Annotated in this window: 54 protein-coding genes (2 of these 54 cut by a window edge); 27 read left to right on the top strand and 27 right to left on the bottom strand. The window is 38.5% G+C overall.

Translation table 11 applies throughout. The features are described 5' to 3' along the window. The 3 genes from OQX63_RS18625 to holA all read right to left on the bottom strand — a co-directional run. Positions 1–1,149, bottom strand: the 5' portion of a protein-coding gene (locus OQX63_RS18625) for a plastocyanin/azurin family copper-binding protein (protein WP_265852323.1). The gene continues 879 nt to the left of window position 1, outside the view; 1,149 of the gene's 2,028 nt are visible here — the first part of the coding sequence; its start codon is at positions 1,147–1,149; its stop codon lies beyond the left edge, outside the window. Positions 1,150–1,156: 7 nt separating this feature from the next. Further along, positions 1,157–1,891: a hypothetical protein gene (locus tag OQX63_RS18620; RefSeq protein WP_265852322.1), complete on the bottom strand. Its 735-nt coding sequence runs from the start codon at positions 1,889–1,891 to the stop codon at positions 1,157–1,159. A gap of 652 nt (positions 1,892–2,543) precedes the next feature. Continuing rightward, a complete protein-coding gene (gene holA / locus OQX63_RS18615; protein WP_265852321.1) occupies positions 2,544–3,563 on the bottom strand; it encodes a DNA polymerase III subunit delta in 1,020 nt (339 codons plus the stop codon). Between the two features lie 213 nt (positions 3,564–3,776). Between holA and OQX63_RS18610 the strand changes: the two genes are divergently transcribed. Further along, positions 3,777–4,235 carry a type I restriction enzyme HsdR N-terminal domain-containing protein gene (locus tag OQX63_RS18610; RefSeq protein ID WP_265852320.1) on the top strand — a complete coding sequence of 153 codons (459 nt, stop codon included), beginning with the start codon at positions 3,777–3,779 and terminating at the stop codon, positions 4,233–4,235. 547 nt (positions 4,236–4,782) lie between these two features. Here the strand turns inward: OQX63_RS18610 and OQX63_RS18605 are convergent. The 4 genes from OQX63_RS18605 to OQX63_RS18590 form a co-directional block, all read right to left on the bottom strand. Continuing rightward, the gene (locus tag OQX63_RS18605) at positions 4,783–5,976 is read right to left on the bottom strand and encodes a Gfo/Idh/MocA family protein (RefSeq protein WP_265852319.1); all 1,194 of its coding nucleotides are present in this window, start codon (positions 5,974–5,976) and stop codon (positions 4,783–4,785) included. A 248-nt stretch (positions 5,977–6,224) separates the two neighbouring features. Next, complete coding sequence (locus OQX63_RS18600) at positions 6,225–7,589, bottom strand: 3-keto-disaccharide hydrolase (protein ID WP_265852318.1); 1,365 nt, start codon at positions 7,587–7,589, stop codon at positions 6,225–6,227. A gap of 50 nt (positions 7,590–7,639) precedes the next feature. Continuing rightward, the gene (locus OQX63_RS18595; protein WP_265852317.1) at positions 7,640–8,995 is read right to left on the bottom strand and encodes a Gfo/Idh/MocA family protein; all 1,356 of its coding nucleotides are present in this window, start codon (positions 8,993–8,995) and stop codon (positions 7,640–7,642) included. Between the two features lie 310 nt (positions 8,996–9,305). After that, positions 9,306–11,972, bottom strand: coding sequence for a valine--tRNA ligase (locus OQX63_RS18590; protein WP_265852316.1), 2,667 nt, complete (start codon positions 11,970–11,972; stop codon positions 9,306–9,308). Positions 11,973–12,100: 128 nt separating this feature from the next. Between OQX63_RS18590 and OQX63_RS18585 the strand changes: the two genes are divergently transcribed. After that, entirely contained in the window at positions 12,101–12,310 is a 210-nt protein-coding gene (locus tag OQX63_RS18585) for a DUF6434 domain-containing protein (protein ID WP_265852315.1), read from the top strand. A gap of 259 nt (positions 12,311–12,569) precedes the next feature. Here OQX63_RS18585 and OQX63_RS18580 read toward each other — a convergent pair whose 3' ends face one another. Together OQX63_RS18580 and OQX63_RS18575 are read right to left on the bottom strand one after the other, a co-directional pair. Continuing rightward, on the bottom strand, positions 12,570–13,202 hold the full coding sequence (locus tag OQX63_RS18580; protein ID WP_265852314.1) for a Uma2 family endonuclease: 633 nt from the start codon (positions 13,200–13,202) through the stop codon (positions 12,570–12,572). Positions 13,203–13,341: 139 nt separating this feature from the next. Further along, positions 13,342–15,330: a heavy metal translocating P-type ATPase gene (locus OQX63_RS18575; protein ID WP_322974486.1), complete on the bottom strand. Its 1,989-nt coding sequence runs from the start codon at positions 15,328–15,330 to the stop codon at positions 13,342–13,344. A gap of 351 nt (positions 15,331–15,681) precedes the next feature. Here OQX63_RS18575 and OQX63_RS18570 point away from each other — a divergent pair, with 351 nt between their 5' ends. The 3 genes from OQX63_RS18570 to OQX63_RS18560 all read left to right on the top strand — a co-directional run bounded on the left by OQX63_RS18570 (position 15,682) and on the right by OQX63_RS18560 (position 19,408). Continuing rightward, positions 15,682–17,715 (top strand): M13 family metallopeptidase, encoded by a 2,034-nt coding sequence (locus OQX63_RS18570; RefSeq protein WP_265852313.1) that lies wholly within the window; start codon positions 15,682–15,684, stop codon positions 17,713–17,715. A gap of 404 nt (positions 17,716–18,119) precedes the next feature. Next, a complete protein-coding gene (locus tag OQX63_RS18565; protein WP_265852312.1) occupies positions 18,120–18,917 on the top strand; it encodes a DUF2625 domain-containing protein in 798 nt (265 codons plus the stop codon). Between the two features lie 26 nt (positions 18,918–18,943). Continuing rightward, positions 18,944–19,408: a DinB family protein gene (locus OQX63_RS18560; protein WP_265852311.1), complete on the top strand. Its 465-nt coding sequence runs from the start codon at positions 18,944–18,946 to the stop codon at positions 19,406–19,408. A gap of 39 nt (positions 19,409–19,447) precedes the next feature. On the opposite strand, the gene OQX63_RS18555 is transcribed toward OQX63_RS18560, so the two are convergent. After that, positions 19,448–19,786: an MmcQ/YjbR family DNA-binding protein gene (locus OQX63_RS18555; RefSeq protein ID WP_265852310.1), complete on the bottom strand. Its 339-nt coding sequence runs from the start codon at positions 19,784–19,786 to the stop codon at positions 19,448–19,450. Between the two features lie 335 nt (positions 19,787–20,121). Here OQX63_RS18555 and mnmD point away from each other — a divergent pair, with 335 nt between their 5' ends. The 6 genes from mnmD to mazG all read left to right on the top strand — a co-directional run bounded on the left by mnmD (position 20,122) and on the right by mazG (position 24,730). After that, on the top strand, positions 20,122–20,790 hold the full coding sequence (mnmD, locus tag OQX63_RS18550; RefSeq protein WP_265852309.1) for a tRNA (5-methylaminomethyl-2-thiouridine)(34)-methyltransferase MnmD: 669 nt from the start codon (positions 20,122–20,124) through the stop codon (positions 20,788–20,790). A 216-nt stretch (positions 20,791–21,006) separates the two neighbouring features. Continuing rightward, positions 21,007–21,954 carry an aldo/keto reductase gene (locus OQX63_RS18545; RefSeq protein ID WP_265852308.1) on the top strand — a complete coding sequence of 316 codons (948 nt, stop codon included), beginning with the start codon at positions 21,007–21,009 and terminating at the stop codon, positions 21,952–21,954. Between the two features lie 79 nt (positions 21,955–22,033). Next, complete coding sequence (locus OQX63_RS18540; protein WP_265852307.1) at positions 22,034–23,143, top strand: AI-2E family transporter; 1,110 nt, start codon at positions 22,034–22,036, stop codon at positions 23,141–23,143. A 1-nt stretch (position 23,144) separates the two neighbouring features. Next, complete coding sequence (locus OQX63_RS18535; RefSeq protein ID WP_265852306.1) at positions 23,145–23,441, top strand: hypothetical protein; 297 nt, start codon at positions 23,145–23,147, stop codon at positions 23,439–23,441. A gap of 13 nt (positions 23,442–23,454) precedes the next feature. Beyond that, positions 23,455–23,904: a hypothetical protein gene (locus OQX63_RS18530; protein WP_265852305.1), complete on the top strand. Its 450-nt coding sequence runs from the start codon at positions 23,455–23,457 to the stop codon at positions 23,902–23,904. A gap of 19 nt (positions 23,905–23,923) precedes the next feature. Then, the gene (mazG, locus tag OQX63_RS18525; RefSeq protein ID WP_265852304.1) at positions 23,924–24,730 is read left to right on the top strand and encodes a nucleoside triphosphate pyrophosphohydrolase; all 807 of its coding nucleotides are present in this window, start codon (positions 23,924–23,926) and stop codon (positions 24,728–24,730) included. A gap of 17 nt (positions 24,731–24,747) precedes the next feature. Here the strand turns inward: mazG and OQX63_RS18520 are convergent, their stop codons facing one another. Beyond that, the gene (locus OQX63_RS18520; protein ID WP_265852303.1) at positions 24,748–25,131 is read right to left on the bottom strand and encodes a YchJ family protein; all 384 of its coding nucleotides are present in this window, start codon (positions 25,129–25,131) and stop codon (positions 24,748–24,750) included. Between the two features lie 74 nt (positions 25,132–25,205). Between OQX63_RS18520 and OQX63_RS18515 the strand changes: the two genes are divergently transcribed. Then, positions 25,206–26,006, top strand: a complete 801-nt coding sequence (locus OQX63_RS18515; protein ID WP_265852302.1) for a tRNA pseudouridine synthase A — start codon at positions 25,206–25,208, stop codon at positions 26,004–26,006. A 36-nt stretch (positions 26,007–26,042) separates the two neighbouring features. Continuing rightward, positions 26,043–26,486 carry a hypothetical protein gene (locus OQX63_RS18510; RefSeq protein WP_265852301.1) on the top strand — a complete coding sequence of 148 codons (444 nt, stop codon included), beginning with the start codon at positions 26,043–26,045 and terminating at the stop codon, positions 26,484–26,486. Between the two features lie 154 nt (positions 26,487–26,640). Here OQX63_RS18510 and OQX63_RS18505 read toward each other — a convergent pair whose 3' ends face one another. Further along, positions 26,641–27,861, bottom strand: a complete 1,221-nt coding sequence (locus OQX63_RS18505; RefSeq protein WP_265852300.1) for an ABC transporter permease — start codon at positions 27,859–27,861, stop codon at positions 26,641–26,643. Positions 27,862–28,037: 176 nt separating this feature from the next. On the opposite strand from OQX63_RS18505, the gene OQX63_RS18500 reads away from it, so the two are divergent. Continuing rightward, a complete protein-coding gene (locus OQX63_RS18500) occupies positions 28,038–29,306 on the top strand; it encodes a DUF1343 domain-containing protein (protein WP_322974484.1) in 1,269 nt (422 codons plus the stop codon). Between the two features lie 131 nt (positions 29,307–29,437). Continuing rightward, a complete protein-coding gene (locus OQX63_RS18495; RefSeq protein ID WP_090500192.1) occupies positions 29,438–29,644 on the top strand; it encodes a hypothetical protein in 207 nt (68 codons plus the stop codon). A 19-nt stretch (positions 29,645–29,663) separates the two neighbouring features. On the opposite strand, the gene OQX63_RS18490 is transcribed toward OQX63_RS18495, so the two are convergent. Together OQX63_RS18490 and OQX63_RS18485 are read right to left on the bottom strand one after the other, a co-directional pair. Beyond that, complete coding sequence (locus tag OQX63_RS18490) at positions 29,664–31,532, bottom strand: ATP-binding protein (RefSeq protein ID WP_265852299.1); 1,869 nt, start codon at positions 31,530–31,532, stop codon at positions 29,664–29,666. Between the two features lie 32 nt (positions 31,533–31,564). After that, complete coding sequence (locus tag OQX63_RS18485; RefSeq protein WP_265852298.1) at positions 31,565–32,608, bottom strand: DNA topoisomerase IB; 1,044 nt, start codon at positions 32,606–32,608, stop codon at positions 31,565–31,567. 89 nt (positions 32,609–32,697) lie between these two features. Here OQX63_RS18485 and fmt point away from each other — a divergent pair, with 89 nt between their 5' ends. After that, positions 32,698–33,606 carry a methionyl-tRNA formyltransferase gene (fmt, locus tag OQX63_RS18480; protein WP_265852297.1) on the top strand — a complete coding sequence of 303 codons (909 nt, stop codon included), beginning with the start codon at positions 32,698–32,700 and terminating at the stop codon, positions 33,604–33,606. Positions 33,607–34,324: 718 nt separating this feature from the next. Here the strand turns inward: fmt and OQX63_RS18475 are convergent. The 3 genes from OQX63_RS18475 to OQX63_RS18465 form a co-directional block, all read right to left on the bottom strand. Beyond that, the gene (locus OQX63_RS18475) at positions 34,325–35,071 is read right to left on the bottom strand and encodes a hypothetical protein (protein WP_265852296.1); all 747 of its coding nucleotides are present in this window, start codon (positions 35,069–35,071) and stop codon (positions 34,325–34,327) included. Between the two features lie 127 nt (positions 35,072–35,198). After that, positions 35,199–36,038, bottom strand: a complete 840-nt coding sequence (locus OQX63_RS18470) for an aminotransferase class IV (protein WP_265852295.1) — start codon at positions 36,036–36,038, stop codon at positions 35,199–35,201. A 3-nt stretch (positions 36,039–36,041) separates the two neighbouring features. Beyond that, positions 36,042–37,070, bottom strand: a complete 1,029-nt coding sequence (locus OQX63_RS18465) for an RluA family pseudouridine synthase (protein ID WP_265852333.1) — start codon at positions 37,068–37,070, stop codon at positions 36,042–36,044. Positions 37,071–37,174: 104 nt separating this feature from the next. On the opposite strand from OQX63_RS18465, the gene OQX63_RS18460 reads away from it, so the two are divergent. Continuing rightward, positions 37,175–38,206, top strand: a complete 1,032-nt coding sequence (locus OQX63_RS18460; RefSeq protein ID WP_265852294.1) for a DUF6588 family protein — start codon at positions 37,175–37,177, stop codon at positions 38,204–38,206. 65 nt (positions 38,207–38,271) lie between these two features. Beyond that, entirely contained in the window at positions 38,272–39,141 is an 870-nt protein-coding gene (locus OQX63_RS18455; protein WP_265852293.1) for a 1-aminocyclopropane-1-carboxylate deaminase/D-cysteine desulfhydrase, read from the top strand. A gap of 55 nt (positions 39,142–39,196) precedes the next feature. Here OQX63_RS18455 and OQX63_RS18450 read toward each other — a convergent pair whose 3' ends face one another. Beyond that, entirely contained in the window at positions 39,197–39,553 is a 357-nt protein-coding gene (locus OQX63_RS18450; RefSeq protein WP_265852292.1) for a winged helix-turn-helix transcriptional regulator, read from the bottom strand. A 98-nt stretch (positions 39,554–39,651) separates the two neighbouring features. Between OQX63_RS18450 and OQX63_RS18445 the strand changes: the two genes are divergently transcribed. Continuing rightward, positions 39,652–40,182 carry an NAD(P)H-dependent oxidoreductase gene (locus OQX63_RS18445; protein WP_265852291.1) on the top strand — a complete coding sequence of 177 codons (531 nt, stop codon included), beginning with the start codon at positions 39,652–39,654 and terminating at the stop codon, positions 40,180–40,182. Between the two features lie 204 nt (positions 40,183–40,386). On the opposite strand, the gene OQX63_RS18440 is transcribed toward OQX63_RS18445, so the two are convergent. Continuing rightward, positions 40,387–40,752, bottom strand: a complete 366-nt coding sequence (locus OQX63_RS18440) for a chorismate mutase (protein WP_265852290.1) — start codon at positions 40,750–40,752, stop codon at positions 40,387–40,389. 393 nt (positions 40,753–41,145) lie between these two features. On the opposite strand from OQX63_RS18440, the gene lat reads away from it, so the two are divergent. Together lat and OQX63_RS18430 are read left to right on the top strand one after the other, a co-directional pair. Then, positions 41,146–42,477: an L-lysine 6-transaminase gene (gene lat / locus OQX63_RS18435; RefSeq protein ID WP_265852289.1), complete on the top strand. Its 1,332-nt coding sequence runs from the start codon at positions 41,146–41,148 to the stop codon at positions 42,475–42,477. A gap of 2 nt (positions 42,478–42,479) precedes the next feature. Continuing rightward, positions 42,480–42,881 (top strand): hypothetical protein, encoded by a 402-nt coding sequence (locus OQX63_RS18430; protein ID WP_265852288.1) that lies wholly within the window; start codon positions 42,480–42,482, stop codon positions 42,879–42,881. Positions 42,882–43,687: 806 nt separating this feature from the next. Here OQX63_RS18430 and OQX63_RS18425 read toward each other — a convergent pair. Beyond that, positions 43,688–45,049: an acyl-CoA dehydrogenase family protein gene (locus OQX63_RS18425; RefSeq protein WP_265852287.1), complete on the bottom strand. Its 1,362-nt coding sequence runs from the start codon at positions 45,047–45,049 to the stop codon at positions 43,688–43,690. A 157-nt stretch (positions 45,050–45,206) separates the two neighbouring features. On the opposite strand from OQX63_RS18425, the gene OQX63_RS18420 reads away from it, so the two are divergent. Next, positions 45,207–45,449: a YtxH domain-containing protein gene (locus tag OQX63_RS18420; RefSeq protein ID WP_265852286.1), complete on the top strand. Its 243-nt coding sequence runs from the start codon at positions 45,207–45,209 to the stop codon at positions 45,447–45,449. 199 nt (positions 45,450–45,648) lie between these two features. Here the strand turns inward: OQX63_RS18420 and bshB1 are convergent, their stop codons facing one another. The 3 genes from bshB1 to OQX63_RS18405 all read right to left on the bottom strand — a co-directional run bounded on the left by bshB1 (position 45,649) and on the right by OQX63_RS18405 (position 47,607). Next, positions 45,649–46,365: a bacillithiol biosynthesis deacetylase BshB1 gene (bshB1, locus tag OQX63_RS18415; RefSeq protein WP_265852285.1), complete on the bottom strand. Its 717-nt coding sequence runs from the start codon at positions 46,363–46,365 to the stop codon at positions 45,649–45,651. 108 nt (positions 46,366–46,473) lie between these two features. Further along, positions 46,474–46,986 carry a glutathione peroxidase gene (locus OQX63_RS18410; RefSeq protein ID WP_265852284.1) on the bottom strand — a complete coding sequence of 171 codons (513 nt, stop codon included), beginning with the start codon at positions 46,984–46,986 and terminating at the stop codon, positions 46,474–46,476. 6 nt (positions 46,987–46,992) lie between these two features. Continuing rightward, the gene (locus OQX63_RS18405; protein ID WP_265852283.1) at positions 46,993–47,607 is read right to left on the bottom strand and encodes a DUF4294 domain-containing protein; all 615 of its coding nucleotides are present in this window, start codon (positions 47,605–47,607) and stop codon (positions 46,993–46,995) included. A 110-nt stretch (positions 47,608–47,717) separates the two neighbouring features. On the opposite strand from OQX63_RS18405, the gene OQX63_RS18400 reads away from it, so the two are divergent. The 4 genes from OQX63_RS18400 (at position 47,718) to OQX63_RS18385 (ending at position 53,635) form a co-directional block, all read left to right on the top strand. Then, the gene (locus OQX63_RS18400) at positions 47,718–49,925 is read left to right on the top strand and encodes a RelA/SpoT family protein (RefSeq protein WP_265852282.1); all 2,208 of its coding nucleotides are present in this window, start codon (positions 47,718–47,720) and stop codon (positions 49,923–49,925) included. A gap of 172 nt (positions 49,926–50,097) precedes the next feature. Further along, positions 50,098–50,595 carry a Fur family transcriptional regulator gene (locus OQX63_RS18395; protein WP_265852281.1) on the top strand — a complete coding sequence of 166 codons (498 nt, stop codon included), beginning with the start codon at positions 50,098–50,100 and terminating at the stop codon, positions 50,593–50,595. 32 nt (positions 50,596–50,627) lie between these two features. Next, positions 50,628–51,908: an adenylosuccinate synthase gene (locus tag OQX63_RS18390; RefSeq protein ID WP_090500263.1), complete on the top strand. Its 1,281-nt coding sequence runs from the start codon at positions 50,628–50,630 to the stop codon at positions 51,906–51,908. Positions 51,909–52,378: 470 nt separating this feature from the next. Continuing rightward, positions 52,379–53,635, top strand: a complete 1,257-nt coding sequence (locus tag OQX63_RS18385) for an anthranilate synthase component I family protein (protein ID WP_265852280.1) — start codon at positions 52,379–52,381, stop codon at positions 53,633–53,635. 469 nt (positions 53,636–54,104) lie between these two features. Here OQX63_RS18385 and OQX63_RS18380 read toward each other — a convergent pair whose 3' ends face one another. From OQX63_RS18380 to OQX63_RS18365, 4 genes are all read right to left on the bottom strand, one after another. Continuing rightward, on the bottom strand, positions 54,105–54,911 hold the full coding sequence (locus tag OQX63_RS18380; RefSeq protein WP_265852279.1) for a M48 family metallopeptidase: 807 nt from the start codon (positions 54,909–54,911) through the stop codon (positions 54,105–54,107). Between the two features lie 95 nt (positions 54,912–55,006). After that, positions 55,007–55,654 carry a glycerol-3-phosphate 1-O-acyltransferase PlsY gene (gene plsY / locus OQX63_RS18375; protein WP_265852278.1) on the bottom strand — a complete coding sequence of 216 codons (648 nt, stop codon included), beginning with the start codon at positions 55,652–55,654 and terminating at the stop codon, positions 55,007–55,009. 49 nt (positions 55,655–55,703) lie between these two features. After that, positions 55,704–56,546 carry a carboxylating nicotinate-nucleotide diphosphorylase gene (gene nadC, locus OQX63_RS18370; RefSeq protein ID WP_265852277.1) on the bottom strand — a complete coding sequence of 281 codons (843 nt, stop codon included), beginning with the start codon at positions 56,544–56,546 and terminating at the stop codon, positions 55,704–55,706. A gap of 133 nt (positions 56,547–56,679) precedes the next feature. Continuing rightward, positions 56,680–57,078 carry a DUF4783 domain-containing protein gene (locus OQX63_RS18365; RefSeq protein WP_265852276.1) on the bottom strand — a complete coding sequence of 133 codons (399 nt, stop codon included), beginning with the start codon at positions 57,076–57,078 and terminating at the stop codon, positions 56,680–56,682. Positions 57,079–57,249: 171 nt separating this feature from the next. Between OQX63_RS18365 and gpmI the strand changes: the two genes are divergently transcribed. Next, a protein-coding gene (gene gpmI / locus OQX63_RS18360; RefSeq protein ID WP_265852275.1) for a 2,3-bisphosphoglycerate-independent phosphoglycerate mutase crosses the window boundary here: on the top strand, positions 57,250–57,671 show its beginning. The gene runs 1,102 nt beyond the window's last position; only the first 422 of its 1,524 coding nucleotides appear in the window; it begins with the start codon at positions 57,250–57,252; the stop codon falls past the right edge of the window.

The following is a 57,671-nucleotide window of genomic DNA, read 5'->3' as shown; positions in this document are numbered from 1 at the left end:
TACTTCAAATGGCATAATACCCGACCAGGTTAAACGCTGTAGTCCGTATTCGGCTTTGCCTGTTGATGACCATCCTCTAGAAGTCATCCCCACCAACATACTGCCATCCGATCCCCAGTTCATCCTAAGGATACCCGAAGAAAATCCCCTTCGGAATGGAAATACCACACCTTGGTATACACCTTTTACTTTTTCTAAAAATACCCTGTTGATATTACTCTGCGATTGGTCGCCAACAAAAAGCTGCCCTTTAAAAGGCCCCATATTACCATTATCGGTATAATTGAGAATACCTGATGTAGAGTTGCCCATAATGGAATGCGGAATCCACACCGATGGCGTTTTTAATCCCGGTACTCTTTTGGCTACTTCGAATTCCGGTTCACCTGTATCTGGAATATCTTGTTTGCGTAGCTTAACTGGCGAGCTAGGCTCACCTGCCCATATCAAACCGGCCGGATTGCCAACAAAATCACCTTCTTCTACATGGGTAATGCTGCCCGAGCCTACCCAGTCGCCCTGGTTTTCGGCGTAAAATATTTCTCCATCGTTATTCAGCGCCATTGCTGCAGGCGAGCGGAAACCGGTTGCAAAAGGCTTTAATTTAAAATCAGGAGTGAATTTGAGCATCCAGCCGTGCCATTTAGATAAGCTGGCACCATAACCAATCCAGCCCAGATTAAGTGTAACCACCATGTTGCCATCTTTATCCAGCATAGGGCCATATGCATATTCATGGTAATTGCCCGATAATGGCCACGAGTACATGGTGCTATATTCATCGGCTTCTCCATCGCCGTCCAGATCGCGCAGGCGTGTGATCTCAGCGCGCTGGGTGAGATAAATATCTCCTTTGATATAATTTAAGCCTAATACTTCGTGCATGCCATGTGCAAACAAACGGAATTTGGGTTGTTGCCCATTTTTCATGTATGGGTTGATAATAATCCAGACTTCACCTTTACGGGTAGCCACTGCCAGCTCATCATTAGGTAAAAAGGTCATTCCTCCAACTTCGAGTGCTATTTCTTTCGGGATGGGAACGGTTACGATGGGATAAATTTCTTTCTCTGTTTGTGTTTGTGCTTTTACCGTTACCAGACCAGTGCCCAATAACAAAAGCGACAATAAGTATGTTGATTTTTTCATGTCTTGATTACCAGGTTATTGAATAGGTTAACGTATCGGTAGCATTGGCAAGTTGTACCAGCAGTTCTTTACCCTTTTGGGTTTTCCTGATAAAAGCCTTTGTGCCATCAGCCAATTTTAGGGTATAAGCTTTATCGCCAACAGTGTAGGTATTATTTTTATGTGCTTCAATGCTTGGCCCTACTGCAATACGACAATAAAGTGGCTGCTTGCTGTTGCTAATGCTAATGGTACGGCTTAGTGCTGTGCCACTATTTAAAACAGCTATTTTATCGCTTACATCGGCGCCATTGGCCGCATACAAAAATGTAGGCATTTTGCTTTTGTCTAAAACATAACCCTTATTTTGAAGGTCGTCAAAAGCGATAGAATCAGGCCATGCAGCATCCTTATCAGCCAGGGCAGCAAGAGCAGGTGCTGCAGAAAGTGGTAAAATAGTACCTAAAGGTTTGGCGAGCTGAGGCTCTCCCCTGTCTTTCCACATTTCAGTCGCATCTATAAAATCTCCACGCCATACTTCCAGCAAGGCACCCTGTTTTAAATCATAAGCATAGTTTACCTTTTCGGGCGTACCTACAGAAATCACATGGGTACGTTTTTTTCCTTCAAACATCAGGAAGCTTCGTAATAAATAGGGTTTGTTAGCTGCGTTGATGACATAGGGGTTAACATTTTGGGCCATAGAATAGGCTGCACAGCAGGTGAGAAGTGCGAGGCAGCACATCATTCGTTTAAAGATCATAATTTTGATTTGGTTAAAGCGCAACAAAACAATCGGTTGCATAACAAATATATCATTAGCATATCAGTTTACAAAAATTCTGGTAAAACAATTCTTCATAAATCACACAAAACATTAACTTTCAGAATGTTAAACTTAAATGCAAACGATAGCAGTAGCGCAATGCCATTAAGTTAAGCACTCCATAGTTTTAGGCTCTTGAGATCGATAAATCGCAAATGAATGCTCTTCGCACTACTCTACTATTGATAGGCTTCAATAGAAATCGTTATTGCAAGGCACGAAGATAACCGAACGTAGTGAGCTCATGAATGCCTTTAAAAACAACTGTACAAATGAATAATCTTAATGCTCTCGCTATTAGCGATCGTTGTAAGATTGCTTCCCCGAAAATCGGGGCAGGCTGTCGGCTGAAAAAGCCTTCTCGCAATGACGATGCCACGCAACCTACAGTTCGTTAAAAATTCTCCTCTCCAGATTAACCCACAATAATTAAGGATTTATCGTACGTAGATTTCCCTACTACGGTCGAATTGACTATTTAAGAATGGTTTGTGACACTAATTTCAGATTTATTAAACCTTAACGTGGTAACGTTCTTTTAAGTCCTTTAAAACGCATTATCTTTTCAGAATATGCTGTCGCTTAATGATTAATGAACGATCTTGAAAACCAGTTCTTTTAAGAGTTCTCCATCATCAACATTGCCGGTACTATCTAATCCTTTGCTTTTTAAATCATATTCACGGAGTAAACCGATCACCTGGAAAACTTTCCCCGTGTTGTAATTTCTTGCCGCTACCTCATAATCTTTAATAAAAAATGGAGGTACCCCCAAAGCTGATGCGGCATCGGCCTTATTGGGGATATAATGGTATTTAAGAAGTTTGGTAAAATAACCGCCTAAATTGGCTAAAACCATTACTGTTGGATTGGCTTTGGGGTTGCTGGCAAAGTAATTGATAATTTTATTACATTTTAGCACATCGCGGATAGCTAATGCCTTTTGTAGTTCGAAAACGTTATACTCTTTACTGATGCCTATATTTTTCTGAACCAGGTCGGTATTGATGGTTACTTCCTTAGAAACATTGAGCATTAACTTTTCGATCTCGTTGGCTATTTTAGAAAGATCGGTCCCCAAATACTCAGCCATTAGCGCCGATGCCTGCTGATCGATTTTGTAACCTTTTTCTTTGATAAATTCTTCGATCCAGGGTACCAATTTATAATCGCGAACAGGATCTGACTGAAAAATCAGTCCGCTTTTATTGATCGCTTTATAGATTTTTTTACGTTTATCGAAATTGGCATATTTATAAGCCAGCACCAAAATGGTACTGGGAAGCGGTTTTTCGAAGTAATTGAGCACAAATTCGCCCTCTTTTGAACTGTCTTCCTTACCCCATTTTAAATCCTGCGCTTCCTTAACAATTACCACCTGGTAATCAGACATCATCGGGTAACGCTTTGCAGCACCCAAAACCGTTGCCATATCGGTATCTTTTCCATATAAAACGGTTTGGTTGAAACCTTTTTCAGCATCATTCAGCAGCTTATCTTCGATATAATCGGTTACCTGATCGATGTAATAAGATTCTTCACCATGCAATAAGTATACAGGTTTGAACTTTCGGGCTTTAATATCTTTAATAATTTCGGCAGCAGTCATTGCCCGTAAAATTACAATTTAGGTTTAAGGATTTGGGTAAATGTTTATAATTTAGAGATATGAGATGTTAGATATGAGATTTGAGACATTAGACTGCAGGCTTCATCGCATAGCCCAAAATTAACTACCTTTGAAGCTGCAATAACTGATAAATTGTTTTACTGTTGCATTGTTAAGTGACATACAACTGAAAACTACCAACTGAAAACTGAAATGTTCACTCCTACTCCGCTTAACCTTCCGCCCTACCCATTTAAAATTACCAAAAAGGATGACGTGGTATTTATTTTTGATGAGCTGAGGAAGAAACACCTGGTACTTACACCCGAAGAGTGGGTGCGACAGCATTTTATACAAAACCTGATTTTAGAGAAGAAATTTCCACGTACGTTAATCCAGATTGAAGGTGGTTTGGTTTTAAACCAATTACAAAAACGAAGCGATATTTTGATTTACAATACCGCTGGTGAAAAGCTGATGTTGATTGAATGCAAGGCACCAAAGGTGAAAATTACACAATCTGTTTTTGATCAGGCCTCGCGTTATAATTCGATACATCAGGCGAAATGGATTGTGTTAACCAACGGTTTGCAGCATGTTTATGCCAAAATGGACCTGGAGAAAGGCAGCTTTAATTTTGTAGAAGAAATGCCTGAATATTTGGGGCTTTAAGCAGTATCTGTCATCCTGAGGCACGAAGGATCTTCCTTTACCGTTATTCCAAAGCGCGAGAAAATCTTACAGCAGTAGCAATATGATTTAAATCTTTTTTTTGGAAAGCAGAAACAGTGGTCCTTAGGTCTATTCAGTCCCGCTCCCGCTTCTGCCGATTGAAAAAATCGGCATCCCGCTTCGATCGGGTTTAGGTGGCACAGCCAGCAAGACTATTAGGGGTTGCAATACGCAGGAATAGTGTCTTTCTGAATGATGCTATATCCTTCAATAGCAGCAAAAGCCTTTAAATTTTAAACCTGATTGAAATGTAAAGCCCACAGCGCAGCGAGGACTTGTAATGAAAAGCAGGACTAACTTTAAAACCAACCACAACAATTGCTTTCCAAAAAAAATTAAGAGCATTAAAGATTCTTTGTTTTTCCGTCATTGCGAGGAGGAACGACGAAGCAATCTTACAATGATCTCTATTAATCTATCTTTTAGATTGCTTCGTCGGCTGAAAAAGCCTTCTCGCCATGACGATTTTGTGCAGATAACAGATCACTTAAACACTATATTCCGGCTTCCAAACCTGTTTATTACCGCTATAAATCGCCTCATTACACATGGCCACGCAAATAGCGGCCTGGGTTCCGGTATTGATATTTGATGCGGGTTCTTTCCTGGTGGTTATTGATTTGTAAAATTCATCCAACGCATAGTTTGTACCATCAATGGTGGCTTTGTCCAAAATAGGGATTCCGCCGTCTTTATTCACCACGATTTTTGTCGCTCCGGTTACCCCATCAACAATACCCAATTCTTTTTTGGTGCTTTCTTCAGGATAAAATAAGCCAGTATTGGTCAGCAGGGAAACCGAGCCCTTTGTACCTTTTATTTTAAACAGATAACCATCATGTGCATTGCCGCAGGTGGCCCCGAAGTTGCCAATCATACCTTTTTCCTGATAACGCAATACCGCTTGAATGTTATCATAAGTTTCGCGGCCATCCTTAAAAACATCTATCCCTCCAGCGCCCATAATTTCATCAGGTTGGGTTTCGAAAGCCCAGTTGATAAAATCGATCTGGTGTGAGAGCAGTTCGGCAGCCAATCCGCCAGAATATTCCTTGTACATCCTCCAGTTGATTTTGCGCTCCAAAGATGGATCTGGAACAGCCCTGCGCCAGTTACCGTTACGGTCCCAACGACAATCGATTTGGCTAACCTTACCCAAATAACCACTCTGGATCATCTCTTTCACCTTAAAATACAAGGGCGAATAACGGTACTGGTATCCCACCTGAAAAACCTGCTTAGGGTGTTGCTTAACCAACTTCTTAAGCTCAAGTGCCTGGGTAATGTTGTAAGTCATGGTTTTTTCTACATAAACATGTTTACCGGCCAGCACAGCATCTTTTGCAATGTCGAAATGCTCGCTTAAAGGTGTAGCAATAAAAACCGCATCGATTGTTTTATCCTCTAAAACTTTTCGATAATCTTTTATGGCTTTGGCCTCTGCTGGAACATACTTTTCAGTTTCCTTAAGCCTGAAATCGAGCAGATCGCAATAGGCTTTAACGTTATATTTGGTCGGCATGGATTTAATTACCGACAAAACCCCTTTACCGCGATCGCCGCAACCAATCATGGCCACATTAATAATTTCGTCTGCTACTAAATTGGCGAGAGCCTGATTGCCCAATAGCAAACCAGAGCCTACTAAAGCTGATGTTTTAACAAAAGATCGACGGTGCATGATATGTTAATGTTTTATTTCTTTATTCGTAAATATATTTAACCACAAATTAATACAGAAAACCAAAATTGGATTATTAATATTGGCTTAAAAGTTTTCTCGGATATTTTTAGCTCACAGTCGTCACCCTGAATTTATTTCAGGGTCTATATAGCAAGAAAGATGCTGAAATAAATTCAGCATGACGATCGCGTTAAGAAAAGTAGACTAAAACTAATCAAAACGCATAAATATTAATCGAACTCAGGTTATAAATTCTTGATTTTAATAGTTCTAAAATCTACTTTATTGCCATGATCCTGCAGCAGGATATGTCCTTTTGGTGCTTCGCCAAAGTTTTTCCAATCTTTATATTTACTAATAGCAACGAGTTTTTTAAATTCTTCAGAGTCACGGGTATATTCCAGAACTTTTACACCATTTAAATAATGTTCTACTTTGTTATTTGGATACACTACCACACGTCCATTGTTCCAACTGCCGATTGGGCGCAGGTAACGGGCTTCCTTTTTCGAAGTAATTAAATCGTATAAAGACGCCAAAGTACGGTTTCCATCTCTACCCAATTTTGCGTCAGGGTGCAATTCATCATCTAAAACCTGGTATTCCAGGCCAATGGCCGACCCTTTGTTATTTTCACTCAGGGTAACAAAATATTTCACTCCGCTATTGGCGCCGGGTGTAAGCTTAAATTCGAAAGATAAATCAAAAGCAGCATATTCATCCTTGGTTACAATATCGCCTCCATTAGTTGATTCTGCACCACCTGAAGGTTCAACGCTGATAATGCCATCAGCTATTTTCCAACCTTTGGCAGGGAAAGTAGTTTTATAAGCACCAACCCAACCTGCACTGCTTTTACCATCGAACAATAGTTTATAGCCTTCTGATTTTTCGTAAGCAGATAAAGTATTTGGGGTTAAATTAACCGTATAAATGCCTTTTGGAAAAACTTTGGCCTTTAGCCCTTCAGTTTGGATGTTGATATTTTTAAAATAAACTTTTTTACCATCATTATCGAGGTTATTGCCAATACCATGAACCTGCAAACCGATAAATCCTGATTTATCTAAAGTATCAACTAGATAAGCAACAGGTGTTCCATTTACCCAGGTTTTGGTTTCGTTACCAATACATTCGATTTTGTAATGGTTAAACTCATTCTTTTTGTACAAAGGTTTTGCCGCTGGATTAAGTTCTAGAGGATACAACCACAATCTTCTGGCTTCGTCATAAATGCCACCTGTCCATGCTCTCGGGGTAGGATCTATTTCTACCTGCCTGCCAAAAACCAATCCTTTACCGCCATTCCCTTCTGGTTTAATGTGGCTACGGGTCTGGATACCAGAATTGGTGGTTTCGCCTTCCAGTTTCACATCCAGTTCTAAAATGAAATCGCCATATTCTTTTTCGGTAATCAAAAATGAATTTGGTGTGCCTTTGGTCATGGTGCCCACAATCATTCCGTCTTCAACCTTATACGGTGCAGCACCTGCAACGGCTTTCCAACCAGTAAGCGTTTTACCATCAAATAATGGTTTAGCCTTTTGGGCAGCGGCTGATAAACTGATTAACGAGAGCGCCAGAATACTATATTTTTTGATTTTTAACATGATAGGTTTGTCTTGCCGTCATTGCGAGGAAGAATGACGATATTTTTATTTTAATACTTAAATACTTTTCCGTTTGCGATTACTTCTTGTCTGCTTTCATCGAAAACTGCTTTTGCACCCGTGCGAACCGCAGCATTGGTCATGATATTGGCAATAGAATGCGAATAACCTGCTTCTACAGGTGCATTTGGTGTTTTACGGCTGCGTACACATTCCATCCAGTTGCGCATGTGGCCAGAGGTTAATGCATCACCGCCCATATTAGCTCCTGTGGCCGCTTTAATTTCGGTTTTACTTAAATCAAATTCAGGCAAAAGGTTGGCTTTCAATCCCATAGCTGCAGCCTCTTTTTCCCTTAAACCGCCTTTTGGCGACACCTTATTGGTCATTAAATTCAGCTCGCCACCATTCGAGTAATAAACCTCACCTACATCACCCACACTATTCTGCATTCTGGAAGTAAAAGTAACCTGGAAGCCATCGTTATTATCTGGCTGACCATAATCGAATACGGCAACCATCGAATCCCAATTTCTACGGCCATCTTTCCAGGTATAAATACCTCCATTTGCCACCACACTCCGTGGATGTTTTAAATTGGTAAACCAATGCACGGTATCAATCTGGTGGCTCATCCATTGCCCGGGCATCCCCGAAGAATAGGGCCAGAATAATCTATATTCTAAATATTTTCTCGGATCAAAAGCCTCGTTCGGACGATTTAACAAAAACCTTTTCCAATCAATATCTTCTTCTTTCAATTTAGCTACTAAATCTGGTCGGCGCCACCTGCCTGGCTGATTTACATTCCACACTAAATCTACAGCAGTGATCGGCCCGAATTTTCCATCCTGTATAAATTTTGCAGCATTGATATAATTTTCTCCACTTCTTCTTTGTGAACCTATTTGCACAATCTGCTTGCTGGCCTTAACAGCTTTAAATGCAGCTTTGGCATCGTCCATGGTTTCGGCAAAAGGCTTTTCTACATAAGCGTCGCAATTGGCCTTTACAGCCTCGATGGTATGAAGTGCGTGCTGAAAATCGGCGGTACTGATAATTACAGCATCAAGATCTTTTGTGGCATAAAGCTCATCATTGTTGCGGCAGACTTTAATATCGTGACCAAATTTTTCTTTTAAATGGGCAATCCCTAAATCTCTGCGGTAGTTCCATAAATCAGAAAGACCGACGATATCGAAATTGAGTTCCTTGTTGTGGTTCAGGAAACAAGGCAAAAGGGTGTCTTTAAAGCGATCAGAAAATCCAACAACACCAACACGTACCCGATCATTTGCACCGATGATGCGTCCATAACTTTTGGGGCTCATGCCCATGGTACCTGCATAGGTTGCTGCAGCAAATACTGCTGATTGTTTAATAAATTTTCTTCTGGAATTTTCCATAGAATAAAACGGTTTAAATAAGGTTAGATAGCTTATGCGTTAAACGATTTATAAGATGTTTAACAGCATCCAAATTAGGACTTTTAGTTTAATAAATGGATGAGCTTTGGTAACAATTTAGAAAGGAAACGGAGGATGTAAGATGGAGAATGGATGAGGTGAAATGGAGAAGGGGTAAAAAAAGAAAGCCCTTTAGAAAAAATCTAAAGGGCTTATATTAGTCTCGTCACCCTGAATTTATTTCAGGGTCTTAATAGCAAGAAGGATGCTGAAATAAATTCAGCATGACGATCGCAATATCAAGTTATTATTAGCCCAAAACCGCTAAACTTTCTTCAATAATTTTGATTTTAGCTTCAGCGTCAGCTTTTTTATTGCGTTCGTTTGCAATAATTTCAGGTTTTGCATTCTGTACAAAACGTTCGTTGCTCAATTTGGCATCAACCGACTTCAAGAAACCCTGCAGATAAACCAAATCAGCATTTAAACGTTCACGCTCAGCTTCTACATCAACATTTTCAGTCAATGGAATAAAGAATTCATCTTTACCTGCCATAAAAGCTGTTGCACCAACAATTTTATCATTTACAATTTCAGCTTCTGATACATTAGCCAGTTTGAAAACGATATTTAGCCATTTTTCGTAATCAAGGTCAGAATTTACCTTAATGCTTAAAGGAAACGCTTCTTTAGGCGAAATCTGTTTCTGGTTCCTTACATTTCTAATTTCGGCTACAACGGTCTTAATTACCTCGGCATCTTTCAATAATTGCTCATCAAAAGTGCCACCTTTCGGAAATTCGGCCACAATACAGCAATCCATTTCGCCACGATCGGCAAACAAATCATCATGCCATAATTCTTCAGTAATAAAAGGCATATTCGGGTGCAGTAATTTGATGATATTTTCGAAGAATGCGATTGTAGCTTTATAACTTTCGGCATCAATAGGCTGTTGATAGGCTGGCTTAACCATTTCTAAATACCAGGCACAGAAATCATCCCAAACCAGTTTGTAAGTGATCATTAATGCTTCTGATAAACGGTATTGTTTAAAGTTGGCTTCAATTTCTACCAAAGCCTCATTAAAACGGTTCTCGAACCAGGATATGGCCTGGATATTCGGGTTTACCAGGTTTTCATCAACCTCCCATCCTTTTACCAAACGGAAAGCATTCCAGATTTTGCTGGCGAAATTACGTCCCTGTTCGCAGTAGCTTTCATCAAACATTAAATCGTTTCCAGCTGGTGAAGACATTAACATCCCCACACGAACCGCATCAGCACCGTATTTTTCAATCAACCCGATCGGGTCTGGTGAGTTACCCAGTGATTTAGACATTTTACGGCCCAATTTATCGCGTACAATACCCGTTAAATACACATTGGTAAATGGTTTTTTGCCCATAAACTCATGTCCGGCCATAATCATACGGGCCACCCAGAAGAATAAAATTTCAGGCGCAGTAACCAGATCATTGGTTGGGTAATAATAGTTGATATCTTTATTTTCAGGATTTTTAAAGCCATCGAAAACTGAAATCGGCCATAACCATGATGAGAACCAAGTATCCATTACATCATCATCCTGCCTCAAAAATGGCTCCAACTGATGTTTGAATCCAGCTTTTTCCGTTTCTGAGCAGCTTTCATCTAAATGTTTTTTCTTCCAGAATTCTTCTAAGGCTTCATCTTTAGTTTTGGCAACTACCCAATTTCCTTTATCATCGTACCAGGCCGGAATTCTTTGTCCCCACCATAATTGGCGGCTGATGTTCCAGTCGCGCACATTTTCCATCCAGTGGCGATAGGTATTTTCAAATTTATTCGGAATCAAGTTTACCTCGCCATTCAGAACGTCGTCCAAAGCTGGCTGCGCCATCTCTTTCATCTTCACAAACCATTGCATGGAAAGTTTAGGTTCGATAGCAGCATCGGTACGTTCAGAAAAACCAACCTGCGATTTGTAGTCCTCTACTTTAGCTAAATGACCAGCTTCTTCCAGCATTTTGGCGATTTTTTTACGGGCAACAAACCGGTCTTCGCCCACTAAAATAACCGCCAGTTCGTTTAAGGTTCCATCATCATTTAAAATATCGGTAACAGGCAAATTGTGCTTAACGCCCAGTTCATAATCGTTCAGATCGTGCGCCGGTGTAACTTTTAAACAGCCTGTACCAAATTCGATATCAACATATTCATCTTCAATAACCGGAATTTCATGGTTAACCAACGGCACGAAAACCTTTTTACCTTTTAAATGCGTAAAGCGCTCATCGTTCGGATTGATACAGATGGCTGCATCGGCCATAATGGTTTCCGGACGCGTTGTAGCTATCGTTAAAAACTGATCTTCCGTTCCAGAAATGAGGTATTTAATATAATATAATTTCTGGTTTACTTCCTTACGGATTACTTCTTCGTCAGAAACTGCGGTTTTACCAGCCGGGTCCCAGTTAACCATACGGATACCCCGGTAAATCCATCCTTTTTTATACAGGTGAATAAACGAATCTATAACCGCTTCAGAAAGATCTTCCTCCATGGTGAAACGGGTACGGTCCCAATCGCAACTTGCACCCAATTTCTTTAGCTGTTCTAAAATAATACCACCGTATTTCTCTTTCCACTCCCAGGCATATTTCAAAAACTCTTCACGCGAAAGATCTTTTTTATTAATCCCCTGCTCTTTTAACATGGCCACAACTTTTGCTTCTGTAGCAATAGAAGCATGGTCAGTTCCAGGTACCCAACAAGCGTTTTTACCTTGCATACGGGCTTTACGGATCAATACATCCTGAATGGTATTATTAAGCATGTGCCCCATGTGCAGTACACCTGTGACGTTTGGCGGCGGAATTACAATGGTGTAAGGTTCGCGTTCATCGGGTTCTGAGTGGAAAAACTTCTTGGATAGCCAATAGCTATACCATTTATCTTCTGTTTCTGCAGGATTGTACTTGGTGGAAATGCTCATGAAAATTGTTATAAAAGCCCAAAAATAGCTAATTCAGGTCAAAGCTGAAAGACCAAAGCAGAAAGATAGAGGCGAAAGGCAGGATGTTCAGCATTATGAAAGTAAAAAGTTATTTTTCATATTTGGGGATGAGCAAATTTAATTGGCATTCTGAACCATTGAGCGATGAAACAGTGATTACCTTAAATTTTAAAAACACCTCAAATGTGCGGCGTTATTTTCAATCGCATTTCGGCGAATGCTGGAAGAACAACAGAATCTTTATGGCCTGGTTTAAAGAAAATATTGGAAAGACTTTAAAAGATGCACTTGAAGAATTCAGAAAAAATCATTTATAAGGCGATTGTTTTTGGAGGAGCGAAGCACCCTAAAGCAGTGAATTTTGCAGTATTGACCTCACTTAGTAGAAAAACCTGATTAATCTAAAACCGGTTCAAATTCTAGGAACACCGAAGAATGGTCATGGCTTTAGGTTAAAGGCACATCAATATTGTTGAGTGCTCACACAGGCTCACCATCATTTAAGATCGGATATGGAACAGGTTCAGACATCATTCAAGATACTAAAAAGTAGTAATACAAAAATATTGATGAATTTTATAAATCTTCAAAAACATCATCCAATGCCAGTTCAAAACCTGGCAATACGGCTGAAGTGATTTTTTCGCTTAGGGTAAATATTTTAGAGGGTTGGAATTTACCCATTTCATCTAGGGTATAAATCAAAACACTTTTATCGCCCTGGCTCACTACCCAGTATTCCTTAACGCCAAACTCTTCGTAAACGCGGTATTTATGAAGCAGTTCCATTTTGGTATTCCCTGGCGATAAAACCTCAACAACTAAATCCGGTGCACCAACACCGCCACGGGCATCAATTTTGCTCCTATCGCAGATTACGCAAATATCTGGCTGTAAAACAGTAAAAACAGCCTCATCATTATGACTTTCTTTTGGAAAACGAACATCGAATGGTGATATATAAACTTTACAAGGTTTCTTTTTTAAAAAACTTCCTAGCTTAAGAAAAATGTTACCAATAATTTCCTGATGAACGCTCGATGGCGCAGGACTCATTTTAAAAACCCTACCTTTAATCAATTCTACCCTTTCAGGAAAAAGCCAGTTTAAATAGCTGGCATAGCTGTAAGTTAATGATGCATCAAGTTCATTGAACTGCCGAACGGGCTCATCATCGTTTAAGATCGGATATGGAACTGGCTCAGACATAATCAAATATACTAATTTTTATAGTATTCCGACTTTCTATTTTTCAATATATCTTACTTACACTTAAGAAATTAAGGACATTAAGTTTTAGGCAATTCCTTAACTATCTTAATTTCTTAATGGTAAAAGTATAAATGTACTAAAACTTCATCTTCTGAATTCTCACCGCATTTAAAATCGCCAGAAGTGCCACACCAACGTCGGCAAAAACAGCCTCCCACATGGTTGCTATTCCTCCCGCACCTAAAATTAAAACAATTGCTTTTACAGCAAATGCCAACACGATATTTTGGATCACTACATTTTTGGTTGCTTTACCTATTTTTACCGCAGTAACAATTTTAGAGGGTTGATCGGTTTGAATAACCACATCAGCTGTTTCAATAGCGGCATCGCTACCCATTGCACCCATTGCAATGCCAATATCGCTAATGGCTAACACTGGTGTATCGTTAATTCCATCGCCAACAAAGGCTACCACATTGCTTTTGTCACTTTTAATTGCTTCCAGTCTGGCAACCTTATCTTCAGGTAATAAGTCCCCAAAATAAGTATCGATTCCTAAACTTGAAGCTACTTTCTTAACGATTGAGGTTTTATCCCCACTTAACATGACCAACTGTTTAATTCCGTTTTCATGGAGCTGTTTGATGGCTTCGGCGGCATCTTCTTTTATTTCATCTGCAATGAGCACATAACCAACATACTTCTGGTCGATAGCAACCACAACAATACTTTCTTCTATGGATGCAATTTTAGGGTCAAAATCAATATTAAATTTCTCCAAAAGCTTAACATTACCTGCTAAAACCTCCTTACCATTAACAAAGCCCTTCAAACCCATCCCGGCAATTTCCTCCATGTTATCGGCAGGATGAATTTCTTTCTGGCCTGCATACGCTACAATAGCCCTCGCAATTGGATGGGTAGATTTGGCTTCTACAGCCGTTAATAAGTTTAAAAAATCTGCTTCATCTATACTGCTTTCTACTTTCTGAACATTAAAAACACCTTTTGTTAAGGTTCCTGTTTTATCCATTACAACGGTGTTCAACTTGGTAATCAAATCAAGGAAATTAGACCCTTTAAAAAGAATGCCATTTGCTGATGCCGCACCGATTCCCCCAAAATAACCCAATGGGATTGAAATCACCAAAGCACATGGGCACGATATAACCAGGAAAACCAACGAACGATACAGCCAGGTTTGGAAGTGATATTCGCTTCCTAAAATTAAAATTGGAAGAGTAACCAGCTCAAGGGCTAAAAAGAAAACGATTGGGGTATATATTTTCGCAAATTTGCGGATAAAAAGTTCGGTTTTGGCTTTGCGTGTAGTGGCATTTTGAACCATTTCCAAAATACGCGACAATGCACTATCTGCAAAGGCTTTAGTAACTTTAACTTCGACCAAGTTATCCAGATTAAGCATCCCGGCCAAAATCGATTCACCTTTATTAATGGTGCGCGGTTTGCTCTCGCCGGTTAAAGCAGCGGTATTAAAACTGCTTCTATCACTGATCAATTCTCCGTCTAAAGGGATTTTTTCACCAGCCTTTACCTGTATCGTTTCGCCAATTTCTACCTTTTCAGGATTAATATCTTCGTATTTTCCATTTCGAAATACATGTGCCACTTCTGCCCGAACATCAAGTAATGCTTTAATATTTCTTTTGGCACGGTTTACCGCAGCCATCTGAAACAACTCGCCAATAGTGTAGAAAAGCATAACCGTTACACCTTCCGGATACTCTCCAATAGCAAAAGCGCCAATGGTAGCGATAGACATCAGAGAGAACTCGGTAAAGAAATCTTTGGCTTTAAATGTTTCCCAAACTTCACGTAAAACCGGAATACCCACTGGTAAATAAGCCACGATATACCAATAAGGGCGAATAACCTGAAATGCCGGAACCTTAAAAAGATTATCAAACGCAATTCCGATCAACAGCATACCCAATGTTACGATGGCTGGCAAATACGTTTTAAAGGCTGATGGATCTCCACCATGGTCGTGGTCATGTTCGTCGCCTTCTTCATGTGCGTGATCATGGCTATGGGTATGTTTTGGTTCGGAATGTACTTTACTGCTGCAACAGCTATCTTCCCTATCGTGTGAATGGCTCATTTATATACTATATTTTTCTTAACACTTCCAAAACCTCAAAGTTTTTGAAAACATACGAGATTTGGATAAGTGTTTCAAATTTATGGAAAATAATATGCTTTATTCCGAATCATTCTTGATAGCAATAATTTTTACAAGTACACAATAAATTTTGTTAAAAAATGTTAATAGTGATATAAAAGATTTAAAATCATGAAATCTATCAAAATTCCTTTTTCAGCATCCAACTTGATCAGGCGGCTTGGCTTAGCAAAAATTTACTACTGGTTTAACAAGTAATATTCTTAATATATAACACCAGTATTAATTAGTATTTCATAAATTTCGCATCATTATTAACTTATTAAGCGAATGAAATACCAAAATTTGAAAAGATGTTTTGCGGCGCTGGGTATAGTCGCTGCTGGCTTTTCTGCAAATGCACAAACAAAAAAATTTATCGACCCTGCCAACATGGATCTATCCGTTAAGCCAGGCGACGATTTCTACACCTATGCGAGTGGCAATTGGATAAAAAACAATCCAGTTCCTGCCAAAGAAACACGCTGGGGTTCATTTAACGAACTTCGCGATTTCAATATCAATGCCGTTAAATCTTTAGTGGAAGATGCAGCTGCCGATAAATCTGCTCCCGCAGGTTCTGTTAAGCGTAGGGTTGGCGATTTTTATTCGGCTGCCATGGATAGCGCAACCATTGAAAAATTGGGCTATACACCAATAAAAGCCGATTTAGCAAAAATTAAGCAAATCAAAAACATTCAGGAAGTGCTGGATCAGGTAGCCTACATGCGAACAAATGGTTTGGGGGGAGGAATGTTTGGTTTGGGCGTTGGCCAAGACCGCAAGAACGTAAACAAATACATGGTGAATATTAGTCAGGGTGGCACAACACTTCCAGACCGTGATTATTACCTGAAAGATGATGCGCGAAGTATTAAGATCCGCGATGCTTACAACACCTACATGGCTACTTTATTTACCTTAACAGGAAGTACCGCAGAAGAAGCCAAACAAAAAGCAGCAACGGTTTACAAAATCGAAAAGCAATTTGCTGAAGCGCAGATGAGCCGTTTAGAAATGCGTGATCCTTACGCCACCTATAACAAGCTTACCGTTGCCGAACTGAACCAAAAAACGCCAGATATTAACTGGAAAACCTATTTACCAAAATTCAAAATCAAAAATCAAGACACTGTTCTGGTTTCATCGCCAAAATTTATGGCAAGCCTGGATGGAATGTTGAAATCGATTCCTGTTGAAGATTGGAAAACCTATTTGGAATGGAACATTTTAAAAGGTTCTGCTTCTAGCTTAAGTTCTCCATTTGTGAAGGCGAGTTTCGCTTTCACACAGGCTCAAACTGGGCAGAAAGTACAAACACCACGTTGGCAACGCATGTCATCTTTAACAGATGGAACTATTGGCGAATTATTAGGTCAGCTTTATGTAGCCAAATACTTTAAGCCAGAAGCTAAAGAACGCATGAACCAGATGATTGTGAACCTGCGTAAAGCATTCGAAATCAGGATTAATGGTTTAGAGTGGATGAGCCCTGAAACCAAACAAAAGGCCTTGGCTAAATTACATGCATTTACACCAAAAGTGGGTTATCCTGAAAAGTGGAAAAACTACGATGGTTTAATGATTAATAAAGATACTTACTTCCAAAATTTGCGCAGTGCAAGTATTTGGGGCTATAACGAAATGATTAGTCAGTTAGGTAAACCTGTTGATCGCAAACGTTTTGGAATGACGCCTCCAACGGTTAATGCTTACTATAGTCCTACGCTAAACGAAATTGTTTTCCCTGCTGGTATTTTACAATTCCCTTTCTTTGATCCAAATGCGGATGATGCTGTTAATTATGGCGGTATAGGTGCTGTAATTGGTCACGAAATGAGCCATGGTTTTGATGACAGCGGAAGTCAGTATGATGCCGCTGGTAACTTAAAAAACTGGTGGACAGCTGAAGACAAAGCTAAATTTGATGCTAAAACCAAAGCTTTGGGTGAACAGTTTGATGCTTATACCGTATTAGATACCATTCATGTAATCGGTAAATTAACCATGGGCGAAAACATTGGCGACTTAGGAGGTTTAAATGCAGCTTATACAGCTTTCAAAATGACCAAACAAGGACAAAGCAACGAGAAAATTGATGGTTTTACACCAGATCAGCGTTTCTTCCTGGCTTGGGCGCAGGTATGGAGAGGTAACATTTTACCTGAAAGTGCGGCTCAATTAATTAAAACAGATCCACATTCGCCAGGTCAGTACCGTACCATTGGTGCACCAGTAAATATGGATGCATGGTATGAAGCTTTTGATGTTAAACCTGGCGATAAGCTATATAAAAAACCAGAAAACAGAATTAGAATGTGGTAGTTTTGAGGTTGAAGGCTGAAAGATGGAGGGTGTAAGGCTTAAGATTTTCTTTCCCCTCAACATTAATTCAATTATTACATCACCCCAATATTACAGGCGTCCCGATTATTTTCGGGACGTTTTTTTTATAGCTGTGCTGTCAGATGTTTCCATCTGACACTTACCAAAAGCATTAATTCAATCTGCCTTGGTTTCATCTTATCACAAACAAAAGCCGTTGACATTGATGATTTTCCCCGTGTAGGATGGTAACATCCAACACCACAGTCATTCTAAGTGCCATAGTCAGTGTCCTCAAGAACCAATAATTTAATTCAATGCTTTACCTAAATCAAAAATTATCCTGCTCCTTTCAGCAATTCCAATTATCGTTCTATCTTTGAAAAAACATAAGTACCCTATCCATGAAAAACCCAATCACCTTTCTCTTTATCTTTGCTTTAACCTTATTTTCCCTCACAGGTTTTGCTCAGGAAAATAATTTGATCAGTCTTGAGAAATTAATTAATAAAACAGATCCTGCATGGCCACTGGTGAAAAAATGGATTGATTCTGCAAAAAACAAGGTGGAAATACTACCCGTTGATTCCACAAAGGCAAAAGAGGTTTTATATCATTCACAAATGACAACCTATGCCACACTTGGTTCGGTAATTTATAATACCGGGGGCATTATGGTTGATAATGGCTGGATTAGAATTTTAGGTTCAGGTAGCGAAAGATTAAGCAGAAATGTAGCCGATTGGAATAAAGGAAAAACCTTAAAAGAATATGGCGACAACATGCCCTATCTTTTAATTGCAGATGATGCTGTAGGCGGTTTTTTTGCCATTAATTACGGTGGTTTAGGCAAAGACATCAAAAACGTGTATTATCTTGAACCAAACACACTGACCTGGCAACCGCTTGGGGCTGGTTATGGTGAATTCCTTGTTTTTTGTTTCGATAGTGATCTCTCTAAATTTTATAAAGGATTACGCTGGAACAGCTGGGATCAGTTTATTGCAAATTTGGATGGCACCAAAACCTATAGTTTCCGCCCGTATTTATGGGAAGAAGGAACAGACATTGATAAATGTACGCGAAAACTTGTTGGGATTGAAGAAATGTACCGTTTTAATATTATGAAGTCGAAAGAGCTTAATGCTGACAAAGGCATTAAAAAAGACGAGACCAAAGCGGAAGAAACAAAAAACGAATAATAAATAGCCATTTATAAAACAATTTGATGTCCAATACAATTGCTACGATCACCCAGATTAAAAATACCAGAGCTTTTGTTCTAGAATTGGTAAAAAACTTAAACACAGCACAATTAAACAAAATCCCCGTAGGTTTTAACAATAACATCATCTGGAACATTGGCCATTTAACAGCTGCACAGCAAAACCTGTGTTATGTAAGATCGGGCATAGCAGTAACGGTTACAGAAGAACATTTTTCGCCATTTTTAAGCGGAACAAAACCAGAAAATTTTATTGAGCAGACAGAGATTGATTCCATTTTTGATACATTCTTAAATAGCATGGATCGTTTAGCCATCGATTATTCGGGTGGTATTTTTCTAAAGTTCGACCCTTGGGATAAGCGTTACGGCATGAAATTAAATTCCATAGAAGATGCCATAAACTTTATCCCTTTTCATGAAGGACTACATATCGGCTACATCATGGCCTTAAAAAAGTTGGTATAGAAAATTGCATTAAAATATTCTACGTTTCAACAGAAAAATTTAAGCGTACCTGGCCTGCGTTTTCTTAGGTAATTTAGCTAAAACCATCGCCCTGGAATCGGCCACCCTTTTTTTTAACTCTTTATCGTTCAACACATCCAAATTTTCAATCTGAATCCATTGCCGCTTTGCCATATGATAGGCCTGCGCAATGCCATCTCGGGCAGCGAGTTCATCAAATTCATCCGGATTGCATTTGATAGAAAAACGGCTACCCTCATCAATAGCGATAATTACATAGATTTTCTCCTCTATCATAAAACACAGATGCTCCCATTTCATACCCTCTGTAGTGCCGGGTAAACTCAAACAATATTCTCTGAAAGATTCGATATCCATTTAAGGTTTAGGGTTTAGGGTTTAGGGTTTAGGGTTTAGGGTTTAGGGTTTAGGGTTTAGGGTTTAGGGTTTAGGGTTTAGGGTCAGACCAAAGCTAAACACAAAAGATTAAAGCTGAAAGAGAAAAAAATCAGAGGTCAGGACTCAGAAGTCCGATGATTAAGTTGGACAGCCGAAAGTATAAGACACAAGTATAAAGACAAATGTGATCTTTGACTAATTAATTTTTACTCATTAAATCCTGGAACCGCACATTGATCTTGAAATCTAAAAATCCTATCAATCCTGTTCCTATATTTGCACCATTACCTTCAAAAACAAAATAGTCCATGCTCATGAATATAATTACGCCTACTGCAGATGGTTCCAATACGCTTTATAACGAAACCATAGGCGAACATTACCATAGCAAACATGGTGCGCTGCAGGAAAGCAAACATGTATTTATTGATGCCGGTTTGAAATTCGCATCCGCGAACCAAGCTGAAATTTCCATTTTGGAAGTCGGTTTTGGTACTGGACTGAACTTTATTTTAAGTTTCGAATATTGTGCGGCAAACAACCTTAACCTTAGCTATACTAGCATTGAGGCCTTTCCGCTTACTACAGATATAATAAAGCAAACAGGTTATGCGGCATATGTTCCTGAAGAAATATGGACTGAGTTTTTTTCAAATTATCAGGAAGCATTAAAAGCACCACAAAAATTAACTCCACATTGCACCTTAGAAATTCCGCATACTACATTGGCCGAATACCGCAGCGATAACCAATTTGACCTGATTTATTACGATGCATTTTCTGTACAGCACCAACCCGAAATGTGGAGTGATGAAATTATTGCACACGCCTGCAGTTTCTTAAAACCCCGTGGTACTTTTGTTACCTACGCCATTACTGGCAAACTAAAAAGGGCTCTTAAAGCCTGTGGATTTACTATCGAAAAATTACCAGGCGCCCCGGGAAAAAGAGAAATGTTGCGTGCAGTTAAGATGGAAGGTTAAAATAATCAGAGGTCTGATGTCCGAAAGTCCGAAGTAAACTTTCCACAAATATCTTTCTTTACGTCTCTGTGATGAAAGCGTATACGCCAAAAGCTGTGCACTTTGTCAAATTCTTGAGTCCTATGCAGTTGAAATAGAACATTTTTCATAAACTCAGACTACTCCCCTAAAACCTACGTCATCTAATTTTGTTAGAAAGGTATTAACATTCATATCATGGAAAAAAGAACCTTAGGAAAAACCGATTTAGATATTGCACCCATCGTATTTGGAGGAAATGTTTTTGGCTGGACGATTGATGAAAAGAAGTCGTTTGAAATATTAGACCAATTTGTAGAAAGTGGTTTCAATTTTATCGATACGGCAGATGTATATTCGCGTTGGGCACCTGGCAATAGTGGTGGCGAATCGGAAACGATCATTGGTAACTGGCTAAAAAAACACAACAGGCGTCACAACATTATTATCGCAACCAAAGTAGGTTCAGATATGGGGCAAGGCAAATCGTTGAAGAGAGATTACATCATCAACGAAGTAGAACATTCTTTATTGCGCTTGCAAACCGATTATATCGATCTTTACTTTTCTCACTTTGATGACGAAAGCACCCCTGTTGAAGAAACCCTAAGTGCTTACGAAACTTTAATCAAGGCTGGTAAAGTCCGTTGGATCGGAGCATCGAATTTTTCCGCCGATCGACTTAAAGAATCGTTGATTTATTCCACCAAAAATAGTTTACCGCGTTACGAAGTTTACCAACCGGGGTACAACCTTTACGATAGAGCAGACTTTGAGCGGGAACACGAAAAAATCTGCCAGGAATATGGCTTGGGCGTTGTGGTTTATTATTCGCTGGCCAGCGGTTTCTTAACAGGGAAATACCGCAGCGAAAATGATCTGAACAAAAGCCAGCGTGGCGGAGGCGTTAAAAAATTCCTGAACGAACGTGGCTTTAAAATTTTAGCAGCACTGGATCAGGTTGCAGAGCAGCACCGTGTTGAACCAGCTTCTGTAGCCCTGGCCTGGTTAATTCATCACCCATCAATTACGGCTCCGATTGCAAGCGTTACCGATTTAAATCAATTAAAATCGTTTACTGAAGCCGCTAATTTAAAATTATCAGCAGAAGATATTTCTCTTTTAGATAAAGCGAGCAGCTATTAAAATAATCTCTTATATTTAAATGCCCGATTAATGAAACAATTAATCGGGCATTTTGTATTAAACAGGATTTTTAAAATATATGAAAGACAAACTATCTTTTCTACCCAAACTGGCACTGGTTCTTTTCTGTTTAATCAGTTTAACATACATTGCCATTTTAGGCCACTCTTTGCTGGCTCCCCTGCTTTTTTCTTTTTTAATGGCGATTTTATTATTACCTGTAGGTAATTTTCTAGAGCACAGATTAAAATTTAAAAGGAGTTTATCAACCTTGCTATCAGTTATTCTCATGATTGCTGTTATTGGAGGTATTGTATACTTTTTTGGCAATCAACTAAGCGATTTGTGGGCAGATTGGCCCTTACTTAAAGAGAAAGCAAATGTTTCATACCATGAACTCCAAAAATGGATTTCGCATACTTTCGGTATAAATTCTCAGAAACAACTCAGTTATTTAAACGATAGTACAGAAAAAGCTTTAGCTACCAGTGCTGCAATTGTGGCTACAACCCTATCTACCCTATCCTCTACACTATTATTTTTAGGTTTCACCCTACTATTCACTTTTTTTATTTTAAACTACCGTAGAGTTTTATTTACTTTTTTAACTTCTGTTTTTAGTGAAGAGCACAAAGAAAAAGTTTCAGAAATTGTGAGCCAGATCCAGTATATCATTAAAAAATATATCATAGGTTTGTTTTTACAAATGCTCATTGTTACGGTGTTAATGATTACGGTACTGAGTTTATTGGGTGTTAAATATGCGGTTCTGTTGGGCCTGGTGGCAGGTATTTTTAATGTAGTTCCATATCTGGGCATATTCTTCGCATTGTTGGTAAGCTGCTTGATTACTTTTGCTACGGCAGGTGCTGGTAAAGTGCTGCTGGTGCTTATTGCCTTTGTTGGTGTACATGCCATAGACGGTAATGTACTGATGCCATTAGTAGTGGGCTCAAAAGTAAAAATAAATGCTTTATTTGCCTTTATCGGCATTGTGGTTGGCGAGATGATCTGGGGCATTTCAGGCATGTTTTTATGTATTCCTTATCTGGCCATCTTAAAAATAATTTTCGATAGAGTAGACAGCCTAAAACCATGGGGCATATTAATGGGTGAAGAACATAAACCCGATAAAAAGAAACGCGTTTACCGGATTACAAAAAAGATTAAATTAGAAGAAAAAGATTAAAATGGCCGAAAACAGATCGCCACATATTTTAAGCACCTCTGCTAATCTCTTAGGGATCTGCTTCATTGTGCTTACCTCTTTAAAAAAGCTGGCACTTACCGATGGTTCGCTAATTGACGAATTTGCCGTGGCTGCTGTAATGTTTTTTATGACCAGCTGTATCTTATCTTTTATTTCGATGAGAAGACAAAGAATGACAAGCCTGCGGTTGGAAAAAGCAGCCGATTTCATCTTTTTATCAGGGCTGTTGGTACTGTTTATTGCTACGATTTTAATTGCATTTAATTTAATAAAGTAAATTAGTTCCTTAAATGAAACCTTTATTTGTACTCGTAATCGTTTATGTTGCGCTATTGGCATTTGGCACCCACACCACCTTTGATAAAGGAAATATTTTTGCAGGTAATATGGCTATGGCTGCGATGCTGCTTTTTACTGCTATTGGCCATTTCAAATTTAAAACCAGTATGGCTGCCATGGTTCCATTATTCATCCCTAAAAAAGTAGAACTTGTACTTTTAACAGGAGTTATGGAAATCTTATTTGCAATCGGACTGGCGATACCAGGCACCAGGCATTTCACCGGAATAGCGCTGATTATTTTCTATATAGTCATTCTACCAGCAAATATCTACGCAGCCAAGAACCGCATCAATTACGAAGATTTGTATAAGCCAGGTCCGGGGCCAAAATATTTATGGTTCAGAATTCCTTTTCAGCTTTTCTTAATCGTTTGGGTTTGGTACTTTAGCATTCGATAAATTTAGTTCAACATAAAACATGCCTAATCATCCAATTCCTGCAAGCGCCAATAATCCAGCTGATGCCTTTACACGTTTACTTACAGTTTTAGATACACTGCGTACGCAATGCCCATGGGATAAAAAACAGACCATGGAAACACTGCGTCATTTAACCATAGAAGAAACTTATGAGTTAAGTGATGCCATTTTAGATGGCGATTTAAACGAAATTAAAAAGGAGCTTGGTGATGTAATGATGCATCTGGTTTTTTATTCCAGAATTGCTTCCGAAACCAACGATTTTAACATTACCGATGTTCTAAATGGCGTTTGCGATAAACTTGTAAACCGGCACCCACATATTTATGGTGATGTTGAGGTGGAAAACGAAGAAGACGTTAAGCGAAACTGGGAACAGATTAAACTAAAAGAAGGCAACAAATCGGTGTTGGCTGGTGTTCCATCGTCACTCCCCGCTTTGGTTAAAGCTGCCCGAATCCAGGAAAAAGCCCGTGGAGTTGGCTTTGATTGGGAAGATAAAAATCAAGTATGGGAAAAAGTTGAGGAAGAACTGCAAGAGTTTAAAACAGAATTCAATGTTGCCGACAATACTGCCATTGATATAGAAAAAGCAGAATCAGAATTTGGTGATGTCCTTTTCTCGTTGATCAATTATGCACGTTTCATCAACATCAATCCTGAAAATGCCCTAGAAAAAACCAATAAAAAATTCATCAAACGTTTTCAATACCTCGAAACCAAAGCAAAAGAAAACGGAAAAGCTTTGGCCGATATGACGCTTGCAGAAATGGATGTGTATTGGAACGAAGCAAAGAAATTATAGCCAAAAGGAGTATAATCTTATTCATAAAATTCCCCATCCACATAATACCATCGCCCATCTTCTAACCTGAAGTTAGATTTTTCATGCAATATTTCAGTTTGGAACTTCTTATTCAGATAATAGGCCTTGAACTCGACAGTATCAAAATCTGAAAAAACAATTTCGAGTTTTAGCCATTTGGTATTTTTTGCACTGCTTAAATAACCACGTTTGGAATGGTTCTTTCTTTTACTGATGTGTGTGGTTTCATAAAGATAATCTGCATCAGCTACTACAAAAGCCGAATATCGCGAACGCATTAAAGCTTCGGCTGTTGGTGCTGTTTTTGTTTTGAAATGATAGGGTTGGCAACAAAGCTGAAAAGTTATTCCACTTCCACAGGGACAGTTTATTAAATCCATGATTAAAATTTACAGCACAAAAGTATGATTTAATATTCCCGCTGCTAAAATTTCCGTAAAATTGCAGCAGAATAATGAGGTATTTTTTTCACATTGCCTATCAAGGCCAGTACTTTAGTGGGTGGCAAAAACAACCCGGAGTTAAAAGCGTTCAGGAAGTTATAGAGCAAACGCTGTCGAAGATTTTAAAATCGCCAACTGCCATTAACGGGTGTGGACGCACCGATGCGCAAGTACATGCCAGTCAATTTTTTTTTCATGCCGATATTGAAAGGGAGATTGATTTCGATCTGCTTTTCATTTTAAATAAAGCTTTACCCTATAATATTGCGGTATTCGACATTATTAAAATGGAAGGTAAACCACATGCCCGTTTTGATGCCGTACAGCGTAAATATGATTATTTTCTCCATACCTATAAAGATCCTTTTTTAAGCACCCAAAGTTCCTTTTATCTATTAAACCACTTAGATTTTGATAAAATGAAGGCGGTAGTAAAATTATTACCTCAATATAAAGATTACAGGGCTTTTTGTACGCACCCCGATAAATATGAACATACCTTATGCAATGTAATGGAAGCAGATTTATTTGTAAACGCAAAGGGCGACAGGTTAAGGTTTCATATTGCCAGCAACCGCTTTTTGGGCAAAATGATCCGCTTAATTATGGGCAAAATTTTAATGGTTGGCAAGGGAGAACTCAGTTTTGATGAATTCGAAAGCGAACTGATTACCCTTAAACCTTCAAAAATATCATTACCTGCACATCCTACTGGCTTATACCTTTCAAAAGTCACTTATCCGTATTTAAACCTCGAACCACGACCAGAATTTATCCACAGTACCCAAGGTATAGAGTGGATTTCGATTTAACTGTAGCGTTTTCATTTTCAACTTCGTTTAAGGAGTATGAAAGTCCAAATCTGTATTTTCCTCTTCATCCTGATTTTAGCTTTGGGCTGTAATAAATCCACAAACGTAGATGTTTTACTGGATGGTAATTACGCAGGTGTTTTGGTAATCACCAATAGTGATAAATCTGTACCCGAAACCCGGCCAATTTCTATTTCATTACGGAATGGAAAATTCAATATTACGCCAGGCGCAAATGCTAACTTAAAACCACTAAGCGGGAAAGGATCCTATACTTTCAAAAATCGTATTGGTTATTTTGAGGATGAAGGTGCCTGGACGGCAGATTTTGATTGGAATATGATTTTAAATGGCGAATACGATATTAGAAGCAGCGGTGTGGATTTAACCCTGAGAAAAAGGTTCAATAAAAAAGCAGACTTTTCTCCTGCTACCTACGCTACCATAGATTATGAATATATTTTAAAAAGAAGCAATTAGCTTGGTATAGATTATGTTTTTAAATTAATCAGCATCCAAACCTTATCCTCAGCCTTTAGAAGCATGATATTACACAAGTTGAAGGTTGACAAACAAGAGCTTAGTTTAGGTTGCTTGGGCATCGGGAACTGATCTGACCGGTGCCCCAAGTTTTTTATTTAAACCTGATGGCCTTAAGCGGAGAAACCTTGCTGATCAATAACGAAGGAATAACCAAAACGGTTAAACATACCACAACCGTAACAATATTTAGCAGCAATACATCAATAAAATGAAATTCTATAGGTGCATAAGCTAAAAAGTACGACGCCTGATTAAGTTTAAAAATGTGCGTAGACTGCTGTAAGAAACCAAGCCCCAAGCCCAGAATATTACCAAGTAACAAGCCGATGCCAATTAAATAAGCAGCATTGTAAAGGAAAATTTTCATAATGCTCCAGTTGCTGGCCCCAAAAGATTTTAGCATCCCGATCATATTAGTTTTTTCCAGAATCATAATTAACAATGCCGTAATCATATTAATTACACCTACGATGAGCATCAGGATTAATAATACTTTGGTATTGACATCTAGAAGGCCTAACCAGGTAAAAATATTAGGAAAATTTTCTTCAATGGAATAGGAGCGTAAATTACGTGGGAGATTTTCATAAATGTTATCAGAAATGGGTTTAAGCCGCTTAAAATCCTTAATCCTGATTTCTATACCACCAATTTCATTAGCTTTCCAGTTATTTAGGCGTTTAATTATATTCAGGTTGCCCAGCACAAAACCCTTATCAATATCTTCTACACCAATATCGTAAATACCTACAATTTTAAATTTACGCGGACGCAACTGGTTTTGAACAAAGTACATGATAAAATCATCACCGGTTTTAAGTTTTAATCGATTGGCCGTATATTTTGAGATCAGCAGTTCTTGCATGGCTGCTGTACTATCAGAAAAATCGATGATGGTACCGCTGATAATATGCTGTTTAATGTAATCCCATTTGTAGCTTTTATCTATTCCCTTAAAATTAATGCCCTCAATTTCATTATTGGCTGATAGAATAGCAGGTTTTGTAGCAAAAGGATAATAATATTCAATATCGCGATTGTTTTTGAGCATCTTTTCCGTTTCTGCATCAGGTACGAAGGGCGAATGCTCGAATGAATTGTTCAGATCGTAACGGGTAATCTGTATATCGCCTAAATATCCCCTTACCTTATCTTGGATTTCAGTTTTAAAGCCTTTAATAATGGCTATAGAAAGAATCATAACAGCCAGACTCAGCATCACGCCTGCTATTGCAATGCGGACAATGAGTTTTGAAAAAGTACGTTCAGATTTAATGGCTATCCGCCCTGCTATGAAATATTCGAAATTCAATTTAATCAGTTTGTATTAACAAAAATGCTCAATTCCTTTTTAAAAATGGCATTTTTGAAAATAAATAACCAACTTTAAACATCAATCATTAACTTATCACGAGAAACACCAATAGCATAAATGAAATATGCTGTAAATTGTTTTATTATAATACCGGAAGATTAGCATATACTACAATGAAAAATTATATCAGCTTTGCTTTAACCAGTTTAATTGCATTATCGGCCTGTGGCCAGCCCAAGCCAAAAGAACAGGAGGTTTTGGGCAAGAAAAGCCCTGAGCATAAAAAACTGATGATTAAGACCGTTAAACTACCAACAACGATTAAAACCGGTGCAGAACAAACCGAAAAGTATCTGCCACTATTAAAAGGTAAACGTGTGGGCATGGTGGTTAATCCTACATCAATCATTGGTGCGCAAACATCGGTTGATAGCCTGTTACAAAGAGGTGTGCAAATCCAGAAGATATTTGGTCCTGAGCATGGTTTTAGAGGAAATGCCAGCGCTGGCGTCACCGTTAAAGATGATGTTGATACTAAAACCGGCATAAAAGCCATCTCACTTTATGGCAAACACAGTACGCCAACAGCTGAAGATTTAGCCGATATTGATATTATGGTATTCGATATTCAGGATGTGGGTGTCCGTTTTTATACCTATATCAACACGCTGCAACATGTTATGGAAGCCTGTGCCGCTAACAATAAAATGTTATTAATCTTAGACCGTCCAAATCCAAATGGTTATTTAATCGACGGACCGATTTTAGATCCAAAATTTAAATCGGGCATTGGGGTGCAGCCAATACCCATTGCACATGGTTTAACGGTTGGCGAATATGCGCAAATGTTAAATGGTGAAGGCTGGTTGAAAGATAGGGTGAAATGTAAAATAACCATCATCAAAAATGCCAATTACGACCATAACATGGAATATACTTTACCGGTTAAACCCTCGCCTAACTTAAATACACAGCAATCTATTTTACTTTACCCATCTACCTGTTTATTTGAGGGCACTTATTTAAACCATGGCCGTGGAACCATGTTTCCTTTTACTATTGTTGGAGCGCCTTACCTTAAAGGTAAATTCGACTTTAGTTTCACGCCAAAAAGTATAAAAGGAATGTCTGAAACACCATTGTTTCAGGATCAGGTTTGTTATGGTTTAGATTTAAGAACTTATGATACAGCGGAGCTACGCAAAAGAAAACAGATCAATTTATCGTGGTTAATTTCATTATATCAGGCATCGCCAAAAAAAGAAGACTTTTTTAACACTAAACTGAGCAAAGAGATGGGCGTTATTGAAAGATTAGTTGGTGTTGCAGATTTCAGGCAGCAGGTAATTGACGGTAGAAGCGAAGCAGAAATCAGAGCCAGTTGGGAACCAGGCTTGAGTGCTTACAAAACGATGCGGAAGAAATATTTGCTTTACAATTAATTATTGAATGAGAGAATAATTGAGTTGCATTTGCAATTATTTTCAAACTTAACCGGTAACGGTTTGTTATGATTTGTAATTGATAAGCGTTGTGCCATTCAATCATTCAAAATTCATTAAATTATTACATCATGAGCGGTCCAAAAGTTAAAAGTGATAAACCCGGAAGTAATTACGAGAAAGAAGTACCAAAGGGTAGAGAACCTGTTGACCACAAAACAGTGAGAAAAGAAAACGACAGTACGCCCAATAAGCCAGTTCGGACAAATAATCCGGCTAAACAGCGTGAAAACGAAGAGCAGCCGGTACACCCGATCAAGAAAGCTCCTAAAGCATAAATAATCGTTCAGATTGCAATTAGTTGTATGATCTGAACGATTTAGTTTTTAGTGCAAAGAAAAAGGTGGCCCCTTGTCCAACAGTACTGTTTACCCAAATCCTGCCGCCTTCACTTTTTATGATTTCGGCTGAGATGTAAAGGCCTAAACCCAAACCAGGGTAGGTATGCTGTAAATTGCCATCTACACGGTAAAACTGATCGAAAACCAGGTGTTGCATATCCTCCGAAATACCGATCCCATAATCTTTAACGCTTAATATCACTTCGCCACCTTGGCTAAAAGTGGCAACGTTAATCTCAACGGCATCAACAGAATATTTAATTGCATTAGATAAAAAATTGGTAATCACCTGCCCAATGCGTTCTTTATCGGCAAAAACGATTGCATTACTCTTTAAATCACAAATTATCTTCTGTTTGGAACTGATGTGCTGCATTTCATCAACAATATCTTCAACAGCAGCATCAAAATCAAATTCGACTGGATTAAAAGTCATTTTGCCAGATTGAATTTTGGTTACATCAAGCAAATCGCCAATCAGGCCCGTTAACCGATTCAATTGCAGGTCCATTTTACGTACCATAGTAGCCTTTTTTTCATCGCCATCATTGCTGATCATGCGTTCGAGCACCTGGGCATAGGCTTTAATACTGGTTACTGGCGTTTTCAATTCATGACTGGCAATTCCTAAAAATTCATCTTTTTGTTGTTGTAGCCGCACTAGCTTGGTCACATCCATCGCGGCATGTATAATGGCATACACGTGTCCACTTGAATCTTTTATCGGTTTATATGTAAAAGAGAACCAACGCTTTTCTTCCTTACCATCAATAATCACCTCGAATTCTTCCTGATCAGCATGGTAAGTTATTCCTGTTTGATATACTTCCTTTAAAACATCAACAGATGGCTGTACGTTTAATTCAGGTATGGCTTCAGCAACGGTTTTACCGATTACACTTTTATCCTTACCCCAAAACCGGAGCATTTCATCGTTTGCCAAACTGATAACAATGTTTTCTGTTTGGTAGTAGGCCGTAGCCATCGGTATATCGTACATAAAATTACGAAAACGCTCTTCGCTTTTGGCAGCCTCCATTTTTGATACCACCTGTAAGGTAATTTCGTTAGCCACGATCATAATGCCAGTAACCTCGCCATCCTGGCCAAAAATAGGATCGTAAACAAAGTTGAAATAAAAATCACTTTCCGCCCCATTATGCTCCAACCGCGCCTTGGTTTCGTAACCGTAATGGGCAACTCCGCTATCATAAACCTGTAACAAGAGTTCTGGAAAAGGCTGGTCGACAATTTCGGGCAATCCATCTAAAAGTTTTATGCCAATGATGTCTTTACTCTTCCTCCATATTTTTAACAGTTCGTCATTGGCCTCTTCTATAATAAGATCTCTACCCCTTAAAATACCAATGGCCACAGGTGCATCGTAAATCATTTGCCTGAATAGCGCTTCACTATGTTCTACTTTAAACTTGGCATTTACGAGTTCGGTTACATCGGTAGCATTATTTAAAATACCCCATACATTACCGTCTTGATCAAGCAGCGGTTTATAAGTAAAATCGAAATAGAAAGTTTGGAGTACATTATCATTTAAAAGTACCACCTTATCTTCCTTGGCTTCATAAGGCATAGCAGTACTTCTTACCTGCTCAAGAATACTAAGAAAGGGTTGATCTTTTAACTCAGGCAGCGCGAGGGCCAATTCTTTACCAATTACCGATAAATCTCTGCCCCAGGCTTTAAGCATAGCTTTGTTAGCCACCTGAATAACCATATTTTCTCCAGTATAAAGCGCGATGGGCATTGGAGACTCTTCTATAAGCGTATTAAAAATATTGGCTTTATCGTCGAGATTAATTTGCATAATAGGATAAACGGACAAATATAATTGCTTTTTTACTTACTACCTGATTTTAAAAAGGATAACAACACCTTTTCATTGTGTTCCAAACTCACTTTCCCTTTAAGAGAATGATTGTTCATCTTTTTCAGGTATTTATCTAACTGATTATTCTCATAAGCCGTAAGCAAAAGCGGGTAAACATAAGAACTTTTACATACTGCCCGTGTATTACCCAGTTTTTTTGCTACACAATCTAAAACGGCAACAATTTGTTTTTTACTGTTTAAACCTGCATTTTCATTCACCTGGCATTGGGCAAACTGCCGAAGCGCTTCGAGCGTACCACCCCAGGTCCTGAAATCTTTTGCCGTGAAATCATCGCCTGTAATTTCCTTTATATAGGCATTTATTTTACCAGAATCAATACTTTTATGCTCTCCATCATTTGTATAAAACTGAAATAGATCCTGACCCGGAATATCACGACATTTCTTGACCAATTTAGCCAGCGAGAGATCGTTAAGCTCTAATTTTTGATGCACGCCCTTTTTACCCACAAAATCCATAGTAATTTTACTGCCATTTATCTTAACATGTTTATCACGCAGGGTGGTCAGGCCAAAAGAGCCATATAGCTGTTTGTAGCTTTCATTTCCTACCCTGATCAACGTTTTTTGCAGTACATCTACTGAAATAGCCAATACCTTACGTTCGTCAAAGTCTTTCCGGCGAAGGTCTTTCTGTAAATTTTTACGGGCTTTGGGCAAGGCTTTACCAAATTCGAGCAGGCGAAAATATTTATCTTCAGCTCGACGGCTGGTCCATTTTGCATGGTACTTGTATTGTTTACGCCCCGCGGCATCAATTCCTGTAACCTGCAAATAAGCATTGGGTTTATTGGCAATCCATACGTTTTGCCATGCAGGTGGGATAACCAGGGCTTTAATCCGGTCCAGATGTTTATCTTCAGTAATTTTATTATCGTCTTTATCTACATAATAAAATTTTCCAGGTTTTCCTTTACGGTAAATACCAGGCATGGTATCAGTTACGTACACCAATCCACTTGCTTTAACAACATCTTTGCCTTGTACCATTTTTTGCCTCTAAGTATGGGTTTATTTTTAGTTATTTTGCAAAACTTAAACATGGATATCCACGTTATTTAAAAACACAACACTTTCATATGAAAATAGTTTTCATGGGTACGCCCGATTTTGCAGTAGCCTCTTTAGATGCCTTGGTACAAGCCAATTTCGATATAGTTGCAGTAGTTACTGCGCCAGATAAGCCTGCCGGACGTGGCCAAAAACTGAATGAAAGTGCAGTAAAAAAATATGCCGTAGAAAAAGGGATTCCCGTTCTGCAACCAGAAAAGTTAAAGAACCCTGAATTTATTGAGGAATTAAGATCTTATAAAGCCGATTTACAAGTAGTTGTGGCTTTTAGAATGTTGCCAGAAGTGGTATGGAATATGCCGCCAAAAGGAACGATTAACCTGCATGGATCGCTTTTACCACAATACCGTGGTGCTGCACCGATAAACCACGCCATTATAAAAGGAGAAAAAGAAAGCGGTGTAACAACTTTTTTCCTTACGCATGAAATCGATACGGGTAATATTATCCTCAGTGATCGTACGCCCATTGCTGATGATGAAACTGCCGGCGACCTACACGATAAACTGATGCAAATTGGTGCTAACCTGCTGGTAAAAACACTTAAAGCTATTGAGGCTGGCGAAGTTAACGAACAACCGCAACCACAAAGCGGCGACTTAAAACATGCGCCTAAAATTTTCAAAGATGATTGCAAGATCGACTGGAACGATCAGGCTCAAACGATTTATAATTTAATCCGCGGACTGAGCCCTTACCCTACTGCCTTTACTTTTTTAAATGATAAAACACTGAAGGTGTTTAAGGCTGAAATAGAACAGCAAGAACCGGGAATAGTTGCCGGAGGCTTTTTAACAGATGGCAAAACCTATTTAAAATTTGCCGCTAAAGATGGTTTTATCAAACTTTTAGATATTCAGTACGAAGGTAAAAAACGGATGCTGATAGAAGATTTTTTAAGGGGAATGCGGTTGTAAGTTAGTTCTTAGTCTGGAGTCTTTAGTCCTAAGTCTGGATTTCGAAATTACAGAATCTGAAGTCTAATAACCGGCAGTAAACTATATGTCATCCTGAATGCAATGAAGGATCTTTTAAAGTTTAAATTCTTTATTTAAGAAATGGTACATAGATCGGTTTAGGTGGCTATGGCATGGCTACTGTCAGCAGTAAAATAAACCCGACCGAAAGCCGTTATCCCGATTATGAAGTATTTATCTTATAAAGTAAATTCATCGGGATTAAGCAAAGGGCGGGACTAGCGGAACCGAAGCGCCAAAGGCTTTGCTTTCCAAAAGAATAAACAGCTCTTTAAAACCATGATGAATGCTGAACTAAATCCGATAGTTATCTGATCAGCATGACAAGCAACTGACTGGAAAGCAGTGTCAGTAGCTTTTAGGTTAATGCAGTCCCGCTCCCGCTTCTGCCAATTTGAAGGAAATTGGCATCCCGCTTTGATCGGGTTTAAGTGGCCACAAAGTGCTTCTATTCAGGTTTAAATAAACCCAACCAAAACCGAAGTACCTCAAGTTTTGCTTTACTAATTTATTTATAAAATCAATATGAAGGACAGTAATTAATCTGCGTACCCCCTGGATTTACCGTCATTTCGAGAGGAGTGCAACGCAGTCGAGAAATCTGTTTTGATAGATCTCTCCACTTCGCGTTGCTCCGGTCGAGATGACGATTTTTCTACTATCGGTTATAATTATCGATAGCCCTTTCTATATTCTTCTTACCAGATTCGCCTACAAGAAATCCTCCCAGACTTAAACCGGCCCCCAAACCTAACAAAACAAAACTGCCCGTATAACTGCGGTCTGCATATTTTGGCATACCGCCGAATGTAGTGCCTACTTGTTTACCTTCCGACATCAGCGTAATCCCACTGGCGATAATTGCAGCTCCTGCAGCCACGTACATCGCAATACCTGTAATTTTAGTATTCCTATATCGTCCTAAAAGCGCTAAACTTTTCGGGTTATCAGCCATGGCATCATTTAAATTATGGTAATTTACCCTTTTTAGATCGGCATAACCCTTGTTAATAAACATGCGGTTGTTTACTGCCTGCCGCCTGTAATCTCTAAATCCATAATATTCACCTTCCAACGGAACATCATCATAAATTACTTCCTGATAAAGATTGAGTTTACCTTCAATAATCCGCTCCGCAAAAGAGGCCTCACCCAAAAGGCTGAGTTTCCGGGTGTTCGCAAAAAAGCCATCCTGATTGTTAAAAAACTTGACCTGGGATACCGGTACCCGCCTTGAATCGGCCCTGAGCGACCAACCGCCGGTAAAATCGGGGCGTAACCTGATCTTTTGCGCATAAACTGTAGAATCTGAATAGAAGTACAGAAAGTTTCTGGATTCGTTCAACTGCTGTGAACGAGCGTTCAGGCCATAGCAAGCCATTACGAGCATGAGTAATTTTTTCATTTCGGTTAAATTTGTGTGTAACCAATATTACTAAAAATAGCATTCAGGTAAACACAAACCGATAAAAATAAATGTAACATCGCCGAAGCAAAAAGAAATTTGCTTCCTGATAAATTACGGATAGGGGTTACAATGTATTCAATTTCTCGATCAAAAACTTCGATACCTCGTTAAAATAACGTTTTCTGCCATAGCCCATTACCCATTGTATACCCTGAGTAGCATTGGTAATAAAAACTTCTTCAGCTTCTTTTAATATTTCCGGATTGATCTGCGCCTCAATTAAAGGCATATTGTTCATTTTGCACAATTGCATAACTGCTGTACGCATTACACCACTGATGCAACCTTCAGCAAGAGAGGGGGTATAAATCTGCTTATTATAGACCACAAAAACATTGGCACTGATACTTTCGCATAGAAAACCGTATTGGTTCAAGATCATGGCTTCATCCAGGCGTTGCTGACTTTTAAAAAGTCCGGCCATAACATAAAGCAGCGCATTGGCTGTTTTAAAATTGGAAAGTTTATTAACGGGTTTGGTCATTTCGTCAAAAACATCAATGATCAAACCTTTGCTGTTTAACTCATAAGCAGATATTTTTAAAGGAATACCTTCCAAAACATAACCTGCCTTATTGATTTCGGGCATGTAAACCCCGGCTCCTCCCCTGTAAACAGAAAGTCGGAAACGAACATTACCATTCCATTTGTTGCGTTTTGAAAGATCGGCGGTTTTCTGGCGCAAAAAATAATCATCCATTAAAGCATGTCCGTCAATTTTTAGCGCTTTCATACCTGCAGTTAACCTATCGGCATGTAAATCGGCAAATTGCAGCTTATTATTGATCATTCGCATACTTTCGAACAATCCATCTCCAAATTTGAAACTTCTGTTCGATGCTGTTAATATCGGAGCATCAACCGCCAAAAATTCATCATTAAATAAAAGGTAATCCTGAAACATATTTTATGATGTAGCGATATAATTTTCCCATTTGGTTAAACCAGCTTTAAAATCAGGCGGCAATGGCGATTCAAAATACATATACGCTTTAGTAGTTGGATGAATAAACCCCAAACTTTGTGCATGTAAAGCCTGACGGGGCAGCAATTCGAAACAATTATCTACAAACTGTTTGTATTTATTAAACGTAGTACCTTTTAAAATCTTATCGCCACCATACATGGCATCGTTAAACAGTGGATGACCAATATGTTGCATGTGTGCTCGGATCTGGTGCGTACGGCCTGTTTCGAGTTCGCAACTGATCAAAGTAACATAACCCAATCGCTTTAATACTTTATAGTGCGTTACCGACCATTTGCCTTTTTCTTCATCATCGTAAATATCCATTACCCGGCGGTCCTTCACACTTCTGCCAATGTAACCGTTTACGGTTCCATCGTTTTCGATATCGCCCCAAACCAATGCAATATATTTACGGGTAATGCTATGATCAAAAAACTGACGCGCAAGGTGTGTAATCGACTTTTCATTTTTACTGATCAGCAATAAACCAGAGGTATCCTTATCAATACGGTGAACCAGGCCTGGTCTGCCGTCATTGCCAGGCAGTTGAGGAAGTTGTTCAAAGTGGAATGCCAAAGCATTAACCAATGTTCCGGTATAATTATTAAAACCAGGGTGTACGACCATTCCAGCCACTTTATTTACCACAAGCAAATCGCTGTCTTCGTAAATGATATCCAGCGGGATATCTTCTGGGTAAACTTCTGTATCGCGCGGCGGATGAGGTAATACGATAGATATTTCGTCGAAAGGCTTAACCTTATAGCTCGCTTTGATCTGTTTTTGGTTGACGAGTACATTCCCTGCATCAATTGCATTTTGAATCCGGTTTCTTGAGGCATTTTCTACGCGCACCATCAAAAATTTATCGATACGCAGCAAAGACTGCCCCTTATCAACAATAATTTTTAAGTGCTCATATAATTCCTGTTCTTCTGATTCCTGCAAACCAACCACATTTTCCATGGCGCAAAAATAAACTTTTAACTTCAAGATTTTTTCAATGATTGCAGTTTTCGGAAAAACTGCCTTATCTTTACTCATAATCAAAACATTCTAAATTTCCTTACATGAAAAAATGCTACGCTTTAAAGGCCACATGTGCCTTATTTTTATTGGTAATGGCTCAAAAGGCTAGCGCACAACAGAATGTTGGCGATCTTTTTAAATCTGGCCCGGATGATGCAACCAAATTAATCAATGCTTATTTCGATCCCTTATACAAAGGTTTGGGCATTGGCTTAACGGATGGCTGGAGTAATACTGCAAAATCTAAAGGTTTATTGAAATTCGATGTCCGCTTTTCAGTTTCGGGTGCTTTTGTACCACAGTCTGCCCGCAGCTATGATGTAAATACATTAGGTCTAAAAAACATCAGACCGGCAGTTGGATCTTCATCTATAGGCCCTACTGCTTTTGGTAACGACGAGGTTGGCGGAAAAATGCAGATCTACACCAGTAATGGACAGCCAACAACATCATTTTTTAACCTTCCAAAAGGTTTAGGTTTCCATGTTGTACCTGCGGTACAGTTACAAGCTACTTTGGGGTTGCCCAAAAACATCGATGTTACCTTAAGGGCAATGCCTAAAATAAAACTGGGCAGCGACCTGGGAAGTTTATCAATGATTGGTTTTGGGGCTAAAGTAGAATTGCTGCCACTATTGATGGGAACCACTACCGAAAAGCTTATTCCAGTTGACATTGCCATTGCTGGTGGTTTTACACAATATAAATACACCTTACCACTAAATATCAATAATTCAACAGGCTCTAACCAGCATATAGATGCCAGGTTTAACGGTGTAAATTTTGACGCAATTGTATCGAAACAAATTTTATTCTTTACGCCATTTGCCAGTGTGGGTTATCAAACTTCCAATACTGATTTAAAGGCTTTAGGTACCTATTCTTTTGATACCGGTAACGGCCAATCGGTAAATTATACTGACCCGGTTGCTGTAAATCAAAGAGATATTAATGGTGTAAGAGGAAGTTTAGGCTTTCAGTTAAAGTTTGGTTTCTTTAAGTTTTATGGTTCGTATACTCAGGCAAAATACAGCATGGTTAATGCAGGTATTGGCTTAGGTATCGGTAAATAATAAGCCTATAGATATAATAATGTTTAAAAACACCTGATATATTCAGGTGTTTTTTATTTTTACACGTGTTCGAAGAAATATATAGCCCGGTACAGAAAGTAGAACTTGCACCTTTCAAGAACCTCTTTGTTAAAAGAGATGATCTTATTGACCCCTACATTTCTGGCAATAAATGGCGCAAACTCAAATATATTTTAGCTAAGGCAAAGGATGAAAACAAAACGCATCTGGTTACATTTGGTGGTGCTTATTCCAATCATCTGGTTGCTACAGCCGCTGCTGCATCACGCTCGGGACTGAAATCCACTGCTTTTGTGAGAGGCGAAGAAGTAAAAAATGAGATGTTATTGCTGTGCAGTTTATTTGGAATGAAACTCATTTTTACAGACCGTGAAAGTTATCGGGATAAACTTCAATTGTTTGAAGAGCATTTTGCACATGATGAACAGGCTTATTTTATAAATGAAGGCGGGGCATCTACTGAAGCAACAATCGGTTGTGCAGAAATAATCGACGAATTAACAGCGCAATACGACCACATTTTTTGTGCTGCCGGAACAGGAACCACAGCGGCAGGTTTGTTAAGCGGGATCCAGCAACGCCGTATAAATACGAAGTTGCATATCATACCTGTATTAAAAGGGGCTTCTTTTATTCAAGATGAAATTGCGCAGTATACACCTGTATCCGAACATCTCAAACTTCATCTTGATTATCATTTTGGTGGCTATGCCAAAACCACTCCTGAACTGATTAGCTTTATCAAAACCTTTACTGCAAAAACCGGACTGCTTTTAGATCCTGTTTATACAGCAAAAATGTTTTATGCCATCCAGGATTTGGCACAAAAAGGAATTATTGATAAAGATGAAAGCATATTGGCTATCCATACAGGAGGCCTAATGGGCCTTTTTGGCATGAAAGATAAGTTTTAAAGCGTTCTTTTTGCTAACAAGAAAACTTACTTTAAAACAGGCAGTTATTTCTTGCTTAATTTAGTGCTTTATGTTTATCGCCCCAACTTTCCAGTTGTTTTATAACAGCTTTAAGTTCATAGCCTATTGGTGTTAGTTCGTATTCTACACGTGGCGGTACTTCAGCATAAATAGTACGTTTAATGATTTTGTTTTCTTCAAGTTTTCGGAGCTGAAGTGTCAACATACGTTCGGTGATATTAGGCAACAATTTTTTGAGCTCGCCAAATCTGAGTTTGCCATTAATTAACCAGGAGCAGATTACCAATGCCCACTGCCCTCCTATAATATTGGCCGCATAAACTTCTGGACATTCCTCCGCTAGTGCCTGTTTATTAGCAAAATTGGTCGATGTTTCCTTGATTTTAGACATTACTTACATTTTTTATAGTACCATACAATTGGTTGCTAATATACATATTGCAGGCAAGCTATCTTATTTTTGTACCTGATAATTTTAAGACTACTGAAATGAAAACACTCATCATCGTCATTCATCCCGATATCCAAAACTCCGTTGTTAACAAAAGATGGATCGAAGAACTTGGTAAATTCCCTGATAAATTCCATGTGCATCAATTGCATAAGGTTTATCCTGACGGAAAAATTAATGTGTCTGCCGAACAAAAATTAATCGAAGAATATGAAAAGATAGTTTTTCAATTTCCTTATTATTGGTTTAACTGCCCCGCCTTTTTCAAAAAGTGGCTAGATGAAGTACTTACACATGGCTGGGCATATGGAAGCAAAAGCGGCTATAAAGTTGCCCGAAAGAAAATTGCACTGGCCATTTCATTAGGTGTAGATCAGGCAGAACTCAGTTCTTCCGGTATTTATAAATATCCGCTAAAAGAACTTACACGTCCTTTCGAGCTTTCCTTTGAATACATTAAAGCAGATTATAGACCATTTTTTGCATACTATGGAATTGATCATCACCCGTCAGAAGAATGGATTGAAAAAAGTGTTCCGCTATACCTGGATTTTCTCGACAAATTGTAACCAATTTTTGTCAAGGTGTATTATTGAATCAACAAGTTGTCAGCTAAAGGAAAAAAGCATTAAATAAAAAAGCTTTCCACAATTGTGAAAGTTTAAAAGCTGACTTCTCGTTAATCATATTTTAAACAGCTTTGTCCAAAAATTAAAAACCACATTTAAACATATGTTTAGATGTGGTTTTTGCAATGTTTTTTTGATTTAAAGTTAATTTGGATGGTTTGTGGCTTCGCTTTCGATCCTAAGACTTTCGCGGTGGATCGCATTCATGAGCTCGGTAACAAATTCTTCAGATAAACCCTGCTGCATTCCAGCTTTAACAGCATTATTCAGTACCTCATGAAAGCGGGAAGTCTGTAGCGCCGGGATTTTATTCTTGGCCTTATATGCTCCGATCTCCTTAACCAGTTTTTCCCTAAGAGCAATGGTTTCAATAATTTTCTTATCCAACGAGTCAATCATCTTTCTGTTGGTTTCAAGAACTGTAGGAGGTTTAGCAGGTATTGCTTGTGCGCTAGCTGAGCTATATGCAGCAACGATCATGATCAGTATGAAATAGCATCTTTTTTTCATTTCCAAATGGGGTTTTTGTTTTAAAAACGGACTTGCTCGGGCATTATTGCCATTAATTAAATTGGCATCATTGAAGCTGTGAGTTTTAATCTTACTGACGTAAGTGATAAGGAGCCAATTTGCTGTATATATATCTACTAAATGTCAACAGAAACTGTTTCAGTAGTAATTGGAAAATAAAGTATTGGATTAATTATTTTATCAAAACAAGGTATTTTTAATAAGCGTTCGATTAAAAAAGTTTTCCACATTCGTGAAGTCCAAAATAGGTTTTTGTCTATAATCATACTTTAAACTGTTTAAACCTATTTTTTACACAAAGTGCAGAAAAAGTGCTTAAATTTTGATTTTGGGCACATTTAACTAAATTTGGATTATACCAAAACCAAGTTTATGTATCAATTAACAGTACCTGCAGATCGCGTTAACGAATCTTTAAGTAAGCACATTCTGGCCGATGGTTTCGACCTGACCTATGATATGGAAAAAAGTAATGGTGCTTATATTTACGACTCGAAATACAATAGGACTTTACTCGATTTTTTCACTTGTTTTGCTTCTGTTCCTTTAGGTTACAACCACCCAAAAATGGTTAATGACGAAGCTTTTAAAAAGAATCTTTTACTCGCCGCTTTATCCAATCCATCAAACTCTGATGTTTATACCCAGCAATATGCACAATTCGTGGAAACATTTTCTAAAATTGGTATTCCCGATTATCTGCCACACGCTTTTTTTATTGCAGGTGGAGGCTTAGCAGTAGAAAATGCCATTAAGGTTGCCATGGACTGGAAGGTTCAGAAAAACTTTGCAAAAGGATATACTGAAGAAAAAGGTTTTAAAGTTTTACACTTCGAAAGGGCTTTTCATGGCCGTACAGGTTACACACTTAGTTTAACCAATACCCTACCCGATAAAACAAAATGGTTTGCCAAGTTCGATTGGCCAAGGGTAGCCGTTCCGGAAGTTAGATTCCCACTTTCCGGAAGCAATTTAAGTCATGCCGTTGCAACTGAAGAGGCTTCGCTTGCACAGATCAAAAAAGCCTTTGCAGAGAATAAAGATGAGATCTGCGCCATCATTATAGAACCCATCCAATCAGAAGGGGGAGATAACCACTTACGGGAAGAGTTTTTGATTCAGCTTAAAACCCTTGCCGATGAAAATGATGCGTTTTTGATTTATGACGAAGTGCAAACTGGCGTAGGATTAACAGGTAAATTCTGGTGCCACCAACATTTTAGTGAAAAAGCCCAACCAGATATTATCGCTTTTGGTAAAAAAATGCAGGTTTGTGGAATCCTTGTTGGCAATAAGGTTGATGAAATTGAAAGCAATGTATTTAAAGTGCCCAGCCGAATTAATTCCACATGGGGAGGCAATTTGGTTGATATGGTACGTTCTTCTCAGATTTTACAGATCATAGAGGAAGATCAGCTATGCGAAAATGCATCAAAAGTAGGACTATACTTAAAAGATCAACTTGAGAATTTATCGCATAAATTTGACCAAATGACAAACGTGCGTGGAAAAGGTTTGCTATGTTCTTTCGATTTCCCGACAAAAGAAATGCGCAATGCATTTATTGGCAAAGGACTGGAAAACAATGTGATGTTTTTGGGTTGTGGTGAAAAAACGATACGTTTCCGTCCGGCACTCTGTATTGAGCAAAAGCATATTGACGAAGGCCTGACGGTTATGGAAAAAATATTGCCTTTATTGTAGGCATGAACAGAAAATCGTCGGTTTATTTCCTGGTTGCAGGTGTTTTAGTATTGATCTTTTTTATAGTTAAAGATATTTTTGATCAGCCAGGAATTAGTGATATGAAGGCTGGCTTTAAAGAAGTGATCAAGTATAGAAATGCCAATAACACAGGTCCAATACAACGGATTTACATAGTGACGATTAAAGATTCGATCTGGAAAGAAATGGAAGATTATGGTAACTTGATGCCCCATACCAAATACGGTAATACCAAAGTGTATTTTTTCATGCAAAATGCAAATGTTCCAACAAGCTTACAGCCCGGTGATGTAAATTTCGATCCTGTTTTCAACAAAGATTGTATTGCTTTATATGAAAAAAGTGCGATGAGCCAGGTGGCATTTAATAAACATCCGTTTTAAACAGAAGTTAAAAATTCGGAAAGTTAGTTAGCTAAAAAAAATTAAGCGTTATTTATTGGAAATGAAAGGTTCTGCGCATTTGGCATTTTCTGTCCCGCTTTCCCTCCTGCCAATTTGAAGGAAATTGGCATCCGTTCCAATCGGGTTTATAAACCAAGTTTTGTGCCTTGAAAACAGGCCCTTGTTACGTAAACCTGACAGTAATGAAAATACTTTTTGCTTGCCTCAGCCTTTAATATGCTGTCATGCTGAGGTACGAATCATCTGTAACCGATAAAAAAGATACCTCATACATAGTCTGTCCGTAGAGTTCTGAAAGGCTCTATGGATTAACTCATGGAAAAGAGTCTCCGACTCGTAAGTTTATCATTGAGTTTGAAAACTCAATACCATTAGCCAATTCGTAGAGACGCTACGCTTAACTATACGAACAGGATAGTTGCAGCGAATGGCAGGACTACAGTACCTAAGAATTTCTCTGTCCGTAGAGTTCTGAAAGGCTCTACGGATTAACTCATGGAAAAGAGTCTCCGACTCGTAAGTTTATCATTGAGTTTGAAAACTCAATACCATTAGCCAATTCGTAGAGACGCTACGCTTAACTATACGAACAGGATAGTTGCAGCGAATGACAGGACTACAGTACCTATGAAATTCTGACATTCATTTCCAAAACCTAAAAATTCATCAGTATGCACAGCGGTCTTCGACTACGCTCAGACTGACAAGCAACTAATTACCCCGGCTAAAACTAATGAAGTTCCTAAATTGCTCTTACCTTTCAAACTTCATTAAGTTCCCATCATCTAAACAAAAGCTGAAAAGCCCGTTATTGCCCTACCCACAATCAGGGTATTAATTTCTTTGGTGCCCTCATACGAATAAATTGCTTCTGCATCGGCCACAAAACGTGCTACATTGTATTCGAGTAAAATACCATTTCCGCCCATCACTTCTCTTGCTTTGCTTACTACATCACGCGTTCTTAATGAACAGAAAACCTTGGCTAATGAAGCGTGTTCATCCTTTAATAATCCCTGATCTTGTAATTGTGAAAGACGGAAACAAAGTGTTTGCATCGCCGTTAAATTCGACAACATCTCTACAAGATGATTTTGAATTAATTGAAAAGATGCAATGGGTTTACCAAACTGTTTTCGGGTACGCGTATATTCCAAGGCATTTTCATAAGCGCCACGGGCACAACCTACCGCCTGCCAGGCCACTCCTGCACGTGTCATCTGTAAAACCTTCGCCGTATCTTTAAATGAGTTGGCATTCTGCAATCGATCTGATTCCTCTACCTCGCAATCGGTTAAGGTAATAATTCCATTCTGTACAATCCGTAAGGCCATTTTATTCTGCATTTTCTCAACAGCAAAACCCGGATTATCTTTCTTAACGATAAAACCTTTTACTTCCCCACTTTCTTCATCTCGTGCCCAAATAATTAAGATATCGGCAAAAGTGGCATTACCAATCCATTTTTTCTGACCATTTAATATCCATTTACCATTTACTTTTTTGCAAGTTGTGGTTAATCCGCCGGCAGCAGCAGACCCTACTTCAGGCTCAGTTAACCCAAATGCCCCGATAATTTTAAATTGCTGCATTAGCGGCAGCCATTGTTGTTTTTGTTCCTCCGAACCGCATAGATAGATCGAACCCATGGCCAAACCGCTCTGTACACCAAAAAAAGTAGATATAGAAGTATCAATCCTGGCCATTTCCATGGCTAAAATGCCTTCCATTAAATTCGATTTCCCCGGACAGCCATAACCTTTGTACGTTAAGCCACAAATGTTAAGTTCGGCAAGTTTTGGAATAATTTCAAAAGGGAATTCTGCTTTATTCCAATATTGGTTAACTATGGGTTTTACTTCCTGCTCTAAAAAAGCCCGTACTTTTAACTGAAGCGCACGGTCTTCATCCTTTAACGCTTCATCGCCCAAATGGTAAAAATCGCCCTCAATAGGTGGTAATTCTTTCTTTTTGCCAGATCCACCCATCATTTTCATCATCCCCTGAATCTGTTTATCATCAAGGCTTGATATCGTTTCAACCATTTTGGGTAAATCAACCTTTTTCGATAAAGCTTCCAATTTGTCGAAATCTACATGTTTAAAAAGATTGTAAGCGTTTTTGAGAGAAGAAAATATATTCGCCATTATTATTCGTTTTGAGAATAACAAATGAAGGTCAGTTTTGTTGGCTCATCATTTAGATCGCTCCAAACTAACTATTTAGCACTTCACAACTGGAAAGTGTAATGCAAAACATTATTATTAAAGTACTGTTGTATGGTTCTAATTAAATTCAATTTATATGAGCACAGAAAATCAATTACCAGAAGAAGAACAAAGTTTCTTTGATAAAGCAAAGAGCAAATTAAGCGATCTAAAAGACAAAGCTGAAGACGCCTGGGAAGACGCAAAAGATAAAGCAGAGGATGTATGGGAAGATGTAAAGGATAAAGCTGAAGACCTGAAAGATAAAGCTGAAGACAAATACGATGAAATGAAAACAAAGGGAGCATTTGCTGCCGGAGAAGCTAAAGGCCAGGCTTAAACAACAGGAGAAAACCTGAAAGACAAAGCGAGCAATTTGGCTGACAAAGCTGCCGATAAGGTAGACGATCTTAAAACAAAAGCAGCATTTAAAGCTGGTGAGATTAAGGGAAATTTAGAGTCTAAATAATTGGGCTATTAAAAAAAGTGCATGTCTTAAATACCAGGCATGCACTTTTAATTAGGTTAAATAACTGATTTTAACGCAAATCAAACAAATTATCAACACCTAATAATTTCCGCGAAGTAAAGCCTTCGCCAAAAGTGGCACCAATGCTTTTACCAAATTCTCTCGAACGGCCAATTACGCTTTCAAAAAACTCTGGCGAGGATATATAGGTTTGTTGACCTTCTACATCTGGATTATAAAACTGTGTTTTAAAAGCCTGGATCGATTCGATCTTTTTATCCATATGATCAGAGATATCTACGATAATATCAGGTTTCAAATACCTATCTTGAATGAATTGCAATAACAATCTTGGACGATGTGCATCTTGCAGAATCCCATCAACTGATGTTTCTATTTTTGGTAAACCCGATAGAAAAACGGAATCGTAAACCAAGTCGCCAGCCCTTCCATGGTCAGGGTGACGGTCTTCAAGCGCGTTGCTTAAAATAATTTCTGGTTGGTATTTTCTGATGGCTTTAATCACTTCTAAACGGTGAAATTCATCGTTCTGAAAAAAGCCATCCCTCAACCTTAGATTTTCGCGGATATGCAAGCCTAAAATTTTAGCTGAATCTGCCGCTTCTTCGTCTCTTGTTTCAGCTGTACCCCTTGTACCGAGTTCACCTCTGGTTAAGTCTACAATACCTACTTTTTTACCGAGTGCAATATGTTTTAAAATGGTACCTGAACAGCAAAGCTCTGCATCATCAGGATGTACAGCTATTACTAAAATATCTAAGTTCATCTGTGTTTTTTGTGTTTTTTAATTGTCAGATGGAACCTTTGATCATTAAAATAATCATTATCCATCTGGCTTAATGATATTTTAATAATGTCGGTTTCATTGATTTAATTATTGGGCATTTTGACTCAGCAATTGCTGAATTTTCTTTTTGATTTTCGAATTTAATGGCTTAGTGAACGGGAAAAAATAATCTTCCAGCTCGCCATTTTTGTTCACGATGTATTTATGAAAGTTCCATCGTGGTTTCGAACTTAATTTTGCGTTTTGTTTTTTATCGCTCAGGAACTGATACAGTGGGTGAGCATTTTCCCCGCGAACAATAATTTTATCAAAAACCGGAAATTTTACGCCATGGTTAATCTCACAGAAAGATGCAATATCAGATCCTTCCAAAGGTTCCTGCTTTCCAAAATCATTAGAAGGAAAGCCCAGGATTTCAAAATCAGGACTATTAATCTCGTCTTTAAGTTGCTGCAATTCCTTCAACTGTGGTGTTAAGCCACATTCTGACGCTGTATTTACGATTAAAACAACTTTGTTTTGATAGACTGATAACGGCTGTTCTTCGCCATTAACTTTCTTAACCTTAAACGAATAAATATTTGGGATGCGATCCTGCATTATATGTTATTGATAAAATCCTGAAGTACGGATAATAGATTCTATATCTCTATCTGTATTCGGATCGTAAGTGCTTTTTAAATTATGTCCAACTACCCGGGCAACAATCTGATAAGAAAATGCCGCAAAACCTCCTTTGGTTTGCTTTACAATATCATAGGTTGTTCTGCCCACTTCACGATCGATCAGCTTCGTTAAAATCTGGCCTTGAGTAATCGTCAATTCTTTTATTTCACGGTTAAACATGTCTTTTATTTCTTTATCACATTGTTTAACCAATTGTTTTTGTTCTTTTTTTTCTGCCGTTTTAGCTAAATCCTGCTCCAGTTGTTCATAACGGCGTTTAGCAAACAAAGCATAAGGCATTACCTTTAATACATTGTACCGCAAACGGTTATAAGCAGCCTGCTCAGCGGGTGATTTCCAGATTCTGGCTGCATAAATGTTAACTTCATTCAGTTGCATCCATGGAATCATCACTCCATTATCGTTTGTAGAGGCTACTTTTATGGTATCGCTTTTTCCTAATTTAGGGAATACAGGGGCAGTTGGTTCCTGCGCCCGCAGTGAAACACCATAAATCATTACAATACAAAGAAAAAAGAGCCCTTTAAATTTCATAAATTTATACTTTTACAAAGTTAGGTGTTATTTCATATATTAGTTGTTTCACAGAACTAATATAAGTTTTATTCATAAATAAGACGCATTTTTTTACGCAAAAAATACAAATGAAAACAGAGTTAGTGATTGATTTAGAGGCGGAAAAGCAAGAGATTCTAAAAAGATATAGGGCATTACTAAGGGCAAGCAAATCTACTTTACAGAAGGGCGATAAGAAAGAAATCCGGAAAGCTTTTGATATGGCACTCGAAAGCCATAAAGATATGCGCCGGAAATCTGGTGAACCCTATATCTACCATCCTATCGCCGTTGCGCAAATTGCGGCCGAAGAAATTGGACTGGGAACAACCTCCATTGTTTGTGCCTTATTGCATGATGTGGTAGAGGATACCGATATTACTTTAGAAGATATAGAACGCGAATTTGGCAAAAAAACTGCTAAAATTATTGATGGATTAACCAAAATTTCGGGTGTTTTTGATACCAATAGCTCATTACAGGCTGAGAATTTCCGTAAGATGTTGCTTACCCTGGCAGACGATGTCCGCGTAATTCTGATCAAACTCGCCGATCGTTTACACAATATGCGTACAATGGATTTTATGCCCCGCCATAAGCAGCTTAAAATCGCTTCAGAAACCATTTACCTATACGCCCCCCTCGCCCACCGCTTAGGTTTATATGCCATAAAATCAGAGTTGGAAGATCTTTCAATGAAATATCTTGATCCTGACACCTATAAATTCATTGCAAAAAAATTAAACGAGAAAAAAGCTGAACGTGCGCTTTTCATCAAAAAATTTGTAGAGCCTATTGATGAGATTGTACATGAGCAAGGGTTAGTAGCCGATGTTTATGGCAGACCCAAGTCTATCCACTCCATCTGGAACAAGATGAAAAAGAAAAACATTCCTTTTGAGGAAGTTTATGATCTTTTTGCCATCCGGATTATTTTGGATTCGGCTCCTGAAAATGAAAAGGCCGATTGCTGGAAAGCATATTCCATAGTAACCGATTTATACCGCCCAAATCCAGATCGTTTACGCGATTGGGTTTCATCACCGAAAGGGAATGGCTACGAAAGCTTGCATACCACGGTTATGGGGCCACGCGGACAATGGGTTGAGGTGCAGATCCGTACGCAGCGCATGAATGAAATTGCAGAAAAAGGTTTTGCTGCGCATTGGAAATATAAAGAATCGAGCAACGACAATGGTCTCGATCAGTGGATCCAAAAAGTACGCGAAATGTTGAATAATCCGGAAGCCAACGCTTTAGATTTTCTTGATGATTTTAAAATGAATCTTTTCTCGGATGAGATTTTTATTTTCACGCCAAAAGGTGCTTTGATCCAGTTACCTTTAGGTGCTACCGCATTGGATTTTGCTTTCGAGATCCATACTGATGTAGGCGCGACCTGTATTGGTGCCAAGGTTAACCATAAACTGGTTCCTATTTCTTACAAACTTCAAAATGGCGATCAGGTAGAGATCATTACCTCGAGTAAACAAACGCCTAAAGAAGATTGGCTAAACGTGGTCGTTACGGCTAAAGCCAAGTCCAAAATTAAGTCCTCTTTAAAAGAAGAAAAGCGGAAAATTGCCGAAAATGGCAAAGAAATTTTAGAGCGAAAACTGAAATCGCTTAAAATCACCTACAATACCGAAAACATTCAAAAACTAAGCTATTTCTTTAAGCTACCTTCTACACAAGAACTTTTTGTAAATGTTGCCCTCGGAAAAATAGAGCTAAAAGATATTAAAGAGTATCTATCAAGTGGAAAAGAAGTTGAAAGCCGTAGTCCGGAACGACCAGAAAATCTTTCTGTTGATGGAATAAAGAGTAAAATTAAGGGCGGAGAATCTGATATTTTACTCATTGGGGAAGATATGCAGCGTATTGATTATACGTTGGCAGCTTGTTGTAACCCGATACCTGGCGATGATGTTTTTGGATTCATTACCGTGAGCGAAGGCATAAAAATACACCGTACCAATTGCCCAAATGCAGCACAATTAATGGCCAATTATGGTTATCGCGTGGTTAAAGCCAAATGGAACAAACAACAGGAGTTAACTTTCTTAACCGGCTTACGCATTGTGGGTATTGATGATGTTGGCTTAATCAACAACATTACACGCGTTATTTCTACCGATTTTAAAGTAAATATGCGCTCAATTACCGTAGATACCAATGAGGGGATTTTTGACGGTTCGATTATGATTTTTGTAAACGATACCGAACACTTAGAAAATCTGATTAAAAATTTATTAAAAGTTAGGGGCGTAACCGGAGTAACAAGGTTTGATGCTTAGATAGTCCACAGTCCTAAGTCCTAAGTCAGGAGTCCGAAGTCGGGAGTCAAAAGTCGAAAGCCTTGACTATGGACTAAAGACTGCGGACTTCAGACTAATCTTACAACATTTAAACAATCTAACCCTCGAACAATCAAACTAATTAACTACCTTTGAATGGAGTTTAAAAACTATGTCTGAACAAAAAACAAATGAGCTCGTTCGCAAGATTTTTGAGGCTTATTTAGAAAACAAAAATCTACGTAAAACACCAGAGCGTTTCGCTATATTGGAAGAAATATATTCAAGAAACGACCACTTTGATGTAGAAACCCTATATATCCACATGAAAAACCAAAAGTACCGCGTTAGCCGTGCTACGGTTTACAACACGCTGGAATTATTGGTTTCATGCGACCTGGTTACCAAGCACCAGTTTGGTAAAAACATGGCACAATTCGAAAAATCTTACGGTTACCGCCAGCATGATCACGTCATCTGTATCGAATGTGGTAAAGTAGTAGAATTCTGCGATCCCCGTATCCATCAGATCCAAACCATGGTTGGTGATCTTCTAAAATTTGATGTTAAACACCATTCGTTAAATCTTTACGGCTTCTGCTCTGATTGCAGCATGGCCAGAAAAGTAAGTGAAAGTGCCGCGACAGTCGAAAAAATTGAACAAAATTAAATACAAATAAAACCAGCTTAATTTATTAAATAATGACGCAAGTAGATGTACTTCTCGGCCTGCAATGGGGCGATGAAGGAAAGGGAAAAATCGTTGATGTACTAAGTCCAAAATATGATCTTATCGCCCGTTTTCAGGGTGGCCCAAATGCCGGACATACTTTAGAGTTTGATGGCAAAAAATTCGTTTTAAACACCATACCATCAGGAATTTTTAACGAAAAAACCATGAATCTTATCGGTAATGGAGTAGTAATCGACCCTATTATCTTAAAAAGAGAGTTAGATAATTTAAAAAAAGCTGGTCATGATCCGATTGCCGATGGCAAATTGGTGATTGCCCGTAAAGCACACTTAATTTTACCTACCCACCAATTATTGGATGCAGCTAACGAAGCACGCATGGGTAAAAATAAAATTGGATCAACCTTAAAAGGTATAGGTCCAACGTATATGGATAAAACCGGCCGTAATGGTTTACGCGTTGGCGATACCACATTGCCTGATTTCAAAGAGCGTTATGCCAAACTGGTAGAAAAACATACCGAAATCCTTTCTCATTATGAAGGTTTTGAATATGAATTAGCGGAGAAAGAAGCATCATTCTTTGAGGCTATTGAATTCCTAAAAACCATTCCTCACGTAGATAGCGAACATTATGTTAATGGTTTCTTAAAAGAAGGAAAAGCGGTTTTAGCAGAAGGTGCACAAGGAACGTTATTAGACGTTGATTTTGGTTCATATCCTTTTGTAACTTCGAGTAATACAACTACTGCAGGCGCTTGTACCGGTTTAGGTATTGCGCCTAATAAAGTAGGTGCTGTTTATGGTATTTTCAAAGCATATTGCACTCGTGTTGGTGGCGGCCCCTTCCCTACCGAATTAGATAATGAAGTTGGTGAAAATTTACGCGCATTAGGTCACGAGTTTGGTGCAACTACAGGTCGTGCCCGCCGTTGTGGCTGGATTGATCTTCCTGCGCTAAAATATGCAATCATGTTAAACGGTGTAACCGAATTGATTATGATGAAAGCTGATGTATTAGACACTTTCGATACCATTTATGCTTGTACCCACTACGAGTATAATGGCGAAACCATCGATTACATGCCTTATGATATCATCTCTATTGAACCAAAACCAGTACTAAAAGCAATTGATGGTTGGGCTACAGATGTAACTAAAATCACTTCTGTAGATGAAATCCCGGCTAAATTGACTGAGTATATTGCGTTCCTGGAAAAAGAGTTGGAAGTGCCGATCAAATTCCTTTCTGTAGGTCCAGATAGAGCACAAACTTTAGCGTTACGTTAGAAACATAATTCATCATGCTGATCCGATAGTTATCGGATTTATTTCAGCATTGATCTACTCTATTAACACCAATAGACGCTGAAATAAATTCAGGGTGAAGATCAATTAAAGAAAGGCAATCCATAATTGGGTTGCTTTTTTGTTAATTATTATAAAAAAATCGTCATTCCCGCGCAGGCGGGAATCTTAATGCAATAGGCTTCTAGGATTACTTAACTACACGTTACGTCATCTCGACTGAAGCGTAGTGAAATGGAGAGATCTATCTAAACAGATTTAGCCCTGATCGTCCTCGTTTGTAACGAGGATGCCAGAGATTCACATTTGTAATGTGAGTAGATAAATTAAGCGATAAAATCGCTTTTCTCATTAATCCTCGTTACAAACGAGGACTATATTGCGAAGCCCTAATCAAAAGATAAAAATTAATTTCTTACAATTATCATCTCTATTTTTACCTTTGCGGTAGCTTGAAAACCCCGCAAAACATATCCGATTTTAAACAAAAAGCATTACACTGGGCCAACCAGTTCGAGGTTTGTTGTTTTTTAGATTCAAACGATTATAAAGATGCTTATTCCGTTTACGATTTCATTATTGCTGCTGATGTATATGACGAACTAAAGTGCTCAGCAGGTAATGGTTTTGATCAGTTAAAGAGTTTTTATATTACACATAAACAATGGGTTTTTGGCTATTTCAGCTATGATTTAAAAAACGAAATAGAAGTACTTCAATCTGATCATCCTGATGGATTAAATTTTGCAGATTTATATTTTTTTGTTCCAAAATACCTCATTGCTTTTAAAAATGGTAAAGCTGAAATGCTCCTTGGAGAACAATCAATTTTAGGAGAGATTGAGTCTTTCTCCTGTGACGATAAAAAACAATCTAAAGCCGTACAGCTCTCACAAAGATTATCTAAAGATCAATACATAGATAAAGTTGAAGTATTAAGGAACCACATCCACAGAGGCGATATTTATGAAATCAATTTTTGTCAGGAGTTTTTTGCAGAAAATGCCGAAATAGACCCTGTTCATACTTTTGAAGCCTTAAACCAGATTTCTCCCACACCATTTGCAGGTTATTTTAAAATTCATGGCCAATATATTTTATCTGCCACACCAGAAAGATTTTTGTGCAAACGCGGATCGAAACTTACTTCACAACCCATTAAAGGCACCGCCAAAAGAAGTTCAGATCCTGAAGAAGATAAAGCTATAAAACTGCAGCTCAGAAATAACATTAAAGAACAAGCAGAGAATGTAATGATTGTTGATCTGGTACGCCACGACCTCACTAAATCTGCAGTTAAGGGCTCTGTTAGCGTTGATGAATTATTTGGCATCTACAGCTTCTCACAAGTCCATCAAATGATTTCTACTGTTAGCTGTGAATTAAATCCAGAGATCCATTTTATCGATGCCATAAAAAACACCTTCCCTATGGGTTCCATGACAGGTGCCCCAAAGGTTAAAGCCATGAAATTGATTGAAGAATACGAAGTGACCAAAAGGGGAATTTATTCCGGATCTTTTGGCTGCATTAGTCCGGATGGGGATTTCGATTTTAACGTAGTAATCCGCAGCATTTTGTATAATGCTGAATCCAAATATTTATCTTTTCAGGTCGGCGGAGCAATTACCTACCAAAGTAATGCGACTTCAGAATATGAGGAGTGTTTATTGAAAGCCAGTGCGATATTGAAGGTATTGGGAGGTTGATTGGTTCAATAGTTCATTTGCCATTGGCTGATGAGGTTAACCGGTTAATTGTTTAAATCGGTTAATTGTAAACTGTTCATTTACCATTCTTTTATTAGACCACTTTCCCAAGCGATCCGTCATCCTGATCCGATAGCTATCGGATTTATTTCAGGATCTTATGGCAAGAAAGATGAGGCTGTATCAAAAAGATTTACGCTGTCTCACTAAGCAAATTATATTTTGATACGTCGTCGTTCCCAACTAAACTGGGAATCCTAACGCTATTGCAGAGCGCTTTAAGATTAGCTTCGCTGAGCACTTTGTGGTTCCTGCCTGCGCGAGAATGACGGGAAACGATATAAAATTCTGGCCTTAACTGCTAAATTTTACTTTTGATACAGCCACATGACGACGAAAACAAAAGGTGGAATGCTCTGCATCACGCAAAACCTTCCACCTCTTTACCTTCAACCTTCAACCTTCAACCTTATTTCTTATAATACTGTTGCGCTTCAGGCAAATATTTTTGAATCTGTGCAATACGTGTAGCATCGCTCGGGTGGGTACTTAAAAATTCAGCAGGTTTTTGTGCTCCGGCAGATGCTGATGACATTCTATTCCAAAAGGCAGTAGCATTTTGTGGATTATATCCAGCCATGGCCATAAAAATCAAGCCTAAGCGGTCAGCCTCTAACTCCTGGTTACGACTAAATTTCAACATCGCAACTGGTGTACCAACACCATACAATGTATTAAATATAGATTGTGTTTTCGGATTTTTAGAAAGCGCCACCCCTGCAGCGGCACCAATTCCCTGGGCCACCATTTCTTGCGACATGCGTTCTGCTGAATGACCTGCAATGGCATGGGCAATCTCATGTCCCATAACGGTAGCTAAACCGGCATCATCTTGGGTAACCGGCAAAATACCCGTATAAACCACAATCTTACCTCCTGGCATACACCACGCATTTTTTTCATTATTCTGCACTACATTAACTTCCCACTGGTAATCAGCAATCAGATTACCGTAGTTATTGCTGTTCATATACGATTTTACAGCGGTAATCAATCGGCTTCCAACGGTTTTAACTTTCAAAGCCTGAGCATTTGAAGCAGGTAAAACAGCTGACTTATTTTCTGTTAAAAAGGTACTATAGGCTTGAAATGCCATTGGCAAAACCTGGTCATTACTTACCAGATCAAATCGACTACGTCCTGTTAAAGGAACAGTAGAACATGAGTTAAACAGTAAAATCCCAGCAACACTGGCTGCTAAAAATAATTTTTTCATAAATGCGATTTTAAATGACTAGTAAAACGAATAGGCAAAGCCGATGATTAAACAGTAAGCCTATAAATAAGTTTTAAAGAAATGTGTTTTGTTAGTTAATTAGTTTTCTTCCTAAACAAATACACTTTGGATTCTTTGCCTTTCAGCAATCTTTCGAGATTTTTTTGGTGTGTAACCAAGATTAAAACACAAACCACCATGCCGTAAAGCACTTCAGATTTGATGGAAACCTGAAACAGGAAAACCACACTTAGCGGAAATGTAAATCCTGCACAGATGGAACTTAATGAAACGTATTTAGTTAACAGCAATACCACCACAAAAACCAGAACGCAAAGCATAGATGCTTCGAAGTTAACTGCCAAAATCATTCCAAAAAGTGTAGCTACACCTTTACCGCCCCTAAAACCGGCAAAAACAGGAAACAAATGTCCCATTACGGCAGTTACCCCCAAGGCAAGCTGATAGTTAACGAAAACAACTGAATTTTGTGGCCCGGTTACCGACATGCCGATCAGATAGGCCAGATTGGTTGCAGTGTAACCCTTGGCAATATCGATGATCATCACGGCAATTCCAGCTTTTTTGCCTAATACCCTAAAAGTATTGGTTGCACCAGCATTGCCACTTCCATATTCCCTTACATCAACGCCATAAAAGGCCTGACCAAGCCATACAGCTGTTGGAATAGATCCAAAAAGGTAAGCAATTAATAGCGCGCTGAGAGAATAAACCGTAACCATAGCCTACAATGTTACAAAAAATAAGCTTTTAATTTTATAGCAAATCAATTTAGTATGCTTTTAAACTCATATCCAGGCTTTTCACAGAATGTGTGAGCGCACCCATCGAAATAAAATCTACTCCACAAGCAGCATATGCTGCAACATTCTCTTCCGTAATTCCTCCGGAAGCCTCCGTAATAAATTTCCCGTCGATTAATGCAACTGCGGCCTTTAAGTCCTCAAAACCGAAATTATCAAGCATAATCCGGTCTACACCACCAACGGCCAAAACCTGTGCTAATTCTTCCAGGTTCCGCACCTCAATTTCGATTTGAAGTGATTTATTTTGATCTGCAAGATATTTTTGAGCAGCTGTAATTGCGTTTGAAATCCCTCCTGCATAATCTACATGATTATCCTTAATCAGGATCATATCATATAAACCTATGCGGTGGTTTACCCCTCCACCGATTCTTACTGCCCATTTTTCTAAATAGCGCAAGCCAGGGGTTGTTTTACGGGTATCTAAAATCCTGGTTTTAGTCGTTTTTAACGGCGATACAATACGATGAGTTTTAGTCGCAATGCCACTCATACGCTGCATGCAGTTTAATACCAATCTTTCGGCTATTAAAATAGAATGTGTGCTTCCGGCAACGGTTAAGGCAATATCACCAAATTTTACAGCAACACCATCCTGGAGCAATACATCAACTTTCAGGTTGGGATCAACCTCGTTAAATATTTCAATAGCCAACTCAATTCCAGCTAAAATGCCATCTTCTTTGATAATCAGCTTTGCTTTACCTTGCGTTCCCTGCGGAATTGTAGAAAGTGAAGTATGATCTCCGTCACCAACATCTTCGGTAAGGGCATTTTTTATGAAGTGATGTATAAGTTTAGTATCCAAAATGTAGATTTTAATGCCGCAAAAATAAGAATTATTTGTTAGCAGGCAATTTCCTGAAACGTTAATGTGAGTGGTAAATCTAATTTATATTGAGATCGGGAAAGCTTCTAAAATCAAGCAGATAGCTAAAACCTTAATCCTTTGCAGGCTCTATCCTTAATTCGGTAATGGAAAAACTGGTATTGAATTTTTTCATGGTAATAGAAACCCGGAAGGTTTCTTTCGCAGTACTCAAAATAATTACTCCAAAACGGTAATTTGGATTGGTATTGATTTTATGAAAAATACTTGTTTTTACTGGAGGATGTTTGATAAAAAAATCTCTCAAAATCTGTTCACCTTGTGCTTTTGAGTATACATCTTCTTCATCAATAATGATCAGTTCTATGGTTGAAGCAAAATCTTTGGCAATTTCTTTTGAGTTGCCAGCCTTAAAATACGAAGATAAATCATCAATTATATCTGCCTGAAAGGCTGTAGGGTGATATAATGACGATAAACTAATTATGAGTAAAAGTAAGCTTCGGATCATTTCTGTATTTTATACAGAACCCTATAGCTAAAATTATGCCATTAGCATATCAAAAAAAGGATTTCTTAATTTGTATAAGCATCAATAAAGTTATATTTGCGATATAAACAAAACAATAACATGGTATACATGAAAATGTTTTGATATAGATCAATAAATTTTACAATAAAAATGGTAAACAATAAAAAACTCGCGCTTATAATCCTGGATGGTTGGGGCTACGGCAAACAAGATAATTCTGATGCTGCATATGCTGCCAACACTCCTTTTTTCGATTCGTTATTGCAAAAATACCCAAACGCTAAACTTGAGGCATCTGGCGAAGCAGTAGGCTTACCTGCCGGACAGATGGGAAATTCTGAAGTTGGACACATGAACTTAGGTGCTGGCAGAGTAGTTTACCAGGAACTTGGAAGAATCAACAAATCGATTACTGACAGAGAATTGCACCATAACCCGGTTTTAGTAAGTGCATTTGATTATGCCAAGCAGCATAATAAAGCGGTTCATTTTATCGGTCTGGTTTCTAATGGCGGTGTACATGCACACATCGAACACTTAAAAGCTTTATGTGATGCTGCAAATGAAGCAAA

It is taken from the genome of Pedobacter sp. PF22-3 (assembly GCF_026239555.1).
Lineage (GTDB): Bacteria > Bacteroidota > Bacteroidia > Sphingobacteriales > Sphingobacteriaceae > Pedobacter.
This window is presented reverse-complemented; position numbering and strand designations above follow the sequence as displayed.

Bases quoted from the DNA above. Each gene is read 5' to 3' on its own strand.
- OQX63_RS18620 (WP_265852322.1), bottom strand. From the start codon at position 1,891: ATGATCTTTAAACGAATGATGTGCTGCCTCGCACTTCTCACCTGCTGT.
- holA (WP_265852321.1), bottom strand. From the start codon at position 3,563: ATGACTGCTGCCGAAATTATTAAAGATATTAAAGCCCGAAAGTTCAAA.
- OQX63_RS18610 (WP_265852320.1), top strand. From the start codon at position 3,777: ATGTTCACTCCTACTCCGCTTAACCTTCCGCCCTACCCATTTAAAATT.
- OQX63_RS18605 (WP_265852319.1), bottom strand. From the start codon at position 5,976: ATGCACCGTCGATCTTTTGTTAAAACATCAGCTTTAGTAGGCTCTGGT.
- OQX63_RS18600 (WP_265852318.1), bottom strand. From the start codon at position 7,589: ATGTTAAAAATCAAAAAATATAGTATTCTGGCGCTCTCGTTAATCAGT.
- OQX63_RS18595 (WP_265852317.1), bottom strand. From the start codon at position 8,995: ATGGAAAATTCCAGAAGAAAATTTATTAAACAATCAGCAGTATTTGCT.
- OQX63_RS18590 (WP_265852316.1), bottom strand. From the start codon at position 11,972: ATGAGCATTTCCACCAAGTACAATCCTGCAGAAACAGAAGATAAATGG.
- OQX63_RS18585 (WP_265852315.1), top strand. From the start codon at position 12,101: ATGAGCAAATTTAATTGGCATTCTGAACCATTGAGCGATGAAACAGTG.
- OQX63_RS18580 (WP_265852314.1), bottom strand. From the start codon at position 13,202: ATGTCTGAGCCAGTTCCATATCCGATCTTAAACGATGATGAGCCCGTT.
- OQX63_RS18575 (WP_322974486.1), bottom strand. From the start codon at position 15,330: ATGAGCCATTCACACGATAGGGAAGATAGCTGTTGCAGCAGTAAAGTA.
- OQX63_RS18570 (WP_265852313.1), top strand. From the start codon at position 15,682: ATGAAATACCAAAATTTGAAAAGATGTTTTGCGGCGCTGGGTATAGTC.
- OQX63_RS18565 (WP_265852312.1), top strand. From the start codon at position 18,120: ATGAAAAACCCAATCACCTTTCTCTTTATCTTTGCTTTAACCTTATTT.
- OQX63_RS18560 (WP_265852311.1), top strand. From the start codon at position 18,944: ATGTCCAATACAATTGCTACGATCACCCAGATTAAAAATACCAGAGCT.
- OQX63_RS18555 (WP_265852310.1), bottom strand. From the start codon at position 19,786: ATGGATATCGAATCTTTCAGAGAATATTGTTTGAGTTTACCCGGCACT.
- mnmD (WP_265852309.1), top strand. From the start codon at position 20,122: ATGAATATAATTACGCCTACTGCAGATGGTTCCAATACGCTTTATAAC.
- OQX63_RS18545 (WP_265852308.1), top strand. From the start codon at position 21,007: ATGGAAAAAAGAACCTTAGGAAAAACCGATTTAGATATTGCACCCATC.
- OQX63_RS18540 (WP_265852307.1), top strand. From the start codon at position 22,034: ATGAAAGACAAACTATCTTTTCTACCCAAACTGGCACTGGTTCTTTTC.
- OQX63_RS18535 (WP_265852306.1), top strand. From the start codon at position 23,145: ATGGCCGAAAACAGATCGCCACATATTTTAAGCACCTCTGCTAATCTC.
- OQX63_RS18530 (WP_265852305.1), top strand. From the start codon at position 23,455: ATGAAACCTTTATTTGTACTCGTAATCGTTTATGTTGCGCTATTGGCA.
- mazG (WP_265852304.1), top strand. From the start codon at position 23,924: ATGCCTAATCATCCAATTCCTGCAAGCGCCAATAATCCAGCTGATGCC.
- OQX63_RS18520 (WP_265852303.1), bottom strand. From the start codon at position 25,131: ATGGATTTAATAAACTGTCCCTGTGGAAGTGGAATAACTTTTCAGCTT.
- OQX63_RS18515 (WP_265852302.1), top strand. From the start codon at position 25,206: ATGAGGTATTTTTTTCACATTGCCTATCAAGGCCAGTACTTTAGTGGG.
- OQX63_RS18510 (WP_265852301.1), top strand. From the start codon at position 26,043: ATGAAAGTCCAAATCTGTATTTTCCTCTTCATCCTGATTTTAGCTTTG.
- OQX63_RS18500 (WP_322974484.1), top strand. From the start codon at position 28,038: ATGAAAAATTATATCAGCTTTGCTTTAACCAGTTTAATTGCATTATCG.
- OQX63_RS18495 (WP_090500192.1), top strand. From the start codon at position 29,438: ATGAGCGGTCCAAAAGTTAAAAGTGATAAACCCGGAAGTAATTACGAG.
- OQX63_RS18490 (WP_265852299.1), bottom strand. From the start codon at position 31,532: ATGCAAATTAATCTCGACGATAAAGCCAATATTTTTAATACGCTTATA.
- OQX63_RS18485 (WP_265852298.1), bottom strand. From the start codon at position 32,608: ATGGTACAAGGCAAAGATGTTGTTAAAGCAAGTGGATTGGTGTACGTA.
- fmt (WP_265852297.1), top strand. From the start codon at position 32,698: ATGAAAATAGTTTTCATGGGTACGCCCGATTTTGCAGTAGCCTCTTTA.
- OQX63_RS18475 (WP_265852296.1), bottom strand. From the start codon at position 35,071: ATGAAAAAATTACTCATGCTCGTAATGGCTTGCTATGGCCTGAACGCT.
- OQX63_RS18470 (WP_265852295.1), bottom strand. From the start codon at position 36,038: ATGTTTCAGGATTACCTTTTATTTAATGATGAATTTTTGGCGGTTGAT.
- OQX63_RS18465 (WP_265852333.1), bottom strand. From the start codon at position 37,070: ATGGAAAATGTGGTTGGTTTGCAGGAATCAGAAGAACAGGAATTATAT.
- OQX63_RS18460 (WP_265852294.1), top strand. From the start codon at position 37,175: ATGAAAAAATGCTACGCTTTAAAGGCCACATGTGCCTTATTTTTATTG.
- OQX63_RS18450 (WP_265852292.1), bottom strand. From the start codon at position 39,553: ATGTCTAAAATCAAGGAAACATCGACCAATTTTGCTAATAAACAGGCA.
- OQX63_RS18445 (WP_265852291.1), top strand. From the start codon at position 39,652: ATGAAAACACTCATCATCGTCATTCATCCCGATATCCAAAACTCCGTT.
- OQX63_RS18440 (WP_265852290.1), bottom strand. From the start codon at position 40,752: ATGAAAAAAAGATGCTATTTCATACTGATCATGATCGTTGCTGCATAT.
- lat (WP_265852289.1), top strand. From the start codon at position 41,146: ATGTATCAATTAACAGTACCTGCAGATCGCGTTAACGAATCTTTAAGT.
- OQX63_RS18430 (WP_265852288.1), top strand. From the start codon at position 42,480: ATGAACAGAAAATCGTCGGTTTATTTCCTGGTTGCAGGTGTTTTAGTA.
- OQX63_RS18425 (WP_265852287.1), bottom strand. From the start codon at position 45,049: ATGGCGAATATATTTTCTTCTCTCAAAAACGCTTACAATCTTTTTAAA.
- OQX63_RS18420 (WP_265852286.1), top strand. From the start codon at position 45,207: ATGAGCACAGAAAATCAATTACCAGAAGAAGAACAAAGTTTCTTTGAT.
- bshB1 (WP_265852285.1), bottom strand. From the start codon at position 46,365: ATGAACTTAGATATTTTAGTAATAGCTGTACATCCTGATGATGCAGAG.
- OQX63_RS18410 (WP_265852284.1), bottom strand. From the start codon at position 46,986: ATGCAGGATCGCATCCCAAATATTTATTCGTTTAAGGTTAAGAAAGTT.
- OQX63_RS18405 (WP_265852283.1), bottom strand. From the start codon at position 47,607: ATGAAATTTAAAGGGCTCTTTTTTCTTTGTATTGTAATGATTTATGGT.
- OQX63_RS18400 (WP_265852282.1), top strand. From the start codon at position 47,718: ATGAAAACAGAGTTAGTGATTGATTTAGAGGCGGAAAAGCAAGAGATT.
- OQX63_RS18395 (WP_265852281.1), top strand. From the start codon at position 50,098: ATGTCTGAACAAAAAACAAATGAGCTCGTTCGCAAGATTTTTGAGGCT.
- OQX63_RS18390 (WP_090500263.1), top strand. From the start codon at position 50,628: ATGACGCAAGTAGATGTACTTCTCGGCCTGCAATGGGGCGATGAAGGA.
- OQX63_RS18380 (WP_265852279.1), bottom strand. From the start codon at position 54,911: ATGAAAAAATTATTTTTAGCAGCCAGTGTTGCTGGGATTTTACTGTTT.
- plsY (WP_265852278.1), bottom strand. From the start codon at position 55,654: ATGGTTACGGTTTATTCTCTCAGCGCGCTATTAATTGCTTACCTTTTT.
- OQX63_RS18365 (WP_265852276.1), bottom strand. From the start codon at position 57,078: ATGATCCGAAGCTTACTTTTACTCATAATTAGTTTATCGTCATTATAT.